The sequence below is a fragment of the Flavobacterium sp. genome, from assembly GCF_041392085.1.
Taxonomy (GTDB): domain Bacteria; phylum Bacteroidota; class Bacteroidia; order Flavobacteriales; family Flavobacteriaceae; genus Flavobacterium.
This window is the reverse complement of the sequence record NZ_JAWKMW010000008.1, coordinates 1-57,671: the sequence shown is the minus strand read 5'-3', so window position 1 is coordinate 57,671 and position 57,671 is coordinate 1. Positions and strand designations below refer to the sequence as shown.

Sequence of the window (57,671 nt, the reverse complement as noted above, 5' to 3'; positions counted from 1 at the left end):
ATAATGGTTGTACAACGGTAGTAACTTATGATGTAGATGTAAACGAGCCGGTTGTAATTAGCTCATTTACGCCAAGTCAAACTGTTGTAACAGGAAATGACGCTACCTTTACAGTGGCTGCAACAGGTACTGGCTTAACTTACCAATGGTATGCTTTTGATGGAATTGACACTTATACATTAGATGATTTATCTAGTATTTTTGGTGAAACTTACAGTGGTTCAACTTCATCTACTTTAGTAGTAGGAGCTGTTCCGAGTGATTTGAATGGTTTTGAATTCTATTGTGAAGTAACAGGAGTGTCTCCATGTTCCCCAGAAACGACAACGCCTAATTCTATTATGAACGTTGGAGATACTGGTATTGCTTCTGATCCGGTAAGCGTTACCTTGTGTGATGGTGGATCGACTTCCTTTACTGTTGTAAGATCGGGAGATGATTTGGAGGAAGATATCACTTATTCATGGGAATACGATGCGGATGGATTAGATTTATGGGCACCTGTTTTTGACGGCAATTTAGATGGAATGACTATTTCTGGTTCAGATACTAATGTTTTATCTGTTTCTTCAATTACATTAATTCATAGTGGATATAGATTTAGAGCTACAGTTTCAGGACCAGCTAATTTTGCAATCTCTAACCCGGCCACCTTGACAGTAAATGAGGGAGTTTCAATTGCTACACAACCGTCAAGTGCATTGGTTTGTAGAATTGATACTTCGGCTAACTTTAGTATTACAGCTGCCGGTGATGTTACCGGTATTCAGTGGCAGTCTTCACCAAATGGTGTTGATTCTTGGACAAATGTGGGTACAGGTGCTTCTTTAACTGTTGCTGTTTCAGCATCTTCACCTGTTGGAGTAACTTATTATAGAGCTGTTGTTAGTGGAAACACACCATGTTTACCTTTAAATTCTGATGTGGTAACTTTAACAGTTCAACAACCAACCATTGAGGTTACACCAAGTTCAGCAACCTATTGTTTGCCAGGTGATGCCGTTTCTTTAACTGCTTCTGGAGCTGTTTCTTATACTTGGGCACCTGCTACAGGTTTAAGTGCTACTACCGGAGCTACAGTTTCTGCCTCTCCAACTGTTACAACTACATATACTGTAACTGGTACCGATGCAAACGGATGTGTTAATACAACAAATGTAACAGTTAGTGTAAGTTCTCAAATTTCAGGAGATGCAACAACAGACCTAACTGAAGTTTGTGCCAATGATCCTGTTCAATTAGGTATTACGCCTGTTCAAGTAAGTCCATCTTACCCAATAAACAGTGCTTCATATAGATTTGAAGCTACAAGTGGTACATTTACACCATTAGTTGGAGGAACTGCAACGAGTTTACCTGTCGGAGCAGATGATACCTTGTCTACATCAACACCAATTGGATTTACATTCAATTACGGAGGGACTAATTACTCAAACTTTAGAGTGAACTCAAATGGTTTGTTTACTTTCAATACTACCGGAAATTCAACAGCAGGCAACAATTTAGCTTCTACAACAACAACAGTTAGACCTGGTTTAGCTCCATTGTGGGATGACTTACAGTGTACTGCCGGTGTAACTTACCAAGTTAGTGGTTCAGCACCGAACCGTGTATTGACCGTAGAATGGTTAAACATGGAGTGGCACTGGAATTCAACGGTTGGAATTTCTTTCCAAGTAAAATTATACGAAGGAACAAATATTATAGAGTATGTGTACAGACCGGAAGCTGGAGGTAATCCAACCGGTTCAAGTGGAGCTTCAATTGGTTTAATGGGAACAGCAGCAGCAAACTATATATCTTTGTCTGATTCTTCTGCAGCTCCTTCAATCAGTACAACTACTTCTACAAATAGTATTGGAGTGAAACCGGCAGCTGGTCAAATCTATCGATTTATTCCTTCTGCTCCGGTAACATATACTTATGCTTGGTCTTCTACTCCATCTGGATTTGCTTCAACAGACCAAAACCCTGTTGCTAATCCTTCAGAAACAACTACTTATTCTGTTGTTGTAACTTCTTCTGCAGGATGTACACACACTTCAGAAGTAACTGTAAATGTTGTAAGCGGTGCTGTAATTGAAACACAACCTGTTGCCTTGTCTCAATGTGAAGGTACGGATGCTTCTTTCAGCGTTGTTGCAACAGGACCAAGTTTAACATACCAATGGAGAAAAGATGGTATCGATATCGTTGGTGCTACAAGTGCTACCTTAGATTTAACTGCTATTTCAGCCACAGATGATGCATCTTATGATGTAGTAGTTACACCATTATGTGGAGCTGCTGTTACTTCTGATGCTGTTACGTTAACAGTTAATCTACTTCCAACTGTCGATGCTTCAAACAGTGGTATAGTTTGTGAGGGAGAAAACATAACTTTAACAGCAACCTCTGATATACCTGGTTCTACTTTCGCGTGGACTGGACCAAATGGATTTAGCTCAACCGAACAAAACCCGGTTTTATCTAATGTCACTATGGCAAATGTGGGTGAATATACGGTTACTGTAACTTCGCCTCAAACTTGTGAAAGTACTGCCTCAACTTCAGTGAGTGTTAATCCTAATGCTCCACTTGAAATTACTGTTTCAGGTAGTGCAACTACAGCTTGTGTAGGTGAGTTAAAAGCATTAACTGCTTCTGCTAACTCTGTAGGATCTGTTGAGGTTTCTTTTGGTACTAATTTGGAATCAACCGGAGTTACAGGTGGAGTTACTTTCCCTGCAACTATATCAGGTATTCCTGCAGGTGCAGTTGTGACTTCAGCTGAATTGCAATTTACGAATGTGAACTCTATCAATGGTTCATGGAGAAGTGAAATTCGTGTGGCTCTTACCGGTGCTCATGTATTGGGGGCTACTCAAATATCAACATTAGGTTCTGGAGGTTTAATTTCTCCTGATCCAACAGTAAATGTACCTGGATTTACAGCTACTAGTGGAGCCATTAATTTAGTACTTACTGAGTCATTTAATGACGGAGGGGCTACTGTTGATGCTACTTTTGGTACAGCAGTCTTAGTTATCAACTATGCTTTACCAGCTCCTGATGTAACTTGGAGTCCATCAACAGATTTATACACTGATGAAGGCGGAACAGTTCCTTATACAGGAGGATTTGCTACCACGGTTTATGCTAAGGTGTCAGCCACTAGTCCAACTAGTTATACTGCTTCAAGCGTGAATGTATTAGGTTGTGAAAGTGCTGCTTCTTACAGCTACACGCTAACAACTACCGGTTGTCCTTCTACTACAGTTGTTCAACCATCTCAATGTGGACAAACATTGGCAACAATAGACAGCTATGTTTATGCTAATTTGGTTGCAGGAGCACAAGGATACCGATTCCGAGTAACAGACATGACTACTAATGAAGTGCAAACCATTGACAGAGCTTTACGTGTTTTCCGTTTAACGCAATTAACTAACTATGCGTTTGATAGAACGTATATGGTTGAAGTAGCTGTTAGAAGAAACAACGTTTGGGAATCGTTCTATGGAACTGGTTGTACAGTATCTACACCAGATACTACCACACAAATCCAAGCTTCTCAGTGTAACACGGTTATCAGCAACGTGAACAACGCTATCTTTGCTGATATTGTACCGTTTGCAACGGGTTACCGCTTTAGAGTAACCAATACGTTGAATCCAATCGATGTACAAACTATTGATCGTCCGATTAGAGATTTTAGAATGAATTTGTTGTCAAACATTCAATACAATACAACGTACAACGTAGAGGTAGCGGTTAGAAATACAGATGGAACGTATTTATCGTATGGACCTGTTTGTAACATCACTACACCATTGTTCCCAACAGTAGGATTAGAAGATGCACAATGTGATGAGTATATGGTTAGTTCCAATACAGAAGTATTGTATGCAGAATCATATCCTGGAGTTGAACAATACCGCTTCTTATTAGAGAATATTAGTCAGCCTTACAGCCAAACGGTTGATAGAGCCACAAGAACTGTTTCATTGAGTAATTTCACAGGTTTATTACCGGGTGAAATGTATACAGTACGCGTAGCTATCCGCTTAAACGGCGTATGGGGACCTTACGGAAAATCTTGTAGTATTATTACTCCTGGTGCCGGAAGACCTGACGAAGTTACAAGAGTAGATCAAACTGCAGTGAATGAGTTTAAAGCAATTGCTTATCCAAATCCATTTGCGACAAGTTTTACTATTGATGTAAAAACTTCAAACACTGAAGCAGTAAGCTTGACTGTGTACGACATGGCAGGAAGATTATTGGAAGTAAAAGAAGTGAAAGCTCAAGATGTAACTAACTACCAATTCGGAGATCGTTATCCATCAGGTGTTTACAATGTTATTGTAACACAAGGTAATGAAACGAGAACTGTACGTGTAGTAAAACAATAAAGCAAAGTCACTGACGAACTAATGTTCAAAAGTAATGAGCTTATTAAATTAAACCTCCGAGCAATCGGAGGTTTTTTTATTTTCGGATTCTCGTTCAAAACCCCCAATTACTCATTTACTATCTAACTTCTAAAAGGATAACTTATATTTGTTTAACAAATGATGTTTATGAAGAAGTTATACCTTATATTCTTTTTGTGCAGTTGTGGTTTTACATTTGTTTTTTCGCAAAACAAAACAGCAGATAGTTTAAAGAATGTCCTATATCAAACAAAAAATGACATTGAAAAAGTGCAATTGCTCAATGAAATAGCCGATTATTACAAAAGTAGTAATCCCGTTTTGATGGAGGATTATGCTACAAAAGCACTAACATTAGCAAAAAAAATAGACTTCAAAGCAGAAGAAGCAACTGCATTACTCAATTTAGGTATCGTATCTATAATTTCTGGGGATTATCCAAAAGCGTTAGATTTTTTTTCACAAGCCAAAGTGGTGTTTGAAAATGAATTGGCAATAAATGTAAAAGACAATCACAAACTTAAAAACGGTTTAGCCAAAGTTTATGGAAGTATGGGTGTTGTTTTTTCAGAACAAAGTAATTACGCCAACGCTCTTCAATATAATTTAAAAGCAGTTTCTATTTATGAAGAAACAAAAGAAGTAGAAAAATTAGCCAGAGTATATAATAATATTGGTGTGGTATTTAGAGCTCAATCAGAAGATTTTAAAGCACTGGATTATTTTACTAAAGCTCAAAAGATTCAGGAAAAAAATGGCGACAGAACGGTTGGCATTACCACAACAAATATTGGGAATCTGCATGTAAAGCAAAAAAATTACAATCAAGCTCTACACTATTATACCAAAGCTTTACGATTGTTTGAAAAATATCCGGATGCAAGAGGTTTGGGCGAATTGCATAATAATTTAGGATTGTATTACAAAGCAATTAATGAACCAAATAAAGCAATGGAATCTTGGAACTTGGCCATCGCTTCCTTTGATTCAATTGGAGATAAGTTTGGAAAATCAGATACCTATTTGCATATCGGAGAATTTTTATTTGAACAAAATAGATTTCAAGAAGCCTTGCCAAATGCTCAAAAAGCAGTAGAACTTTCCAGAGATTTGAATGTTTTAGAAGGAATTGCTTTAGCAGAAAAATTGTTGAGCTCGATTTATGAAAAAAGCAATCAACCGCTAGAGTCTTTACAACATTTTAAATTATATAAAGCAGCACAAGACAGCTTGATAAATCACGAAAACATCAGAAAAAGTGTCCAAGCCGAAATGAATTTTGCTTTCGAAAAGAAAGAAGCACTACATAAAAAAGAATTAGAGAAAAAAGAAGTTTTAATTGCCGAAAAAGCCAAACGACAAACGCTACAACTCTTTTTTGTTGGCTTATTCGTTTTATTACTATCCGGAATAGCGTTTTTAATTTACAATCGAATTCAATTAAAAAAGACGTTAACTTTACAAAAAGAGTTAGCAGAATATGAACAAAAAGCATTGCATTTGCAAATGAATCCGCATTTTGTATTTAATTGCTTGGGTTCTATTTCCAGTTTTATTGTGCAAAACGGAACAGATTCAGCCATAAAATATCTTTCCAAATTTTCCAAACTAATGCGTTTAACATTAGAATATTCGAAAGAATCACTCATTCCAATTGACAAGGAAATAGAAAGTCTGCAAAATTATTTGGAACTAGAACAATTGCGGTTCAACAATGTATTTTCGTTTGACATTTCTAAAAGTAAAGATATTGAAGATGATATGGCTATTCCACCGTTGCTTTTGCAACCTTTTGTAGAAAACGCTATCATTCACGGGTTGATTCCCAAAAAAGAAAACGGTCAAATACACATTTCATTTTCGATTCAAAATGAAAATTTAATTTGTACCATTCAAGATAACGGAATTGGTATTGAAAAATCAAAAGAGTTAAAAGAACATTTAGTCTCCATTCATAAATCAATGGCGTTAGACATTACAAAAAAACGATTAGAAATGATGGAAGCTGCTACTGCCCAAAAAGCGAATGTGGAAATCAAAGAAATAAAAAATGAGTTAGGCGAAATTCAAGGCACAAAAGTCGTACTGAAATTACCTATTCAATATATAAAATAAATAACCGGTTTTTGATTCAACCTAAAACTTGAAACCTGAAACTTGAAACCTGAAACAAAAAAATGACAACAGCCATACTAATCGACGACGATGCCAACCTAAGAGCCGGAATGCGACAAATGCTTTCACGGTATGCTCCTGATATTACTATTATAGGTGAAGCCGATAGTGTGCAATCCGGAGTGGAAACCATTAACCGATTGAAGCCACACGTTTTGTTTTTAGACATTCAATTAACCGATGGAACCGGTTTTGACGTATTGGAACAATTGGCCGAAATCAATGGAAAAATCACTTCGCAAGTGGTTTTTATCACTGCTCACGAACAATATGCCATTAAAGCCTTTCGCTTTAGTGCCTTAGATTTTTTATTGAAACCGGTTGATCCGGATGAATTGCAAAAAGTGATTCAAAAGATAAAAGATGTGTTGTCTAAAAGTGATAATTATGCTCACATTGATTTGTTGTTGGAAAACATTCGCAGAAAAGTAGATCACTTCAAACGCATTGCTCTTTCCACGTCGGACGGCATTCATTTGTTTGAAATCAGTGATATTATTCGTTGCGAAAGCGAAGACAATTATACCAAGTTTTACATCAAGAACAACAAACCGATTTTGATTTCCAAAACCTTGAAAGAATATGAAGATTTGTTGACCGAACACGGTTTTGAACGCATTCACCAATCGCATTTAATCAACTTGGCTTATTTAAAATCATATATAAAAAAAGATGGTGGATATGTAGTGATGGCGGATAATAGCAATCTACCCATTTCGCAACGAAAAAAGGAAAGATTACAGGAGTTGTTGAAGACAATGTAGCGAATTCTAAGTGAAAGCGATTGAATACTCATTACCACATTATCGAACTAAAAAATGATATTATTTTTAAAAAAAATAAATTACTATGAAAAAGATTTTACTATTATTTATTTTATTTTCAGGCACATTATATGCTCAACCACCAATTGCTCAACCGGATGATTTGGTTGTTTGTGATCAGAATGGAGATGGTGTAGAGATATTTGATCTGACATTTACTTTATTTCAGTTGTATAATGGTTTAGACCCAGCTTTATATACAGAAGGTTTTTACACTTCTTTAGAAGATGCTCAAAATGAAGTCAATCAAATAACACAACCAACTGCTTATATTAACATTTCAAACCCTCAAACCATTTATGTGCGAGTTTTTGAAAATGCCAATCCGTCAAACTTTGAGATTACTGAGTTTGATTTGATTGTGAATCCACTATTGAATATAATACAACCTGATGATTTGATTGTATATGAATCTCCATTTGATGAAACGGCTGTTTTTGATTTATCAACACAAACAGCCATTTTAATTAATGGACTTTCTTCAGCAGTTGTGACTTATTTTACTACAGCAGTTGATGCCTATTCAGGAACAAATATGATTTTTAATAGTAGTACATTTTCTAATACAAGTAATCCTCAAACGATTTATTGTAGAGTAGAAGATGCTTTAACAGGTTGTTATTCAGTCACTAATTTTGATTTAATCGTAATGGATGCCGATATAGTATATATTCCGGATGTTAATTTTAAAGCAAAACTTTTACAAGCAAACACCTCAAATGGCATTGCAAAAGACATGAATGGTGCAAATATTATAATTGACATCAATGCTGATAACGAAATTCAAGTAACGGAAGCATTGGGTGTTTTCCAGTTGAATGTTTTTAATTCCGCCATAGTTTCGATGGAGGGGATTGCTAGTTTTTCTAATTTACAACAATTAGGATGCTCCAATAATTCAATCACAGAAATTGATATCTCTACATTGCAAAATTTAACCGTTATTTCAGCACACAACAATCCTTTGGTGACATTAGATTGCAACAATAATAGTAACATAGAATATATAGGAATTCAATCTTCAACTTTACAATATTTATTAATTAAAAATGGAGTAGATGAAAATTTAACAATGGATAGTGGCAGTTGGTGGGAGCTTTTTTGTTGTAATCCAAGTTTACAATATGTTTGTTGTGATGAAAGTCAGTTAAGCAGTGTTATAGGAATGATTCAACAATTTAATTTGGTAAATTGTGAGGTAAATACCTATTGCAATTTTACACCCGGTGGAAATTATAACACCATAACGGGCAACGTTCATTATGATACCAACAATAATGGCTGTGATGAATCTGATATTTCAGTACCCTTTTTCAGGTTAATGATTGATTTGAATGCTGTGTCTACCAATTCATCTGTTTTTACTAATTCATCAGGAACCTATACTTTTTACACCACCAATGAAGGCACTTATTCTTTCAATCCAAGTATTGAAAATCCTTCTTACTTCACCGTTTCACCCGAACCGGGGTTGGGTATTATTGAAGAAATTGATAACACCACAACCACTCTCGATTTTTGTATTGCTGCTAACGGCGTTCATCCCGACTTAGAAATTGTTGTCGCACCGGTAGTTCCGGCAAGACCCGGTTTTGAAGCTAAGTACCTAATTGTTTACAAAAACAAAGGCAATCAAGTACTTTCCCAGCAATATGGAGTAAACTTTGTTTATAATCAGAATCTAATGCAATTTCTTTCCGCCTCTACTCCTCCGTCTGCTCAGGGAGCCGGCGGTTTGCAATGGGATTATGAAGATTTGATGCCTTTTGAATCAAGAAGTATTGTGGTTATCATGCTGATTAATCCACCAACTGATCCTGAAAATCCTGTAAATATTGGTGATGAATTAGTTTTTACGTCAGTTATTCTCCCACAAGACGGTGATGAAATGGTGCAAGACAATACTTTCGTATTCAACCAAACCGTAGTTGGCTCATACGACCCAAACGATATAACCTGTTTGCAAGGCGATGTGGTTCCACCCTCACAAATTGGTAATTATTTGCATTATCTAATTCGTTTTGAAAATACCGGTAACGCTCCGGCTGAAAATGTAGTGGTGAAAGTAGATATTGACCCCAATCAATTTGATACTAATTCCTTGCAAATGTTAGCTACATCGAATGATGCAAACATTCGAATGACCGGAAATAGAATTGAATTTATCTTTGAAAATATTCAATTGGATTCCGGTGGACATGGTAATATCTTATTGAAAATGAAAACCAATGAAGCATTGCAGACTGGCGATTATGTTGAAAAAAGAGCCAATATCTATTTTGATTATAATTTCCCCATCGAAACCAATGAAGCAGAAACATTATTTGAAGCATTGCGTGTTGCGAATCCGGTTTTAGATAATTTGATATCCATCTATCCAAATCCGACTAATGACATTGTCAACATTACAATCAAAGATAATTCAATCCTCAAAACTATTGAATTATATGATGTTCAAGGGAGATTATTGCAAACGCAATTGGTGAATAACGTAAATTCAGAATTAAATCTATCTGAAAGAGCCAACGGCATGTATTTTATCAAAATAAATACCGATAAAGGAAGTAAAGTAGAGAAATTAATTAAAGAATAAGTGGTTTAAATTAATTTTAGTTAGAAAACTCACCTCTTTTCGGGTGAGTTTTTTATTTTAATCGATATATAGAAACTTAGCAATATTTATACTAATTTTAACGAAAACGTTTCGAATAAAATTTTAACAATCCTACTTTATTTTGTAATTTCGCAACAAATAAAATTTTTACCTATTAATTTTTTATAAAATCATGTCAAAAACAGCTATATTAAAATTCGAAGGCAAAGAATATGAGTTTCCTGTGATTGTAGGAAGTGAGAATGAAGCCGCCATCGATATCGATCAATTACGTGCCTTAACCGGAGCAATAACCATAGATCCGGGTTACAAAAATTCAGGTTCTTGCAAAAGTGAAATTACTTTTTTAGATGGCGAGGAAGGTATTCTTCGTTACCGAGGCTATTCTATTGAAGATTTAGCTGAAAAAGCCGATTTTTTAGAAGTATCTTATTTATTGATTTTTGGCGATTTACCAACACGAGCTCAATTAGACAAGTTTGAAAACGACATTCGCAAATATACTTTGGTGCACGAAGAGATGAAAAACATCATCGATGGGTTTCCAAAAACAGCTCATCCAATGGGTGTGTTGGCTTCGTTAACCAGTGCGTTGACTGCATTTAACCCAAAATCGGTTAATCCACACAACGAAAAAGAAATGTATGAAGCCGTTTGCAAAACCATGGCAAAGTTCTTGGTGATTGCCACTTGGACGTACAGAAAATCTATGGGCTATCCATTAAACTATTATGATAATACAAAAGGCTATGTGCAAAACTTTATGCATTTAATGTATGAATTGCCAACCGGACCTTATAAAATTGACCCAATAGTTGTGAATGCGTTGGATAAATTATTTATCCTTCATGCCGACCATGAACAAAATTGTTCTACTTCAACTGTAAGAATCGTTGGTTCTTCTCATGCCGGTTTGTTTGCATCTATTTCTGCCGGAGTTTCTGCTCTTTGGGGACCATTACATGGTGGTGCTAATCAAGCCGTATTGGAAATGTTAGAAGAAATTCATAAAAACGGCGGCGATGTAGATAAATATGTATTAAAAGCAAAAGACAAAGACGATGCATTCCGGTTGATGGGCTTTGGTCACAGAGTTTATAAAAACTTTGACCCAAGAGCAAAAATCATTAAAAAAGCAGCAGATGATGTGTTATCAGCTTTAGGGATTGATGACCCATTGTTAGATATTGCTAAAAAATTAGAAAAAGTGGCGTTGGAAGATGAATACTTCAAATCAAGAAACTTATATCCAAACGTCGATTTCTATTCCGGAATCATCTACCGTGCTTTAGGTATTCCAACCGAAATGTTTACAGTAATGTTTGCCATCGGTCGTTTACCCGGCTGGATTGCTCAATGGAAAGAAATGCGTGTAAACAAAGAACCAATCGGAAGACCAAGACAAGTGTATGTAGGTTCTCCGTTGCGGGATTTTGTACCGGTTGAGAAGAGATAATTTTAAAAATAAATACATTTAAAGCCTTCCTATGTGGAAGGCTTTCTTATTTATCAAATCTTTGATTTGACGCTGTTAAAATTATTAATCCCACAATATATATTGCTTTTGAAACCCTTTTTTTATCTTTGTCGAAAGACTAAAGCAAGTATATGCTACCATTAAACATTCAAAACGAAACTTCCCGATTGAGGGCTGTAGTGTTAGGAACAGCCGTAAATAACGGTCCAACACCCACCGCAGAAGAAGCCTATGACCCAAAATCACTCGAACATATTTTAGCCGGGACTTATCCCGTTGAAGCCGACATGGTCAACGAAATGGAAGCGTTCAATCAAGTGTTTAAAAAGTATGATGTGGAAGTGTTTCGGCCGGATATTATTCCTAATTATAACCAAATTTTTAGTCGCGATATTGGTTTTGTAATTGAGGATATTTTTATTAAAGCCAACATTTTACCGGACAGAGAAAAAGAATTAGATGCCATTCAATACGTCATTGACCACATCGACCCAAAAAAAGTCGTTCGCCCACCGGAGGAAGTACACATTGAAGGCGGCGATGTCATGTTGTGGAACGATTATATTTTCATCGGCACTTACAAAGGTTCCGATTACAAAGATTACATTACGGCCCGTACCAATATGCAAGGGGTCGAATACATCAAACAACTATTTCCACACAAAAAAGTAAAAGAATTTGATTTGGTAAAATCCAAATTAGAAGCGAGAGACAATGCCTTGCATTTGGATTGTTGCTTTCAACCCGTTGGTACCAATAAAGGAATAATCTATAAAAGCGGTTTCCGAGAAGAAGCGGATTATGTGTTTTTAGTGAATCTTTTCGGAAAAGAAAATTTGTTTCACATCACCCGAGACGAAATGTATCACATGAATTCTAATGTGTTTTCCATCGCACCCGATGTAGTAGTTTCTGAAAAGAATTTTACCCGCTTAAACCATTGGCTTCGTGAAAACGGCTTCACCGTAGAAGAAATTCCATACGCAGAAATTGCTAAGCAAGAAGGACTTTTAAGATGTTCGACTTTGCCTTTGGTAAGGGATAAATAGTTCAACGTTCTTCATTCGTTAATCTAAATTCAAAATTCAAACGTACATATTTGATAACAACCAACCGATGAATGTAGAAAAACGAATAATGAAGTATTAATCTATTACAAAATGAATTTAACTTTAGTGACAGCTATACAATTCAACATTCAATATTCGTTGGTCGAAATTCAAAATTCAAACGTACATATTTGATAACAACGAACCGATGAATGTAGAAAAACGAATAATGAAGTATTAACCTATTACAAAATGAATTTAACTTTAGTGACAGCTATACAATTCAACATTCAATATTCGTTGGTCGAAATTCAAAATTCAAACGTACATATTTGATAACAACCAACCGATGAATATAGAATGTCGAATGATGAACGATTTATCCATCATCCATTAAAAAAAAAAAACGATGAACCAAACCACCAATTCCATCCTCATGATTCGTCCTGTTGCGTTCCGTATGAACGAGCAAACGGCCGTGAATAATTATTACCAAAAAGTATTAGAAAATACGACTCCTTCAACTGTAAATGCCAAAGCTCAAAATGAGTTTGATGCATTTGTTGAGAAGCTTCGCAAAGTAGGCGTAAACGTGATTGTGGTAGAAGATACGCTTGATCCTGACACGCCCGACAGTATTTTTCCCAACAATTGGATTTCCTTTCATGAGAATGGCGATGTGACCTTGTATCCAATGTTTGCTGAAAACAGAAGAGCAGAACGTAGGGAAGATATTTTGGATATTTTGGAAGACAAAGGATTTGTTATCAATGAAATCATGGATTATACTTCTGCCGAAGAAGACGGTTTCTTTTTAGAAGGCACAGGCAGTATTGTCTTAGACCGTGATAACGGAAAAGCCTATTGTGCTCTTTCACCTCGTGCGGATGAAGAATTGTTTATCGAGTTTTGTGAAGATTTTGATTTGGCTCCGGTGATATTTGAAGCCTATCAAACCGTGAACGGGGAACGCAAACACATGTACCATACCAATGTGATGATGTGTATTGCCGAAACGTTTGCCGTAGTTTGTGCAGATTGCATTGACGATAAACAAGAACGCAAAATGGTGTTAGATAATCTAAAAGCAGATGGAAAAGACATCATTTTAGTAACCGAAGACCAAGTAAATAACTTTGCCGGAAACATGCTGCAGGTCAAAGGAAAAGAGGATAAACGTTATTTGGTGATGAGCAATTCGGCTCACCAAAGTTTAACAAAAGCCCAGATTCATAAAATAGAACAACATTGCGAAATCTTACACGCCAATTTGGATACCATTGAAGCCTGCGGGGGCGGAAGTGCCCGATGTATGATGGCTGAAGTGTTTTTGCCTCAGGACTAATATTTTTTAAACGATATCTTAAATCCAAATCAATACCGATTTGGATTTTTTATTTTTTTAATAATCTTATATTCAGTTAATTATAAATTTTAACATTTTTATTCTTTCTTTTATTTAGAATAAATAAAAATAAGACAATATATTTGCTTATGTTTATTTAGAAAGATTCTTAATAATGAGCCGATATATTTTTCTCTTATTTCTTTTTTATTCAGTAAGTAACATAAATGCCCAAACAATCGATTCGACTCAAACAATTGATTTAAAAGATGTGGTGGTTACAGGTCAAGTTGAACCGCAATCGCTAAAAAAATCAGTACATAATGTTCGGGTTATCACCAATCAAGATATAAAAAACTTGGCGGCTAATAATTTAGGCGATGTACTCAATCAATATTTAAACATTACGGTTAGACCAAGCAGCAACTCAGGAAGATCAACAGTATCAATGTTTGGATTAGATGCACAATATTTTAAAATTTTAGTAGATAATATTCCGCTAGTCAACGAAGCCGGTTTCGGTAACAATGTCGATTTATCACAAATTAACTTAAATGATATTGAACGGATTGAAATTATCGAGGGTTCAATCGGCGTAACGCATGGAGCCAACGCTGTTTCCGGAATTTTAAATATAATCACCAAAAAAAGCAATACAAATAAATGGGCAATCAGCACAACCTTGCAAGAAGAAACAATTGGCGACGAATACGAATGGTTTGACAAGGGAAGACACATTCAAAACCTAAAAGTTTCACACAATATTTCAGATAAATGGTTTGCTTCATTGGGTGCGAACAGAAATGACTTTCAGGGATTTTTGGGTGATTTAAAAGGAAAAAACCATGCCGTAAATAACGGATTAAGAGGTTATAGATGGCTTCCTAAAGAGCAATGGAACGCTTCGGCTTTACTCCATTACAAGAAAAATTTTTTTCAGGCTTTCTACAAATTTGAATATTTAAACGAACAGATTGACTATTATAATAATGTAGTGCAATCGGGTTTCAGCAACCAATTGGGAGCCTACAAATACGGTGATGACATTCGTTATTTTACGAATCGGTTTTACCATCATTTGAATGCGGTAGGGAAATTATTATCCAAAATAAATTATAATATTTCACTATCGCATCAATTACAAGAAAGATTATTTGAAGAATTCAGGTATACTATTTCTAACCAAACTGAATCGAATAACAATAAGTTTAAAGACCAATCTACAAAAGTGATCTATTCAACCGGAAACTTCAGTAATTTTTTTAAACATAAAAAAGTAGATTTTCAGTTAGGATATGAAATGGCATTGAATAATGGGTTTTCATTATTGGTAGGAGAAAATAACAGTACAAAGACAATTCGTGAGCGAATTGATAATTACGATGTTTTTGCAGTTGCGGAAATCAAACTTACCGAAAATTTTTCTTTTCGACCGGGAGCTCGTTATTCGTTTCAATCCAAATTCGACAATCAGTATGCACTTTCTTTGGGAGCCAGACAATTGTTTAAGAATGATTTTGAAATAAGGGCTTCTGTGGGGAAATCATTTCGGACACCCTCTTTTGAAGAGTTGTTTACCGAATTGATTTTCTCAGGACATTATTTTGTGGGAAATGAAAATTTAATTCCGGAAAGGAGTACTTCTTATGAAGCAAGTATAAAAAAGCGATTTTACATTGGTTCGGATGCAGCAGTTGCCACTAACCTTATCGCCAGCTTTATGGATATTAAAGACAGAATTGATATGGCTTTAATTGGTTTTGATGAAACGAACAATAATCCAATGTATCAATATATCAACATCAACAAATACAATATGTGGAATGTTTCCACGAATAATCAATTGGAATACAACCAATGGCGATTCAATTTAGGAGCTTCTTTCGTGGGTATTTCAAGATTTATTGACAATGGAGAATTTCAATCTGACGACAAATACCTTTACTCATTCAACCTGAATAGCAGTGTTTCGTACAACATTGAAAAATGGAATACCATCGCTTCTATCTATTACAAATTTACCGGGAAAACTCAACAATTTGTTGAGGATCAGCAAGGATATGCTTTGTCTGATATTGAATCGTATAATTGGTTGGATGCATCCATTCAAAAGAATTTTTTCAAGGACAAATTAGAACTAACCATGGGAGCACGGAATTTATTCAACATCACTGATATCAATCAAACGAATTTAAATCAAGGGGGCGGACATTCGGTTTCCTCTCAAATTTTACTGGCTTACGGAACCAGTTATTTTACTAAACTAACATATAACCTCAATTTTTAATATAAATCAATTACCATGAAAAAAGGATTTTTTATTTTATCACTCAGTATTTTAGCACTTGCATCTTGTTCAAGCGATGACGATGGAGCACCTTATGTTCCCCCGGTTTCAGAGGCCGTAGTGGAAGCTTCCACAGGAGGGCCAAACCAACAAAACCAATTGTATGTCGATTTAAGTACATCTACCAAAACACCTATTGCAAGAGAATCATGGGATTTGGGTTTTTCTTCCGGGGCAGCTTTTAGAGTAGCTATAAACGGTTCGTTGAAAATGGCTGTAAAACAGTTGAATACAACCAATATCGATGAGGTACAAACGGAAGATGCTTCTGTTTCTGTTGGTTTTTCAACCTTGGCTTCATTAGGATATGTAGACAATCCGACCGGAATTTTAGAAGGCTCGGGAGCCGGAATAGGAACAGCCATTGCCGAAATTGCTGCGAATGATGCAGACAATAAGGTGTATTTAGTGAACTTAGGTTTTAAAGCCGGAACAACTACACCAAACCTAGGTGCAGTAGCTACTGATGGCGACCCTAGAGGTTGGAAAAAAATCAGAATTACAAGAAGTGGTAATAATTATGTGTTGCAATATGCCGATCTAGATGCAATAACTCATACTACCGTAACCATTTCTAAAAATGCAGCCTATCATTTTACTTTTTTCAGTTTAGTTAGTGGTCAAGAAGTTACTGCTCAACCTGAAAAAAACAAGTGGGATTTAAATTTTACCACTTTTACAAACTATTTTCCGTATTCGGGTGCAGATGTAACCTATGGATACGCGGATTTTATTACAACCAATGTAAATGGAGGAACAACTGCCTATGAGGTTTTAATAGCTGACATTACTTTTGAGGCATTTACTTTAACAAGTGTGGAAGAATCTTTATTCATTACTTCTGCTTCAGATCAGCGAGTAATTGGTTCCAATTGGCGTTCAGGTGGCGGACCATCTTCATTGCCTAGTATTAGAGACGACCGCTTTTATGTGTTAAAAGATGTGGATGGAAACATTTATAAGCTACGCTTTTTAGCATTAACCAATGATTCCGGAGAAAGAGGTTTCCCTATTTTTGAATATGAAATATTGAACTAATTCTTGACTGAGTTTTTGTTTGTATGGATAATCGGGCTGGTCAAAAGGCTCGGTTTTCTTAACAAAAATTGAAAGTAGCATACTTTCTATACACTTACCTGACGGTCTTCAAAAATAATTTTACCTCTTTAACGCAATGAAAAATACAATTTTATTTCTTTTTACCTTGATTGGAATAGTCGCTTTTTCACATGAAAAGAAAACTAATCAATTGCGAATTATTTCCCTTAACGGAGCTATTACAGAAATAGTTTGTGCTCTCGGACACCTAGACAAAATTGTGGCTACCGATGTAACCAGCACCTTTCCAACTACGTTAAAAGTGAAAGAGTTAGGTCATGTACGAACACTTTCGATGGAGTCAATTATGGTTTTAAAACCCAACTTGATTTTGGCGACAGAAAAAGATATGAACCCCGATTTAGCTGCCAAATTAAAAGCTTCCGGTGTAAAAACGCATATTTTTAAACAGGAATTTTCGATTCAAGGAACTAAAAGCTTAATTCACGAAGTGGCGACTGTTTTAGGAGAAAAAAACTTTACTGCTTTGCAATCGACTATCGATAAAAAAGTAAAAACGGCAAAAGCAATTCCGACCAAACCAAAAGTACTATTTGTTTATGCTCGTGGTACCGGAACATTGATGGTGTCTGGAAAAAACACTCCGGTAGATAAAATGATTGCCTTAGCCGGAGGACAAAATGCGGTGACCGGATTTGATGATTTTAAACCCTTAACACCCGAAGCTTTATTGACCAATAATCCCGATTATATTCTCTTTTTTGAATCTGGTTTACAGAGTTTAGGAGGAGTAGAAGGAGCATTAAAAATTGAAGGTTTAGCCAAAACAAAAGCCGGAAAAAATAAAAATATCATTGCCATGGACGGAGCTTTACTTTCCGGTTTCGGACCAAGAGTGGGCGAAGGCGTAATAGAACTTAATCAATTAATTTCAGGAAATGCCAAATAAACTTCCCGCATACCTTCTTTTAAGTATATTGTTGCTGTGTGTAATCGCAACAATATCCTTATTTGTAGGTGTGTATGAATTTGAAACGGATGTTTTTTCCATCCTGAAAAGTTTTATCATTTCTTCTACAGAAGTTTCAGAAGCCGATCAGTATATTTTATTTGATTTACGCTTACCGCGAATTGTCATGGGTATTCTTATCGGTAGTATGTTATCCGTGTCAGGAACCTGCATGCAAGGAATGTTTAAAAACCCACTGGCAACTCCCGATTTAATGGGAATTACTTCCGGAGCTACTTTATTCGCTGCAACTTCCATTGTTTTGGGTGGCGTGTTAAAAACCTTTATTCCGGAAAGTTTACATTTTTATTTATTGAGTTTGATGGCCTTTTTAGGTTCTTTACTTACCATGTTGATTGTGTACAAAATTGCCACCGTCAACGGAAAAACAAACGTCGTTATGATGTTGCTTACGGGAGTAGCCATCACAGCCATCGGATTTGCTTGTACCGGATTCTTAATTTACATTTCTAAAGAAGAAGAATTACGTGATCTTACTTTTTGGAATCTTGGAAGTTTAGCTAATGCAAGTTGGTTAAAAAATGTGATATTATTTGGAGTCTTATTAATATCCTATTTCTTTATACTTGGAAAAGGTAAATCGCTAAATGCATTATTGTTGGGCGAAAATGATGCCAAGCACTTAGGCGTTCCTGTAGAAAAAATCAAAAAACAAATCGTTGTTTTTACTGCTTTAATGGTGGGAACAACGGTAGCTTTTTCAGGGACAATTGGTTTTGTGGGACTAGTCATTCCTTATATCTTGCGGTTAGTTTTCAAGTCCAATTATCAGTTGATTTTACCATTATCAGCCGTTTTTGGAAGTATTTTATTAGTCGTTGCAGACACCATTAGTAGAACCATTGTGGCTCCATCAGAAATTCCAATCGGTATTTTAACAGCAATGCTGGGAGCTCCGGTTTTCATTCTTATTTTAATCAAAAATAAAAGATCGATTTCATGATAGTAGCTCATAAAATATCGTATGCTCACAAAAAGGTGGCTATTCTTCAAAATATTGATGTAGCTATCAATTACGGTGAATTGGTTGTGATTGTAGGGCCAAACGGGGCGGGGAAATCAACTTTATTGTCAATGTTGTCCAACGAGATGAGCGACAATGAAGAACCAATTTTTTTTAAAAAGAAAACATTTGAAGAATGGGATATCCAACAATTACCTTTGCATAAAGCTAAGTTTTCCCAACAATATAGTAATGACATTCCTCTAACAGTAGAAGAAGTTGTTTTGATGGGAAGGTATCCTTACTTTGATTCCGTTCCAACCAAAGCAGATAACACTGCAGTTGAAAAAGCGATGAAGGAAACCGATGTGATTCCTTTCGCTAAAAGAAATTATAACACCCTTTCGGGTGGAGAAAAACAACGCGTACATTTAGCACGTGTACTCACGCAATTAGATAACGATATTGCTCATAAATTGCTGTTTTTAGATGAGCCACTCAACAATTTAGATGTATTACACCAACACATTGTACTGAAATCTATTCGCAAATTCACGCAAAAAGGGAACACAGCCATAGTGGTACTCCATGATTTGAATTTAGCAGCACAATTTGCCACTCACATCATTATGATGAAAAAAGGAAAAGTTTTTTGTCAAGGAAAGCCGGCCGACGTTTTTACAGGAGAAAATATTAGTCAGGTGTATAATTTTCCATGTACAATTTGCACCAATCCTATCAATCAAAATCCGTTAATTTTATTTGGAACTTAATACAATCATACAAACATGAATACAACAGAAACAACATTAAAAGACCAATGGGAAGCGTTGAAAAATACAACCCCACACCTTAGAATCAGAAATGCAGCCGAGCAATTAGGCGTGAGCGAAGCCGAATTGTTGGCTACACAAATTGGTGAAACCGTAACTCGTTTGAAACCTGAATTTGCCCCAATTTTATCAGCAATTGAAACATTGGGCAAGGTAATGGCTTTAACCCGCAACGATGAATGTGTTCACGAACGCAAAGGAGTTTACTTAAATCCGGATTTCAGTAGTCCGTTTGCCGGACTTTTTGTAGGCGAAGATATCGACTTGCGAATTTTTCTTTCCGCTTGGGATAAAGCCTATGCGGTAAGTGAAACTTCGGAACATGGAACACGCAAAAGTTTACAGTTTTTTGGAAAAGACGGTTTGGCCATTCACAAAATCTATTTAACGCCCGATAGTAATGAAGTTGCTTTTGATGCTTTAGTTGAAAAATACAAATCAGAAAATCAAGAAGTAACAGAAACTACAGCCGAGTTGGCTGCTTTACCATCCGAAAAACCGGATGCAGAAATTGATGTAGAAGGCTTTCAAAAAGCGTGGGTTGATTTGAAAGACACACATGAATTTTTTGGAATGTTAAAAAGATTCGGTGTAACCCGTACTCAAGCATTACGTTTGGCTCCTAACGATTATTTTGCCAAAAAAGAAGAAAAAGAAGTCATTGTTACTTTATTGGAAGAAGCAGCGAAACAAAAATTACCTATCATGGTGTTTGTCGGTAATCGTGGAAATATTCAAATTCACACCGGAACCGTTCGCAAAACGATGTGGCACGGCAACTGGTATAATGTGATGGATCCGGATTTTAATTTGCATTTGGATATGTCGAAAGTAGCTCAAACATGGGTGGTAAGAAAGCCAACGGAAGATGGAGTGGTAACGGCTGTTGAGGTTTTCAATGACAAAGGCGAAATAATCGTTCAATTCTTTGGTAAACGTAAACCTGGTATTCCGGAGTTGGAAGAGTGGAGAGGAATTGTGGATAGGTTGTAAATACTTAAATTCAGGGTGATTTTTAGTTTAGATTTCTAAATGAATGTTGAACGTATCTTTAGTTATTTTTGTTTAGCTTTTGAAACTACGAGACTGATAATGGTTCTAAAATTCAGAGGAAATTCCAAGATAACATGTAACATGCTCATAAAAAATAACAAGTGAATACCGGTTTTAAAATCAAGAGCATAAATAATTATACTGATTAACCAAAGCAAAATAATCACAATCCATTTTTTTGTGTTTATTATTCTGGACCAACCAATTACGGCTGTTTTAGCAAACCAATTTAGGTAATGGTAAGTATAGGCAAAAGCAACAAAAATTTGAATCTTGATTGCTAAAGGTGCTAAAGGCGTAAATGCTGTACTGTCCATTTTTAATAAATCAAAAAGTTTGGCATTCAGATGAAGCATTTTTGATGCTTGCATAGACTGTTGGGTGTACAGAGAGGGGATATATTCTTGTGAAATAACACTTGAAAACAAAATAAGCAACGGTACTGTACTTATCAAGATCAAGTTGATTAATCCAAGTTTAGATTTGTTTTTAAAGTATCCGGCCAGCATAAACAGAGCAGTGAACACATACACATGAATTAACGTAGGTAAAAAGTAAATAACTGCGGTGGAGATAAAATCAAATTCAGGGAGCAACCCAACCAAAGGAAGAACGAGTACCAAATTGAATACAATTATTTTCTTAACGGAACGAAATAGGGTAAGCGAAAAGGCAAAAAGAAGAATAAAAAGTAAACCGTACAAGCCACTGTTTTTACCGAATTGATGCATCCAATTTTGCTGAGCATCTGTTAATTCAAAATAGGGTTGAATGACATAAAAAAAAGCCGGAACGGATAACAAAAAGGCAAGGGCATAAAAGCCATAGATTGTTTTTTTATACGGGATAAAGTAATCATTTTTTTCCAACCAATTAATCTCCGTTAAATAATGTAGCGGACCCAAAAAGGCATACGAAAAAAGAAACAGTTCAAACGGAATTGAAAACGCTAAAGTTAACGAAATAACAATTGCGAGTGTATTATATAAATCCGATTGAACTGTTTTCATCACCTAATTTTTAACCCATTTTATTGTTTTTTGACTCGTTTCAGTGGTTACTTTTATCAAGTAAGTACCCAATTGAAGGGTTGCGGTATTTATATTGATATTCAATTCATTTACATTTTTATATTCTTTGACTCGTTGACCCAAAAGATTAAAGAATTCAACCGTTTGGATTACGTCATTAGATTCAATAGATACTGTAGATTCGCCCGGATTGGGATAAATAATAGTTTCTAAGGGAACGGAATTTTCCGGTAAACTTAAGAACAAGTCGTCATCACATTTTACCGTTTTTGTTCGATTAAAATTATTGGCATTACTACAAGCACTGTTAGTGTGATTATAAAAGCGAATGGTTTCTACCACGTTAGAAGAATTCCAATGCAAAGGGGTAAGACCCGATTTGTAGATGATAGTGCCATTCTCGTTAGTAATCGTAATAAAATCTGAATTGACTGTACTTCTGAATGTATAATGTTTGTTTGGTATTACTCTTACTTTTCCGTAACTGGCTGAATTAGCCGTGGTTGTCATTACATATTCATTACCGTCACAATTGGTTGGAAAGTAAAGGTTTTGCGGGGTAATGTTTAGGTGAGTGGTACAGCCAAATGGTGAAGAATTGGTTACGAAAGGAAATGCCATCCAACTGCTTTTACCGGTAGAACTACAAGCAGAACGTATCCAAACATAATAGTTAGTACTTGGTGTTAGGTTATTTAAATATAACACGGCTTCATTTAAAGAACCGGTTGGCGGAGTAGAACCACTGGGTGCATTGTTTGTCATACTGAAATAGTATTCAAATCCTTGATGAGGTTGAATTCCATTCGTATTCCAGCTGAGTTTGGCATGATAACTACTGATGATATCGGCTTGAATAGCAGTTGGAGAAGGACAACTGTAATTGGAGAGTGTTGTAAAAGTCTGACCTTGCGTCCACGCACCTTTGTTACCATTATCACATACCGCTCTAACCCAAGTGTAATAAGTAGCATTTGGATTTAAACCTGTCAATGTAATTATCGATTCTTCTGTGGTAAAAATAGGCTGAGAAAACAAACTGGGTGGTGTACTGTTTGTACTTCTATAAATTTCATACCCATTTCCCGGAATAGGAATCGGAATATTCCAAAACAAAGTGGCTTGTTGATTGGTAATGTCTGTGACTGAAATTGAATTCGGACTTACACAATCTTGACTGGTTGCAGAACATTTGATGAATCGTGTTCGATTAACGGCTTCTGAATCACAATTGTTATTTTTATGCAGGTAATATCGAATCGTTCCCGAATTGGAACCGGATAACCAGTTAAGGGGCGTTTGACCGGTTTTATAAATCAATGTCCCGCTACTGTTGGTTATAGTTATTTGGTCGTTGGTGTTTGAACTTCGGAAGGTGTAAAGTCTGTTCGATGAGATACTCACATTACTGTATTGCCCCGCTCGGGCGGAATTGGTAATTACTTGATCATTTCCACTGCAAGTTGGCGTAAAAGTCGCCGTTGGGAATAAAGTATTTCCGGATGGATTACACCCTGCTGAGGTGGTAAAATTAATTCCCACCCAATCGGTTTGTAAATCATAAAAGCAACTCGAACGTACCCAACAATAATAGGTGGTGTTTGGATTTAAATCCTCAAACAAAACAGAAGTTCCGGCTATTACTCCGGTTGGAATGGTCGTGGCAACAGGTGGAGTATCCTCTTCCGAAAAATAATAATGGTAACCTTGACCCGGAAGCGGGTTTACATCATTCCAATAAAATAAAGCACTATTAGTATCAATATTGCCAACTTGTAGGTTTTGAGGTTCATAACATAAAATTTCAGGAAATGAATTACAATTAATGTATTTTGTTCGAGCAGTAGCATCTATTTGGCAAGCGGAATTGTTATGTAAATAATAACGAATTATCCCGGAAAAATTATTGGTATTCCATGAAATAGGGGTAGTGCCATGAGCTAAGACCGTAGTTCCATTTTCTGATGTAATGGTGATGTAGTCAAAAACTCTTGAACTAGAAAAGGTATATTCAATGTCCGGAAAAACAACAACATTACTGTATTCTCCCGCTTTGGCTTGGGTTGTGATGGTTTGTAAAGAGCCTGAACAATTAGGCGTTACATTCAGTGAGGGTGCCATTCCATAAGGAGCATTCGTGCATTGTGCAGATGTAAAATGCGGTTGTAGCACAAAAAATATCAAAATCCCTTTTCCAAGGAAAAGAGATTTTGAAGAAAATTGAAAAAAATTACGATTAAATAGTTTCATATTTATTGTTTAATTATTTTCCGAACAGTTTGATAACCATCCGATTCAAAATGAATAAAATACAATCCGGAAGGAAGCGTTGAAACATCAATAGAACTCCTAGTCGCATCAATAGTTCCTTGTTTCACAACTTTTCCATCAGCGGTGTACATTTTATAATCAAAATCATTCAAGGTGGATTGAATAGCTAATGCAGTGGTCACCGGATTTGGATAGATTACAAAATCGTTCTTTTCAAAAGACGCTGTGTTTAATGAAGTTTCGGTTAATGATAATAAAAATACATCAAAATCCCCTTGGGAAGTAACGGTTTGTGCCGAGATATTATTCGGGTCAAAACTACCCGTGCCACCAAATCGACCGGATAAAAGTAACTTGTTTTCAAAAATATGTAAATCATTAACATAACAGGCGTCATCCGTTGAGGTGATTCTTCTTCCCCAAACATAGGCGTTGTTTGAACTATTATTTTTGAAAATAAACGAATCATAGTCAACATTATTAGTAACAGAATTATTTCCGCTACCTGTATTTAAATCTATTATGCCTTTGAAAAAACCTGTTACATAAAAATCATTTAATTCGTCTACCGCAACGGAAAGTGGTGATACGTCTACAAAGGGTAAAAATGTATTGGTGCCACCATTTTTGATCAACCCTGCCCATTCATAATCTCCGGTTGAATTGAGTTTCCATATATACCCTGTATTTTTATAAGTAGAAATATCCGGGTTTGTTTGTACATAAATATCACTGTTAAAGGTGACAGTGCCTGAGGTAGGGTTAAAATCAACATTTCTTCCTCTGAATGTACCCACTGCAATAATGTTGTCGTTAGTGTCTATAGTAAGGTCTCTTAACCATGTTTCAGGTGATCCGTTGTATATAACACCAGCTGCATTATTATTCGTTGTATTTAAAGTAGCTTTCCAAGAATAATCTCCAGATGAGTTTAGTTTTACAATAAAACCGGCCGAAAAGTTGGTTTGGGCAGTTTCATTTTGTACCCCTGCATTAGGGTCAAAATCAGTTGTTCCTCTAAATGTTCCACCCACCAGAATATTATCAGTACTGTCGCATCGAATGGTTGTTCCAACACCCCCATTACTGTTTGTTGTTGCAAAAGATTTTACCCAAACATAATCTAAATGCTCATCTAATTTAAGAACATAAGCTTCACCACCGGATGTAGTCGTTAAAGAGTTTGTAATATTAATATTTGGATTAAAATCAACCGTTTGTCTGTAAATACCTGTCAGCACCAAATTATTATTACTATCCACATCCATCGCGTTCACCACATCATCTCCTGCACCTCCAATTGATCTTGAAAAGGCATAGGCTAAATCGTCATACTTGGCTATAAAAAAATCTTTGCTCGTTCCAAAGTTATAAACAGCATGACCATTTTGTGCCGGACTGGGGTCTAAGTCAATTACTTGTTCAAAAGTTCCGGCCACAGTAACGTAACCATTGTTGTCAATCAAGATATCACCCGGAGTATCATTTCCCGGGCCTCCAATAGAAATTCCATTGATGAAAGTACCGGAAGCATCAAACTTTTGAATATAGATATCCGTTCCGCCAACAGCGGTTACATTTAACGTTCCGCTCGATGGATTGATATCCAATGTACCGGTATAACTGCCCATCGCATAAACATTTCCTAAGGCATCGGTTGCAATTTTTGATGCACTTTCACCGGCTGGTCCACCGGTAGTTCTCACCCAATCAAATACTTGAGCAGAAGAGTTATAGTTAAAGGCTAACCATAACGCAAGAAGTAAAATTTTTTTCATAAGTAGATTTGTTTAACGTTGAAACGAATGTACTGCCCATTAACCAAACAATTCTATTAAGATTAGGCGTTGTGAATATTCTTTTAATAAATGCAACCTTTTGTTTAATAGTTGAATAAATCATTAAAATTCACTCGAGTAATCCAAAAAAGAGGGTCTAACAAAAAACGGTTGTAGTGGAATATACAGCGTTGGTTAAATGATTGGCTTAGGCTATTAAATCGGATAGAAGGATAACTTTTTTCTCAGTTACCTTTCAAGTTCATTTTTAATAACCCAAATTCAATAAATAATGAAAAATAGTGTACTGTGTATTTTATTGATGTTAACTTTTTCTCAATTGTATTCGCAATCAACGGAAGATAAAAGAAAAACTATATTGAGTAAAAGTGATGCAAAGGCATTAAAGAATGTAGTGACTCAATTTTCAAATGCATTTGAACAAGAGCAACAAAAGATAAGAGCAAGTCGATTTCCTAAGCTAAAATCGAATGATTCTGTACAGATTGAGTTAGAAAAAATTAATGAACAGGGAGTTCCTATTTATCTTCAATCGCATAATACGTTGGCTGCCCAGGCAACCCGTACCAATTATTTACAAGACTTTGGCGGATTGGATTTGAATTTACAAGGACAAGATATGGTTTTTTATGTTTGGGATTCCGGTCATCCGAGGGTTACACATGAAGAATTTAAAGGAAACGGAAATACCGTTAGGGTAACGTTAGAAGATGTAATGGCTGAAGGCGGTGGCGATTATACCCATTATCATGCCACGCATGTAACGGGGACATTATTGGGCAATGGAAGAGCTTTGCGAGAGGCAAAAGGAATGGCACCACGAGCCACAGCCAAAAATTATCGTTGGACCAATCATTTTACTGAAGTTACTCAAGCCGCCTTGGAAGGAGCTCTGTTAACCAATCATTCGTATGGTTGGTATAATAACGGTTTGCCTACCTATGAGTTTGGAAATTATAGTTCCACAGCGGCAGATTGGGATTTGATTATGCACAATGCTCCTCATTTGTTATTGGTGTTTTCGGCCGGAAATGATGGACAAGCCAATTATAATTCGCAACCTATTTATACGGGCTTTGATAAAATTTCAGGACATCAATGTGCTAAAAACAATTTAGTTGTTGCCAACGCTACCTCAATCGTATTGAATGAATTAGGGGAATTAGTGTCCGCCTCAATCAACGCTAGTAGTAGTCAAGGACCAATGGATGAATTACGTATCAAACCTGATGTAGCAGGTAAAGGAACACAGGTGACCTCGGCATACAGTACTTCTAACTTCAGTTGCTCCTCTTTAACAGGAACGTCAATGGCTACACCTAATGTGACCGGCTCTTTGATGCTTTGGCAGGAATTTTATCATCAACAGGAAAATGGTTTTATGAAAGCGGCAACCCTCAAAGCATTAGCTCTTCATACTGCAGATGACATTCTACCGCAAGGGCCGGATGCTTATTCGGGGTGGGGACTGTTAAACAGTAAAAAAGCAATACAAACCATTCAGCGGAAAGGGAAAACGACAGAAATCATAGAGTCAACTTTAGTCAACGGACAGACCTATACTCTTCCCATCGTATCAGACGGGATTCATCCTTTGCAACTCTCCTTGTGTTGGACTGACTTACCCGGAGTTCCTTCCACAGCACTAAATTCTTCTCATTCCCGATTGATAAACGATTTAGATGTTCGCATCACCCAAAACGGCACAACCTATTATCCGATTAGGTTATTATCACCAACCACTTCCGGTACAGGCGACAATGCCGTTGACCCCTATGAGCGAATTACAATTGCTGTTGCCTCCGGAAATTATACAGTAGAAGTAACCCACAAAGGAACTTTAACCGGTGGTGTTCAACCTTTTAGTTTGGTTATTACCGGAGTTAACCACAATTGTACCACCGCTGTACCTACTGATTTGAAGTATTCTTCTATCACTTCTTCTTCGGTAGTTATTAAATGGCGTGATACGGATGCTCGACCTTATTGGGTGAGGTATAAAAAAACTACTGATTCCCTTTGGCAATCCATTGAAACAACGCAACAGGAAATCCTAATAACCGGTCTACAAGCTTTAACCGATTATGAAGTGCAAATTCAATCGTTTTGTGGTGCTCAAAGTTCAGATTTTAGTACGTTATTGACTTTTACTACTTTAGGTAATTATTGCACTTCTTCCGGAAGTTTGTATCGAAATATACGCATGGTTCAACTGAACGACTATACCAACAATACATTGATTTATAACCAAGGTTACCATAGTTTTCATGAACAACCTATTCGATTGGTCAAAGGAGAAAACAATACGCTTCAACTCACCACCACGCCGTATAGTTTCGGTGCTGCTGTTTGGATAGATTATAATCGGAACGGATTGTTTAACGACCCCGGTGAACTGGTTTATAGCAGAGCCAGTTCCACCGTAAATCCGATTACAGGTTCTTTTACTATTCCACTCACAGTAAATGAGGGTACCACGGCAATGCGGATTGCTATAAAACAAAATGCTCTACCAACATTATGTGAAACTGCTTTTAGCGGTCAGGTACAAGATTACACCGTTCAAATTGTAACCACTTTGTGTAACGGTCAAACAATATGGAATGGAACCTCTTGGAGTAATGGAACACCAACCCTTGAAAAAGAGGTCATAGTAACCGGAAATTACCAGGGACCCGGATTCAGTTGTTGTAGTATTACAGTACAAGGAAATGCTTTATTTAGCTTGAATGAAGGGCAAAATTTGATTGTGGTTGATTCCGTTACAGTGGCTCCCTTGGCTACGTTACACATTCCATCCTCGTCTAATTTGCTCCAACAAAAAAGTACTGCCAATTCAACCCCTATCCACATTCAAACGGAAACCACTCCTTTAAAACGATTGGATTATGTGTTGTGGTCTTCTCCCGTTGTGGGACAAAATCTGTTAGACTTTTCACCGCAAACAGTCACCAACCGATTCTATCGCTACCAATCGGCTACCAATAACTATCAATCCGTTGACCCATCGGTGACCGATTTTAATGTCGGGGAAAGTTACTTAATTAGAATGCCAAATAATCATCCTACTTTTCCAACACCTTGGGTAGGAACATTTGACGGAATTCCACACAATGGTGACTATACCTTGACGGTTCCTGTTTTTCAGTATGTGGCAACCGGAAATCCTTATCCGTCGGCTTTCGATTTATTTCAATTTGCTGCCGAAAATGGCATTCAAGACCCAATCTATTTTTGGAGAAAAGAAAACAATACGGCTACAAGCTCCTATGCTACCTATACCTTGTTTTTAGGTGGACTATCGAACAGTGGTGATCCTTTTGATTGGAGTCCGAGACGTGAGGTACGCCCCGGTCAAGGTTTTATAGTATTTACCCGCAATAATCAATTAAAATTCAAAAATTATATGCGAACGGGAAATACTGCTTCACCAATGTTACGCATGAATACCCCCAAAAATCAATCCCATTTTGACGATGAGGTAACAGACTTGCATCGCATCATTCTTCAATTGAGCGGACCTGGAACCCTTTCTTCGAATATGATGGTTGCCTATTTGCCCGAAGCTACTTCCGGAGAAGATGCTTTTATTGATGGACGCTATATCAATGATAACCCGAATGCCTTAACTTCTTTGATTAATGGAGAAGAATTTACTATTCAAGGTCGCGGTTTACCATTGGATATAAACGATATTGTTCCCTTGTCTTTTAAAACGGATCAATCGGGTACCTTTCAAATTGATATGCTTCACGGAAGTGGACTATTCAATGCGGAACAAGCTGTCTATTTAGTTGACCATGTGTTGGGTATTATTCATCCTATATCCACAATGCCGTATGTTTTTGATTCAACTTCCGGGGTGTATTCCTCACGGTTTACCCTGCAGTTTACAGATGAATCACTTTCATTACCGGAGAATAACATTCAGCTAATTCAAGTTTCAACCCGTGAAAATAGCGTTTTTATTAGCAGTTTCACGCAACTAATTTCTCAAGCACGGATGTATGATATAACAGGTAAAGTGGTGATAAATAAACAGACGGTAAACAATAAAAGCCTTGTTATTCCGACTGAAACAGTGACGAAAGGGGTTTATATGTTATCGCTTACAATGGAAAGTGGTGAAGTAGTTGTCAAAAAACTTATCCTATAAAAAGTTTGTACATCTTTTATTGCATATGGTTTATTTCTTTTACTTTTAATCTTCTAAATATTTCGTCATGAAAAATTCATTTTTTTTCATTTTTTTTCTCACTCAACTCCTTGCTGCTCAAACGGAGGAAGAATGGATTCAACAAAACAATACGGTATTAAAAAAGGCGGAGGCTCTCTTGCTTCAGGATAATATTACGGTTGAAAAAAGTATAGTGGAAATTAACCAACTTATTCAAAATCAATCCTCGGTTTATGTGCAACACGCCTTAATGATTTACAGGGCGAATCAGGAAAAACGGCTCAATGTAAAAACGGCTACGGCTACAATGCAAAAAGTAGTGGCTTACTTAAACAAACATACCAATTATGTGCAATTACGCACTTTTTATAATAGAACTTACGGAAGAATCCTTTTTGAAATGCAAAAAGATTGTAAAGGAGCTTTAACGTTGTATGAAGAAAATTTAGCTTTATTCAAAACCATCAAGCAACCTTATGCCGGTTGGAATGTTGTAATGGAAACCCAAACCGGTGTCATCAATTCCCTCTTGTGTTTAGAACGCGACCAAGAGGCGTTGGAATACCTCAAACAATTTGAATCTGAGATTAATCCGGAAACCCAATTAAAAGAGTACGTTTATGTTTTAGGCGTTTCCGGTTACATTCACACCAAATTTGCAAATTATAATGAAGGTGAAAAGTATTTTTTAAAAGTGATTGCTCTCTTGGAAAACAGAACGGAACATCAGGACAATTATTTAGCTTCATGCAACAATTTGGCACATATTTACAAAGTAACTGAACAAACAGACAAAGGCATTGCCCTATTGGAAAAAGCGTTGAAAAGAGCCAAGAAAATCAAGGAGTTGAATAACGAAATGCTCATTGCCAATAATTTAGGTTTTTTGTATGTGAAAAAAGAAATGTATCAAAAAGCCCAACAATTGGGGTTAGCGGTACTTCAAACCGCCGATGAAAAGCAATTTGGGTTTCATACCGCCAATGCGAACCGTTTGTTGGCAACGGTACATTATCATTTGGGAAATTACCAAACTGCAGAACAATACATTGAGAAAGCCATTGCCTATTATCGCAATTTTCAAAATCAAGATTTATTGCGACAAGCGTTGGATGTAAAAAACAAAGTATTAATTCAAACCCAACATTTTGAGGAAGCTGCTAAAGTTAATGCAGAAATCATCAGTATGTTAGACAGCATTAGCTTGCGTTCGAATGTTCAAAATTTACAACGCAGTTTGGTTGCCTATGAAACAGAAAAAAAAGACCAGGAGATTACCATTTTAAAGCAAAAAGACAAAATCCAAGCGTTTGAAATTGAAAAACAAAAGCAGTTTTTACGCTATAGTTTAATTGGATTAGCGGTGTTGTTTACGGTGGCTTTTTTAATCGTATATTATCAACGCAAAATCAATGCCATACAAAGTTTGGCTTTGCGTTCTAAACTGACGCGTTCGCAGTTTAATCCGCATTACATTAACAATGCCTTTACGGCTTTACAAGCTACTTTGATAGAGCAGGGAATGGATGAAAATTTAATCAATTATACTGCCGATATTTCAAGGTTTTCCCGTTTGTTGTTAGAAAGTACTTTTAAAGATGAATGGACACTTTTTGAAGAAAAACAAATGATTATCAATTATTTAAAAACACAGGCACATCGGTTCAATGATGCTTTTGCATTTCATCTGGAAGACCAATTTACCGAGCATGAACTAAACCGATACCAACTTCCGAGTGCTTTGACACAAACCGTGTTGGAAAATGCGATTGAACACAGTGGTTTTCAGCAGGATAAACCCGGAACAATTGAGGTGTTTTTTGAAAAGAATCAACAGAAAGAATTGGTTATTAAAGTAATCAATACGATAGTAGGGGAAGACCATAATGGTTTTAAAAAGCACGATAATGCCCCTTCCAGAGGATTAGAAATCACCAAACAACGCTTAGAACTGCATCGGAAGATTCATCGGCAACCGACTTCTTTTTCGTTTGATAAAAAGGATGCAAAAGTTTGTGTTACCTTTACCTTACCTCTTTTAGCTGCCTAATTATGAAAGCATTAATTTTAGATGATAACCCCAAAATCAGCTCCATGATACAATCGCTTTTGGAAAAATATTTTTCTAAAAGCATTCCTCAAATTGATACGGTGGCCACAGTAAAGCAAGCAGTAGAGGCAATTCAACACAATGTATATCAGTTGTTTTTATTTGATATTCATTTAGGGAAAGAGACCAGTTTTGAAATCTTTTCGCAGATTGAAAAAACCAATGCCAAAGTAATTTTTATTACGGGTCATGAAAAATATGCTATCGAAGCCATTAAACACAAAGCCTTTGATTATATTTTAAAACCCATTAACATCACCGAATTTAAAACCGCTATTGAAAAGGCGTTGGAAGTCATTCAAAAAGAACAAAAAGCAGGAAGTGCCAATGACTTTCGGATTAAGCAAGAAAACTCGTTGATGCTGAGGGCTTTGGATAGCATCAAATTGGTTCGATTGAACGAAGTGGTTTATTTGGAAGCCAGTGGTCCGTATACCGATGTGTATTTGGATAATGGGGAAAAAATTACTGTGACCAAGCATTTGAAAGATTTTGAAAACAAACTGGAAGAAACCGGTTTTTTTAGGGTGCATAATTCTTTTATCATCAATACCTTAAAGATTAATAAAATTGTGAAGAAAGACGGTTTAACGGTAGAGATGAATTCCAAAAAGTCCATCGTATTGTCCACCCGCAGAAAAGAGGAGTTTTTGCGTTTCATTGAGAATTTTTTAGAGATTTAAGGCAATTTTTTAGGCAAAATGGTGTTCTTTTTTATTCGATGGGAATGAATACTCGGGTGAATAAAATAAATAGACTGAACTATTAAACCTTTTCATCGTAAACACGTCTAACCCAAGAACCTAAAAAATAAGATTATGAAAAAATTATCGATGTTCGCTTTTGGCGTATTGTTTTTAGCCGGTGTTTCCTGCTCTCGTGAAGAACGTACCGGTGTTGATCAACAGCTGCTCAGTGCCAGTTCAGAAATTGACCAAACCAATGAAATTGATTTTAAAGAAGGAATTGATTTAACGACCAGTCAGTCCACCTATGAAAGCCGTCCGGCTGAACCCACGCTTACGAATGACTGTTTGACCATTACCGTGGATAATCCCGGGATAGGGGTTTTTCCGAAAACGTATACGTTAAATTATGGTGACGGATGTACCTTTAACGGTATTACCCGTGCGGGAACGTTGACGATTACGTTAACCGATTATTTGATGAACAGCGGTTCGGTGATGACAATTGTTCGCGGCGATGATTATTATATCAACGGACGAAAATTGGAAGGAACGATAACGTATGTGAATACGACGACTAACTCCGAAATCCCTCAATGGAATAGAACGATTGTCGATGGCGGAATAGTGACGCTAAACGGTAATTATTTCACTTTTTCCGGTCAGCGAACGGTTCGGATGACTGCCGGAGTGAATACACTCATCTTAGCTGACAATGTATATGAAATCTCTTCAGGAACGCATAATGTGGTGAATCCGAACAATGGCAACACCTTGAATATGACAGTAGTAGAGCCATTGATTAAAAAATATGCTTGTCCAAACATTTCCCAAGGTAAATTGTCGTTGCAAGGCGTGGTGTTAGATGGGGTACTAGATTACGGTGATAACACGTGTGATAACCAGGCGGTGTATACGCATTCGAATGGAAATACGTATGCGGTTACGTTGTTTTAGGGTTGTCTGTTGTCTGTTGTCGGGTGAAGTGGAGGAGGGAAGATATGGTTTTCAATGGATAACGGGACTTAGATCAGTAGTTACTCTTTTCAGAAGTATAAAAAATGGTCAACAATTGAATATAATTTAGGAGAGTTTACAGCTTTACCTTATATAGCAAAACCAATTTACGATTTTATGGATAAAAATATGGCTTGGTATACTGTTGTAGAATGTATAAGAATTATGATAGAAACAGATGAACAGCCAAAGGGTGACGATTGGTATGACAATAAACCTCTTCCAAAGGATTTAAGAAATATTTATGAGAGGATAGTAAACAAGAGTATTGATAACAATAATAAGAACTGATTTTATTTATTAAATAGTTATTCAACCTCAATCCGGGTTTGGTGGAGAAAATACCGTGGTATTTTACGATGGTGCATTATCTTACTCGTTTGATGGCGGTGATGTGTTTGGTTTATATTTTATTGGTGTGGTTGTCGGTGGTGAAAATGACTTAACCTAACTTTTTTTTCATCAAAAAAGCATTTATACTCCTAAGAAAATCCTATTTTTGGCCTTCAAAATAAAAACAGCAATTATGCAAAGTAAAGCGTTGTGGTTAGGAATCGTTTTCAGTTTTTGTGGTTTACAAGCTCAGGTGTTGGATACCACTTTTGGCACGAATGGGTTAGTTACTACCAATGTGCATCCGACGTTGAACATTGAAACGCTCCAAACGCTGTTGGTGTTGGAAAATGGGCAACTATTGGTAGGCGGAACAGATAACACGAACGGTTATTTACTTCGCTACAACACGGATGGTTCATTGGATACAACTTTTCATAACAATGGGGTTTTGCTTTTACCAGTACGTGCAGTAGTTGATTTAGTAGCTGATTCTAATAATACAATTTATTTATTAGCTCAGAAAAACGATATAAACAGTTACTATGATTTTGTAATCGGGAAAATGGATGGAGAAGGGAACTTCGATAATTCATTTGGCACGAATGGATTACGGGTTTATAATTTAGGTTCGTTAACCGATGATATCGGTTATGGTTTTACGTTACAATCGGATGGCAAGATCGTAGTGGTAGGCAATACCTCCTTAGGGAGTGGTTCCTTGTCACAAATTTTTGTTGCTCGTATTTTACCGAATGGTGATTTTGATACTACGTTCAGTTCAGATGGGAGAGCTTTTGTAGAAATGATTAACCATCGGCAACTATTGAATCATGTGTCGATATTACCGGACGGACGTATTTTAGGTTCGGGTGAAGTAACGCTAACAACAGGTTCCAATCAAACCCGTATATGTGTTGTTCGGTTTCTGCCTAATGGTGATTTAGATACCAGTTTTTCTGACGATGGTTTTACTTACTTTAACATTGGCACCCAAGGTGCTTCCGGTAGTGATTCACATGTGTTGCTGCCGGATAATAGTGTGATTTTGGGAGGTTCAACCTATTCGCCTGATAATCCCGGTGTTATTCGCAATTTTGCCCTGGTTAAGCTGACCGAAAGTGGCGAATTAGATACGAGTTTTGGCACCGATGGAAAAGTTGTGAGTTTGATTCCTTCTTTTTATGCCGAAATACAAAAGTTGGTTCAGTATGGTGAACATTTATTTGGGTTTGGATATTCTTATCAAACCGGTGTTGGGAATGAAAATTTTACATTAGCTAAGTACGATTTGGACGGAACGTTGGTGACTGATTTTGGTGAAAATGGTTTTTTATTTACTGATTTTTTTGGTAGGGCGGATATAGGATATACCATAGCAATTGATGAAACAACTATTCTTTTAGGCGGTTTTGCCACAGTATCAAGTTCACCTACCAACCGACATTTTGCAATGGCTCGCTATGTAGACGATAACGGTTTATCTGTTGCCAACAACACTTTGGTTACTAAAATTCATGTATCGCCTACGCATTTTTCTGAATCTATTCAATTGTATACCAATGAACCACAGCAGGTGGAAGTTTATTTATTTGATTTAAGCGGAAAGCTGTTGCATCAAAAAGCACTTCCATTGACGAATGAGCCCAATACTTTATCTTTAAGTGGTTTAACCAGTGGCATGTATTTGTTGCAGATTAGTTCTCAAAATGGGGAGCGAGTACAAACTGTGAAGGTGGTGAAGTCGTAATCCATTTGATTTCATAACTTTACTCAAAAAAGTGATGAAAAAATGCATGACCCTCTTCTTTGTGTACTGTTTAGGAAGCCTTTACCTTTCCTTTACAGTTCCCGCTGAAGAAGCCATGGTTGCCAAAGGAATTGATTTTTTTAAAGGCACGTTCCAAGAAGCGTTGGATTTGGCTGAGAAAGAGTAAAAGTATGTGTTTGTTGATGTGTATGCCACGTGGTGTGGACCTTGTAAACAGTTAAACGAACTACGTTCAAAGATAAAGAAGTGGGGGCGTATTTCAATAAAAACTTCATTAATATTGCCATTGACGGTGAAACTGAAGAAGGTGATAAAATCCTCAATCGCTATGATATTCGTTCGTATCCAACTCTATTAATTTTAGATACTAAAGGACATGTACTTGCCCGACAAACAGGATTTATGAAACCCTATATTTTAATCAATTTTGGGAGACGGGTTGTTCCATAAACAAGTGATTTTTATTTATTACATTTTCATCCCTATATTTTTACTTTTCATTTTTCATTAACTTTTCAACAATCGTTACTATTCTTTTATATATATAGAAATTATTTTCATTAAAAAACTTGTTTCTTTTATTGTTATATCGTAATATTGCAATATAATAATGAAAATAACATGGGAGCATCAAAATCAGATTCTTTTTCGGTAGAGCAAAATGAAATGGCCAATTTGTTCAAAGCCTTGGCTCATCCTGCACGGATTGCGATTGTAGATTATTTATTAGCGGTAGATACGTGTATTTGTGGCGATATTGTTGAGGTTTTACCTTTAGCACAGCCAACGGTTTCACAACATTTAAAGGAGCTTAAAAACGCCAATATTATTCAAGGAGCGATTGAAGGAACAGCTATTTGTTATTGTCTTAATCCGGATACGATTAAAAAAATAGAAGTTCATTTTGGCATGATTGGTCATAAGTTGAAGAACAAATGTTGTTGATTATTGACTAATTACTATTTACTATTCACTAATTACGTTAAAAGATGAAACTATCAGAAATAAAAAATCAGTTAAAAAATCTTTCACAAATTGCTTTTCAATTGCCAAACGGCGATTTAGTACCCAGTCATTTTCATGTGACGGAAGTGGGAAAAGTGAGCAAACATTTTATTGATTGTGGCGGAACGGTTCGCACAGAGGAAGTTGTTAATTTTCAACTTTGGGAAGCCAATGATTATGACCATCGATTGCATCCCGAGAAACTGTTACATATTATTGAGTTATCTGAAAAAACATTGGGATTGCCAGATGCAGCCATTGAGGTGGAATACCAAATGGTAGCTACCATTGGTAAATTTGATCTGGAATTTGATGGAACCAATTTCTTATTGACTTCTAAGCTTACCGATTGTTTGGCCAAAGATAAATGCGGTATTCCACCCGAAAAATTAAAAGTGAAAATAGGCGAGTGGAAACCGAAGGCAACTTCGTGTTGTACGCCTGATTCAGTGTGTTGTTAGGAAAAATCTAAAGAACAGTGTGCTTAGTGCCTTCCTTGTGCACTTCGAGGGAAAAAAATAAAAAATATGTTTGAAAATTTATCAAAAACAATCGAATCTATTGCTAAAATGGCTGTTCCAAACGAACGAAAAGCAGTTTTGCAACCCTTAGTGGAATATATTCAAAACAAAGTGAATCATAACGAAGAAATCCGATTGAATTTTATTTGTACCCACAATTCCAGAAGAAGTCATTTGTCGCAAATTTGGGCACAAACGATGGCGTTTCATTTTGGGATAAACAATGTTTTTTGCTATTCCGGCGGAACGGAAGCTACGGCTATGTTTCCCAAAGTAGGTGAAACATTGGTGCATCAAGGATTTGAGATTCAAAAATTGTGTGAAACTGAAAATCCGGTTTATGCGGTGAAATTCGATGACAATCAGCATCCGATTATTTGTTTTTCCAAAGCCTATTTTGATGATTTCAATCCGAAAAGTCAGTTTGGAGCCATCATGACTTGCAACAATGCCGATGAAGGTTGCCCGTTGGTTTTGGGAGCAGAAGCTCGATTCCCCATCAAATATGATGACCCAAAAGCTTTCGACGGAACGGATATAATGAATGAAAAATATGCTGAGCGTAGTTTACAAATAGCCAGTGAAATGTATTTTGTTTTTTCTCAAATCAAAAAATAATATGTCAGCTACCGATTGTTTTCCTGTTGCAAACCGAAAAAAGTTAGGTTTTTTAGACCGTTATTTAACGCTTTGGATATTTTTGGCGATGTTAATTGGTGTTGGAATGGGGTATTTTATTCCAAGCTCCTCCGGATTTATCCATTCGTTTTCTTCCGGAACGACTAATATTCCATTGGCAATCGGATTAATTTTGATGATGTATCCGCCATTGGCCAAAGTCAATTACAGTAAAATGGGCGAAGTGTTTCAGAATACAAAAGTTTTGGGAGCTTCTTTACTGTTGAATTGGGTGATTGGTCCTATTTTGATGTTTTTCCTGGCGTTACTTTTTTTGAATGGTTATCCCGAATACATGATAGGTGTTATTTTGATTGGTTTAGCTCGATGCATTGCCATGGTTGTCGTTTGGAATGATTTAGCGGATGGAAACCGAGAATACGCCGCTGGTTTGATTGCCTTGAACAGTATTTTTCAAGTGTTGTTGTACAGCGTTTATGCGTATATTTTTATTACGGTTTTGCCTCCTTATTTTGGGTTTGAAGGATCAATAGTCGACATCAGTATAGGGCAAATTGCAGAAAGTGTTGGAGTTTATTTAGGCATTCCGTTTGCCTTAGGATTTTTAAGTCGTTATTTTTTGATTCAAATGAAAGGTGAAGAATGGTTTCAAACGAAATACGTTCCCTTTATTTCCCCAATTACTCTGATAGCTCTTCTGTTTACCATCGTATTGATGTTTAGTTTGAAAGGTGAATTAATAGTCGAAATACCGCTAGATGTGTTTCGAATTGCTCTTCCGTTAGTGATCTATTTTATCATCATGTTTGTGGTTAGTTTTTTTATCGGCAAGTATTTTGGAGCCGATTATTCCAAAGCTACCTCCATTGCTTTTACCGCCACAGGAAACAATTTTGAATTAGCCATTGCGGTAGCGATTGGTGTTTTTGGTATCAACAGCGGACAAGCTTTTGCGGGAGTAATTGGTCCGTTGGTAGAAGTTCCGGCTTTAATTGCATTGGTGAATTTGGCGTTTTGGTTTAGGAAAAAATATTATTTAAAAAAATAAAATAGTTTGTTACCATTATAATTTGTCCATTGGTAATTTGTAGGTTGGATCTTCTAAAATATTCACATCAATAATAGCTTCTGCATTATTGAGCAATTGAATACAATCTGGACTTAAATGACGTAGATGTACTTTTTTTCCTTGTTTAAAATAACGGTGTGTAATCGAGTTCAAGGCTTCAATAGCCGACATATCCGCAACTCGACTTTCTTTAAAATCGATAATTATTTCTTCCGGGTCGTTTGTTATATCAAATTTTTCTGAAAATCCTTTTACAGAGCCAAAAAATAAGGGCCCAAAAATCTCGTAATGCTTGATTCCTTGTTCATCCATATATTTTCTGGCACGAATACGTTTGGCATTTTCCCAAGAATAAGCCAATGCGGCAAGCACCACTCCAATCAAAACCGCTATGGCCAAATTGTGTGTGATTGCGGTAATCAATGTAACCAACACCATCACTATTACATCTGACCAAGGCATTTTTCGGAACGTTTTAAAACTGGCCCATTCAAATGTACCGATAGCCACCATAAACATTAAACCAACCAAAGCCGCCATGGGTAATTTTTCAATCAAACTCGATCCAAACATTATGAATGTCAGTAACATCACGGCTGCTACAATTCCGGATAAACGGGCTCTTGCTCCGGCTGAGGTATTGATTAAACTTTGTCCAATCATAGCACAACCACCCATTCCTGAAAATAATCCGGATAGGATATTTGCCGAACCTTGTGCGATACATTCCCTATTTCCGTTACCGCGAGTTTCGGTAATTTCATCAATTAAATTCAACGTTAATAAACTTTCTATTAATCCAACACCTGCAACAATAGCTGCATAAGGGAATACGATTTTCAAGGTTTCCCACGTAAACGGAATACTAAATCGCGATAACGGTGGAAATCCACCTTTGATGGTTTCACCTTCGTTTAAGGTATCCGAAACTGTCATGGTGTCTATGTTGAAACCAATAACAATGGCAGAAACAACCAAAATGGCTACTAATGATGAAGGAACCACTTTAGTTAATTTTGGTAATCCCCAAATGATGAACATGGTTAAAAGGGTCAATCCCAACATCAACCACAACTGCGAACCTTCTAACAAGTTTGTAGTACCCTTTTGGTAAAAATTAGGAAATTGGGCCATAAAAATAATTATGGCTAATCCATTAACAAATCCAAACATCACGGGATGAGGAACCAGTCGGATGAATTTTCCCAAACGAAAAATACCGGCTAAAATTTGAATAGAACCGCCTAAGATAACGGTTAAAAAAACATATTGTAAAATGGTTTCCGGGGCAATACCCGGAAAAGTATTTTTTAATTCTAAAATTAGCCCCACAAAAATAACAGCAATCGCACCTGTAGCCCCCGAGATCATTCCGGGTCTGCCACCTAAGATAGCCGTTACCAACCCCATTACAAAAGCGGCATATAAACCTGTTAATGGAGAGAATCCTGCAATCATGGCAAAGGCAATGGCTTCCGGCACTAAAGCAAGGGCAACTGTTAACCCTGATAAAATTTCGGTTTTGTAATCTACTTTTTGTTTTAAATTAAATAAATTAAATACTTTCTGCATGATAAATAATATAAAGTTTAGTGTATATTACTACAATACACAACGTATAAGTTTCAATCATAAATAAAAATGAAAATCCTTGATTAAAGGTTAAAAAATCAAGGAGGAGTAACTTTAATTAATGAGGCTGGTTTTTTCATATAGGTAGCAAAAATAGTTTTTTTACATCATGTGACCAAAAGTTGTAGGGATTAAGGATTGTTTTCAACTTTTGTAGTATTGTTGAAATTATTTTTACATTTGAATGTTCTATCCTTAATACAAACTTAGAATGGCAAAAAATAAAACGGTAGAAACAGCAGTCAATGTGGAGGAATTTATCCATTCGTTTGTTGATAACGACCAAAAGAAAGCGGATAGTTTTCTGCTTGTTGAATTGATGCAGAAATGGTCCGGTTTTGAACCAAAAATGTGGGGTCCAACGATTATTGGTTTTGGCAGTTATCATTATAAATACGCCAGCGGTCACGAAGGCGATGCTCCTATGCTTGGTTTTTCTCCCCGTAAGGCGGAATTTTCGTTGTATGTTTACTCTCCCAGAGAAGACAATACCCATTTGTTGGATAATTTTGGGAAATATAAAATGGGAAAAGCGTGTATTTATATTAAAAAATTAGCTGATATTGATATTTCCGTTTTAGAAGCAATGTGTCGCAATACGATTGCGTATTTGGAAGAGCATCATACGTGTGCTTGTAGGAATTAATTAATGTGACAATTTGAAAATGTGTCAATGAGAAAATTTGTAAAGTGAGGGTTTATTAAATGAAATAATAATGTTCCGAAAGCAAAGATTGAATAAACCCAAAAGTTTACTACCTCTAATCATTATGGTAATTGGTTTAATTATCATTTCGATTGTCGCTGTTACGAATAACTATTGGTCAGAATCAGATGAATATTTATTTAGCAACAAAGAGTGTAAACCTTATTTTGATTTTGATGAGGTAATTCATTATCAATCAAATATTAATGATTATGAAGTTATAGGCAGAAAAAATAACGATTTAATCTATCTTTTGTTTGGAAGTGGATTCGAAAGTTTACAGGATAGTATTTACCTTGAAAAAGGGGATTCATTGTTTCAAAAAAAGGTTGTTTCTAAAGAGGATCATTCAATTATTGATAAAATATTTTGTAAACAAGTTATCAATGAAGATGAATTATATTTTTCAGAATGTATAGCTATTTATCGAGATATATTTGTTTTTAGAAAAAAGAATAAGATAACCGGCATAGCAAAAATATGTTTTGATTGCAATCAATTTACTAGCATTGGAGCTAAGCAAGGAACTAAAAATTTTGGAGTAAATTATGAGTTTTCTAATTTGGCTAAATTGATAAAGAAAAAGGAATATTAAACCTAAGAATCTTGAAACAATATTAACATTAAACTAACAATATGTCTAAAATAGTATTTCTATTTTTTCTTCTTTTTTACTCCTTTCTCTCTGCCCAAGTGGCAAAAGATTCCGAATTATTTTTAGCTTTAAAAAAACACGACAGTCTTTTTTTTGAAAAAAGCTTTAACGAATGTGATTTAGCGTTTTTGGAAAAAGCCATTCATCTTGATTTAGCTTTTTATCATGATCAAGGAGGTGTTCAAAACAAAACAACTTTTTTAGAAAGTGTAAAAAATAATATTTGTTCTAATCCTAATCAAAAACCCATACGAAAAGTAAAAGACGATAGTTTAGAAGTTTTTCCATTATATGAAAATGGTGTTTTGTATGGCGTGGTTCAAAATGGGGTGCATGAATTTTATATACGGGAACAAGGAAAAAAAGATGTGTTAACCAGTACCGCTCGATTCACTCATGTTTATCTTTGGACAAATAGTCAATGGATTTTAAAGGAAGTGTTGAGTTATGACCATCAATAAAAAACATATATGGTAGTTGCAAAAGGTATTGTCATTTTATTTGCTATTGTATTCCTTTTGGCCGGAGGGATCATGTTCATTCGACCTTTGCTTTTTCGCAGTTGGATTGCCAAAGCCGGTAGTACGCCATTGATTAATTATGGTGAAATTACCATTCGGTTGATACCCGCTTTTGCGATGGTATATGTGGCACCCGAAACTAAATTGCCCTTATTTTTCCAACTTTTTGGATGGATTATGATTGTAACATCGATGATTTTATATGTCACTCCCCGAAAAGCACACCATCAACTTTCGTTGGGTTTTGCGGAAAAATTAAAACCGGTTTATCTACAATGTATCGCTCCTTTGGCTTTTGTGATTGGGATGGGATTGATTTATCTTTTATTTTAATTTCCCGCCCAAGGAGTACCCAAAATACCTACGGCTAATTCTGCCCAAATTAAAAATAATACGAACAAAATAATACCGCAAAATAGTATACGGTTTTTGGTTGATTGGATAGTTCTCAGGACTAATTCAATAGCTAAACCTGTTCCTAATAAAAGTATTCCGGCTAGTATAAAATCGAATGTTGTCCATTTTACTTCATCCGTAAATTGCATAGCTATTAGCGGAATACTTAAAATCAGGAGTATAATGCCGATTATTATTAGTATCCTTTTAGACGTATTGCTTTTTATTTTTTCTGTGTTCATCATTTAATTTTATCAAAAATATAACCACCTTTCACTGCTCCCCAAACTTGTTTGCCGTCTTTGTCAAATCCTTGGTCCCAAGAAAGAATTTGGGTAGGAGTTACCGTTACTTTTGAGGTAGCATACGAAGCACCTCTCAATTCACTCGGACAGGTTTTTTTACCGGTTTGGCCTATGAACGTGCCGTCAGATTGTTTTGTTAAGATTACTTCGCATCCCGGTTTTAGCTCAATATCTGTTTCAGCTAAGTTATCAAATGCTTCGGGTGTTTTCCACTTACCAATCCACTCTTTTTCGTTTTTGAGGGTGTAAATTTCGCTGATGAATTCCTCGTTGCGTTGCGATACTTTGTAAATACGCACCCGATACGGACTGTCTTGTTTTTCAAACATGGCTTGTTCCACATACAAGTAATGTCCTTTACTTTTCCATATTGGAGTCATATGAAGCGAAATATTGAAATATTCTTTATCTTCTATTGATTGTTTTTCGGAGGAGTACGTTCCTTGCATAAAGTTCATCAACTGTTGGAGTTCATTTTGTTTCGCAACTTTTGCAGACTGGCATCCGGATATTATAACAAGTAATAGAATGTAAATATAATTTTTCATGGGTAAAAGGATTGTAGTTCAAAGATACAAATTATCCTTTGGCAATATTTCGAATCATTCCACCAAAAATAAAAAAATGGAAGGGTACTAAGCAATACCAATACAATCTTCCGAAAAGTCCTCTGGGACGAAAGGTAGCAATTTGGTGTAGAACATTTTTTTCATCAATTCTAAATTCCAACCATGCTTCGCCGGGTAGTCGCATTTCGGCAAACAGAAGTAATCTTTTTTCTTCTTTGTTGGCTAAGAGTACCCGCCAAAAGTCGAGTGAATCGCCACTGTCTAAATGAGTAGGGTGGGTTCTTCCCCGTCTTAAACCAACACCACCTACCAGTTTATCAATAAAACCGCGTAATTGCCACATCCAGTTGCCATAATACCAACCTTTGGTACCACCAATGGTCCAAATATTTTCTAAGACTTTTTCAGGATTTTCTATTTTTAATTTTTTGCTATCTTTTAAACAACCGTAGGTAGGAACTTGAATGAATTCTGATAAGTTATGTTGAAATTCACTACTCACTAAGCTATCTTTCCAGCTTGAAATGACTAAATTTTGTTCGATTTTGATGAAGGCTAATTTGATGGCATCAGTATAGGAAATGGGTTTGATACCTAACATTTTTCGTAACCGATTGTCTTTACAAATGACTTCCATTTTCATACTATCCACTAAATTCATCGCTAACTTGTGGGAAGTAGAGGTAACAAAATACAGCCAATAGGAAGATAATTTGGGTGTCATTACAGGAACGGTAAAAATCCAATTTTTGAATCCTCGGGTTTTGGCATACAATTGCATCATTTGCTTGTAGGTGAGTACATTTGGTCCGCCAATATCAAACGATTCATTGTAACATTCTTCTTTCATTAACACACCCATCAGGTACTTAATGACATCGCGAATAGCTATGGGTTGCGTTTTGGTTAACACCCATTTTGGTGTAATCATTACGGGCAATTTTTCGCATAAGTCTCGAATGATTTCAAAAGAAGAACTACCGGAGCCTACTATGATTCCGGCACGAAGTACAGTGACATTATAGTTCCCTTGGTATAAAATATCTTCAACATTTTTACGGGATTGTAAATGCTTAGAAAGCGAATTGTTATTTACAATTCCGCTCAAATAGACCACTTGTTTTACGCTAATATGGTTCATGTAGTGATTAAAATTTTCGGCTGCTTTTGCTTCCATCGCATCAAAAACTTGTGTAGAAGACGACATGGAATGAATTAAGTAATAAGCCACATCGATGTCTTTTGGCGTATTTTCGAATGATACATCTTCTAAAAAATCAACTTCCCAAATGGTAATGGAGTTTAGCGTTGTAATGTCTAATCCAAAGCGATTCCTATCGCGAACACAACAAATGATTTCGTGATTTTTGGACAAAAGTTCGGGGAGCAATCGTCTACCTACATAACCGTTGGCACCTGTTAGAAGGATTTTCATATCCGCTATTTTTCAGAAAGATACTAAGAAAAACGCTTGAACAATCGTTAAATTGTTTTAAAGATGTTGACGATAGAACTACTGATGTATTGCACACCAATGGCAATCACAATGAAACCGATGATTCTCGAAATCGCTACGATTCCCGACGCACCTAATATTCTGGAGAGGTAATGAGCACTTTTTAAGACCAAGAAAATAACAACAGCTACGCCAAAAATAGCTAAACACGCAATGACTTTTTCACTTATTTTGGTGTAATCTTGGTAAAATGCAATTAATAACGAGATGGAACCGGGTCCGGCTAACATTGGAATAGCTAGGGGGGTCAAGGCAATTTGATTGCGTGTTTGAGCATCGCTTTCAACCTTTTTGTTTACGCCGCGTGTTTTGTTAAAATTTCCGGTGAGTAATGAAAAGCCGGAACTCACAATGATTAAACCACCGGCTATACGAAGAGCATCGATACTGATACCGAAAAACTTTAAGACATATTCCCCAATAAAAAAGGAAATCACTAAAATAATGAAAACATTTAGAGCAGTCAACAGTGAGACTCTGGAACGTTCTGCTTTGGTGTAATCTTGTGTTAAACCCACAAAAATGGGAACTGCACCCAAAGGGTTGAGCACAGAGAATAAGGCGGCAAAAATATAAATGAATAACTCCATCTTTTTTTTACAAAGGTATTTAAAAAGTTTTGAATCAAAAGAGATGCTGAGAACAATCCGGTTTTATAAAATTTGAATGAAGTGGTTCGGTAGTAGCTTTTGTTGTTCAGTTTTCATTTTTTGGATGAAACGATAAATGGCTTTATTGGTTGGTATTGCTGAAAAATTGACAAAATGATTGTCGATATATATTGTAAAGCTGTTACCGGGTTTGTATAGTACTAATTTATAGTAGGGAATAACCAAAGCATACGTTTCAAGTCGAGTATGGAATCGAAAAAGAATCCCTTTGGGACGGAGTTCAATATTTCCGTATTGGCGATGGTTGTCTCGATTTAAAAGCTGTTCAATTGCCTTGCTTGTTTTTTGGATATCTAATCGGGGTGAACCAATTCCTCTTAATTTAAAATTGTCTATTAACCCAAAAGGTTTTCCAACTTTTTCATTGATTAAAGCCTCTGTTTTTTTGTTGTGATGCGTTGTATTGAGTAGCATATGGATCAGACAATTTGTTTCGATTTATACAAAAGTACGGATTTGTCATTTTAGGAAAAGTTATTTCACTATTTGTTAGGTTTTGTTTAATTAACCATTCGGTATAGGTGAAAAACTATACCTTTACGCAAATTTTAAGTGATGAAAAAAACACTGGTTATAGGAGCTTCAGAGAATCCTTCTCGTTATTCATATCGGGCAATACAGAACTTACTGGATAAACAACACGCGGTGGTGGCTATTGGTCAAAAAGGGGGCAAAGTGAATGATATAACGATACAAACAAAACAAATTCCGTTTAAAAACATTGATACGGTTACACTGTATTTGAATCCAATTGCTCAGCGAGGTTATTACAATTACATCATTGGTTTGCAGCCAAAACGAGTAATTTTTAATCCGGGAACCGAAAACCCTGCGTTTTATCCTTTGTTGCAATCTAATGGCATTGAGGTTGAGGTAGCTTGTACGTTAGTCTTACTTGCAACCAATCAGTATTAACGGTTATCTGTTATCGGTTGTTTGTTATCGATTGACTGTTATCGGTTGTCGGTTGTCTGTAAACTGTGAATTACTTTCTACGAATGAGCATTAATCCGATAAAAGTTAGTAATCCATTAACAATTAAGATTTCAAATCCGAACTCAAATCCGAACCATGCTTTACTTTTAAGATTCAGTAAAATGGAAGATATAACTGCAAAAATGGCCACAAGTGGGACCCATTTGTCTTTCACTTTCCATTTGGTAAATAGTCCAAAACTATAAAGTCCGAGTAGCGGACCATAGGTGAATCCGGCAAATTTTAATACTTTATCAATAATGCTGACATCTTCCACAAAATATTTGAATCCTAAAATAACTAATACCGAAATCAACACAAACATCTTGTGAATTTGTTTTCGGATAACAACTTGTTTTAAGGAATCGTATTTCTTTTCTATTTCTAAAATATCAATGCTAAAAGAAGTTGTTAGTGAAGTCAAAGCACTGTCAGCACTAGAATAAGCTGCGGCAATTAATCCTAGAATAAAGAAAAATGCCACACCAATTCCTAAGTATTCATTGGCCAAAATAGGGAAGAGCTGATCTTTGTGGGCATCTATATTGTATTTGAGTGCATATTCTGTGAACAATAATCCCATGACTAAGAATAAAAAATTCACAAACGTGAGCACGATGGTGAACCAAAACATATTTTTTTGGGCGTCTTTTAAACTGCGGCAAGTGAGGTTTTTTTGCATCATGTCTTGGTCGAGACCCGTCATCACAATAGCAATAAAAGCACCGGATAAAAACTGTTTCCAAAAATAATTGGGTGAACTCACCGCTTCAAAAAAGAAGGTTTTAGAAAAATCACTTTCTGCCACAAATCCGGCTAGGTTGGTGATATTTAGTCCTAGGTCTTGAGAAACAGTAACTATGCAAAACACAACTGCAATTAGCATAAACAGTGTTTGTAAAGTGTCTGTCCAAATAATGGTTTTGATTCCGGACTTTTTAGTGTAAATCCAAATCAATAAGATAGTGACTGAAACGGTTATCCAGTAAGGAACATTAAGTTTGTCAAAAACAAGTGTTTGTAAAACATCGGCTACCAACATCAACCGTAAATTAGACCCTACTGTGCGAGAAATAATAAAAAACCAGGCTCCTGTTTTGTAAGCGTTATTTCCAAAACGGTCACCTAAATAGGTATAAATGGAGGTAAGATTTAGTCGATAATAGAGTGGCAGTAAGACTGTACCTATCACAAAATAGCCCACAATGTAACCAAGAACCAATTGAAAATAAACAAACTGCGAAGCCTCTACTTTACCTGGAACTGAAATAAACGTAACTCCGGAAAGCGAAGCACCAATCATTCCGAACGCCACTAAATACCAAGGAGAATTTTTATTAGCTTTAAAAAAGGCGTCGTTTCCTTCGTCTTTTTTACTGATTAAAGTGGAAATAAGTATCAGTAATCCAAAATAACCAAGAATAAGTAGTAAAATAGCAATCGGTTCCATCCATAATTTGTATTGGTTTGCAAATTACAAAAAGGAACCGATTTTCTTATTTTGAATGTATTTTTATTTAAAAATTTCTTCCAGCGGTTTCAATTGCTCCATATCGATATCCGATTTTTGAAGAGCATTGAGTAATGTCATGAAGTTTTCCGGATTCATGTTGTCTCCTAAAATACGCACCACCGCAAAACCGTTTTCATTTTGACTTCCGTAAAGCACAAATTCTTCAATGGCGTCATCTTTCCCAACAAAATAAACGGCCGCTCCTTCTTTACCGGAACCAAATTTCATTAGTTGCTGGTATTTTTCATCTTTTAAAATTTCTTTTACTTTGGTTCGTTCGCCATCAAACTTCGTTTTATTTTCGTCATTGATTTTGAAGGCCAAAACATTCATTTTTTTGAATGTTTTCAAAGCTTCTTGTTGTTCTGTAGTTAATGCATCCGGTTTGATATTCAGGATGCTTGGCGACATGTCTACTGAAATAAAATCCGTTGATTCTGTTTTTTCTACAAAATATTTTTGCAAGCTGGGTTCTTTTTCACAAGCGATGAAACTCATCAGCAAAAGTGATAACACTATTTTTTTCATAATTATTTACTTTTTAAAGTTTGTAAAATTCGTTCCTCATTTTCCGAAAGTGGTAAGGCATTATTTGTTTCCCAGAAATTTTCTGTAAAGTTCATTCCGTTCGTGTATAGGCTTCTTTCTTTGAAATAACGATCTTTTTTAGGGACAGAGGTTACATTGTCGTTAAAGTTTGTAACTACTAAATCACTGATGCACATGATTCTATCATCCATTTGTTTGCCAAATTTTACGTGTAAGTCGGCAATCGATTTTCGATAACTCGGAATATATTTCCCATTCACATATTTATAAGTTTGTTTGATTTGAATATCGTGTACAGCAAATTTGAATAGTAACACATTTCTCATTTTTACGTGTTGTTTGTGCTTGTCAGACATTTTTAAGTCAATATCCAATACTATTTTATTAACCGGATCATAAGTGATTTTTCCTTCTAAGAGTGCGTCTTCAACTTTTGGTTTAGGAATTACATAAATAATTTCGACAGTATTTCCGTCATGATCTTTTTTGGAACGAAGTTCAAAATCATACCGTTCAGATGATTTATTAGAAGCGATTCCTTCTACATATTGATAATTAAAAAAACCGTCGGCTGCTTTTTGGATATCAAAAAATGAATCCAATTCCGATAAATCCAATTTTCCTTTTTGTTCAATTTCACCTTTTTCTACTAATTGAAAAGCTCTGCTTTGGTCTACAATGAGATTTGCTTCAATTTTTGTTTTTCGCTTGGGTTGGAGGTAAAAATCAATCAAGCCGTCTGCAAATTTGGAATACTTGTTGTTGATTTTTACAAATTCTCGGTAATAGGTTTCCAATTTGATGCTTTTGTCTAGCTGGTTTTTAGAATTATCAAGAATTCCAGCCAGAATCTGATTGATGGGTTTATTGGTCACAATTACTTCCTCCAAGGCCATTTCATCTGTTTCAAGTTGAATGGTGATGGGTTCAGCTTTTATTCCTGAAACCAAAAACAGTTGTGATTTATAACCAAGATGACCCACTTCAATGTTTTCAGCATCTTTTGGAATATAAAATTTGAAAACACCATCTTCATTTGAAATGACACCTTGCGTAGAATTTAGATCAAATATATTGGCGAAAGGAATACTTTCTTGTGTGGTTTTATCTACAATTTTACCTTCAAAAATACGTGTTTGAGCATTTAATGATAGTGTAATTAATCCGAAAAGAAATAAATAAAATTTTTTCATGTAGTAAATAGGTGTTGATTTTATAGAATGCTAAGGTAAGCGTTCAAAACAAAAAACTTTGCCAAAATTGGCTTTTGACAAAGTTTTCATCATTTTTATTTTAAAAGTTTACTTATTTCCTTTGGAAGCTTTTTTCAAATTATCACCACCGGGAAGGTTCATTTGTTCTGTTAAGGCTGAAATTTCATCTAAATTAAAATTTCCGGTTAGCGAAAATAAAACGGTTTCGTTGTCTTTTGCATTTCCTTCGATAAACATGAATAATTCTTTTACGATGGAATCATTTGCTCCGGAACGCATATAGATTTTTACATTTTTTCCGCCATCCGAAATTCGCATTAACTCATCCATTCCTGCTGTTTTTAAATATTTATCAGCAGTAGAACGCATTTCTGCAGTTTGTTTTTGACTGGAGGTAATGAATACTTTTAGGTTGTCAAGCTTTTTTAACAAATTCACATATTGCTGTGTTTCTTTATCGTTGGCTTTCACTTTACTCATCATTTCAAACATTTTTTTGTTGACGATGATGGTTTTTACGTCTTCGGGTCCGTCAAACTTGTCAAAAACGGATTGGCCGAACATTACTTGCGAAATCAATAAGGTTGCAAATAGTACTACTGAGGTTATGATTCTAGACATTTTTTTTATTTTTTAAAGATTAATTTTTTTGAATTTTCATATTCGTTAATATAACTAACACTTTCCATGCCAATATTTACTTTTTCGGATAAAAGAGCTAGTGCTTTTTGTGTTTCTTTAAAGGCTTCTTCCGGAGATTCAAAAGAACCCAATTTAGCATTGGCAACCGGGGTTGGGTTATATGGCTTATAATTAAAGTAGGTAACGGTTCCGATTAAGAAGAGTAAACTTGCGGCAATACCTATCCGAGCAACAGTAAATCGTTTTTTAGTTTTTAAGGATAAGGATGGCGTAAATTGTTTTTCTTTTTCGGTAATTAAGAAACCAAAAAGCGGTTTGTAGTGCTCTAAATGAGCGGCTACCTTATCAGATGAAAAGTACTGTTTCAACTGAATTTCTTCTGCAATGGTGGTTTCTCCTTCGAAGTATTTTTCTAATAATTGTTCTATTTTAGCTAATTCCATATTGATGGGTTTTAGTCATTTTTTCTCTGATAATTTTCCGTGCTCGGGATAAATTTACTCTTACCGCTGTTTCATTCATATCGAGTATTTTAGCAATTTCATCAAATTCGTATTGTTCAATATCCCGCATTTGAATGATTAGTTTTTGTTGTTCCGGTAATTCATTAATCATTTTTTCTACCCAATGCCAACTATCTTGATCTTCCACTTTTTTATCTAAAGAAGCTTCCTTGGCTGTAAAATTGTTGTGCACAATTTTCATATTCGATGCTCTTTTTGATTTTAATTGGTCTAAACAATAATTTTTGGTCATTGTCATAGCAAAAGCTTCCACGTTGGTGTATTTTTCTAATCCGTTTTTTTTATCCCACAATTTCACCAAAATATCCTGCGTAGCATCCTGAGCTTCTTCGTTACTCACCAACAACCGTTTAGCAAGACGAAAGACCTTATCTTTGAAAGGCGTTATCAGTGTGATAAACTCATTTTGATTCATTGGTTGGGTTTAAAAACTGGATTATATAGTCAAGACGAATAACCATCTTTTTTGTTACAAAGAAATTGAAATTAAAACGAAAGTTATTAAATTTACGTTCTTAAAAAGAAAAAGCTATGAGATTATTTTCAAAAACGGTTGCCATTGCAATGCTTTCACTATTGATTTTTCAATCGTGTGAAGATATTGACGATAAGCCTGTTCCTTCTGAATTGGAAGTAAAAGATTTTATTTGGAAAGGGTTAAATCTGTATTATTTGTGGCAAGCTGATCAACCTAAACTAGCCGATGATTTGTTTGCTACACAACGAGACCTTAATGTTTTTTTAGAAGGTTATGCTACTCCTGAAGCATTATTTAGCGATTTAAAAGTGGCACCAACCATCGATCGCTTTAGCGTAATGTTTAGTGATTACCGCGTGTTGGAAGATGCTTTGCAGGGAGGTTTTAAGACAAACGGAATTGAATTTAGTTTGCGGTATAAAGACGCTACGCAAACAGATATTTTTGGCTATGTTCGGTATGTGTTGCCCAATACGAGTGCTGCATCGCAAGCCATAGCAAGAGGGATGATTTTTTATGCCATAAATAATATTCCTTTAACAGCTTCAAACGAGTCATTGTGGCGTGCTGCATTAAATGAAGACACTTATTCGCTACAATTTGCGGATTATGATGGTGGAAATATTACACCGAATGGAATTTCATTAAATTTTACCAAAGCTCAGTATACCGAAAATCCAATTTATCTAACCGATGTGATTGAGATAGAAGACAAACGAATTGGTTATTTGATGTATAACGGATTTTTCTCCAATTTTGAAACACAGCTCAACCAGGCATTCGGACTACTTAAATCGGCAGATGTCACTCATTTGGTACTTGATTTGAGATATAATTCCGGTGGTTCTGTGGATACAGCTACCCGTTTAGCCAGCATGATTACAGGACAATATAACGGACAAGTTTTTGCCCGTCAGGTTTGGAATCAGAAAGTAATGACTTATTTTAATCAACAAAATCCGGAATTGTTAATTAATCGGTTTACCGACGAAACTGGGAACGGAACAGCCATTAACAGTTTGAATTTAACAAAAGTGTATGTACTGACAACCGGTATGACTGCCTCAGCCAGCGAATTGATTATTAACAGTTTGAAACCGTACATTGATGTAATTCAAATTGGCACCAAAACAGTTGGAAAAAATGATGGTTCAATAACCCTTTATGATTCACCAACGTTTGGCAGAAACAACAGAAATCCAAATCATCGTTACGCCATGCAACCGATTGTATTAAAAATAGCGGATAAAAATGGTAATGGAGAGTATCAAGAAGGGATTGACCCTACGATATTGCAATCTGAAAATGTTGAAAATTTAGGAATACTCGGCGATCAAAATGAACCTTATTTAAACACTGCTATCAATGACATTTTAGCCAACGGAAGAATTGGCAATCGATACACTGAATCAATTGATTTACAAGTTGAAAACAGTAAGGCGATGCGAAAACTGAGCGATGAAATGTACATTGAAAAAGTACCGGATGGATTGTTTCAAATTTTACGATAAAAAAAGGCTCCTCAAGGAGCCTTTTCTTTTTAAAACAAAAAGTTGAATCCGACTTGTACATTTCTACCACGCGTATTATAACCCACGGTTTCCAAGAATTCTTCATTCAAAATATTGTTTACTGAACCAAAAACGGTCATTCTATTTTTCAATACATCATATTTTACTAATCCATTCAATAGTTGATAAGAACCTAAAAATACATCTGTTGTTGTAAATGTCCCTCCATCAAAAAATGCATCTCTTCTACCATCAACATATTGATAATTTAAACTTGCCAACGTTCTTGTATTCATAGTGTAGTCTATGGCTACATTTCCTTTGTGTTTTGGTATCAAACGATTCAATTCTTCCGGAATATCCGTAAACGAATAATTTCCGGTAAAACGCAATTTAGAGGTCATGTTGTAAGTCAAGGTAGTTTCAATACCCCGCACTCGATTTTCTCCTTCCACATTCACATAATACGATGCAAATGTTTCCGGGTCAAAGAAAAAACCAATCGAGTTCGACTCTTCTCTATAAAAACCAACCGCATTAAAGGTCATTTTCTTATTCAAAAAAGTAGTTTCAAAGCCTACTTCGGCTGTTGTGTTTTCTTCCGGAGTTAATGCTAAATTTCCGTAAGGCGAATACAATTGATATAAACTTGGGGTGATGAAAGCCGTGCTGTAAGAAGTAATTATTTTCAATGGCAATTCTTTAAAATGATAGGACGGATTGACATTGTAAACCCATTGGTTATCATATACCGAATGTAAATTCAGTCGTGCTCCGGCATTAAGATGTAAACCAAAATCAGAATTAAAAACTGCCGTTACATAAGGGTCAACTAAATTGAACTTAGCACGTTCTCTTTCAATTACATCAAAAGGAGTTTGGGTGCTCATGTCATGAAATTGAAATTGTGTTCCTACAATCAAAAAGAAATTCTTATGAAAATTATACTTGTTCATCGCATCTATACTCATACTTCTCGAAGTGTAGACATACTGGTCTATTGTTCCCGAATACGAACTGAACTCATCATAACTTCTTTCTAACAAAGTAAATCCGGAATTTAGAATAAACTCTCCTTTTTTGTACTTATAGTTCGGATTAAATCCAAACCGAAATTGCTCCGAAAGGGAAACATTTTCCTGTACATCCGGATTATTCAAATTGTCAAACGGACCATCATAATCCGTTTTCATTCGGTCGTAATTTCCAAAAAAATTCAGCTTTAATTTTGAGGAAGCCTGAATCCCAAATTTGGCCAACGCATTCACTCGTGAAAAACGGTCTTCTTCAAAGTTTTCGCCTGACGCCTGTGAAATACCTTTGGTTTCCGTACTGTTCAACGAAGCATAATAATCTACTTTGTCCAAAGTGCCATTCAATCCAAAACCTTGATTAAAATCTTGCGGATTACCTCTAAAGTTTTCGCTTGTGTTTTGTGTACCCAAATGCATATAGGCATTTCCAGCAATTTCTTTTTTTGCTGCTTTTTTCAACGTGATGTTAATCACACCCGAAGCCGCTCCGGTTCCATACAACGTGCTCGCAGCACCTTTCATAATTTCAATGCTTTCCACTTGTTCCGTAGGCAGCAATCGCAAGTCGTATTCCAAATTGATCCCCGACGCATCGGTCATCGGAATGCCGTCAATTACAATTAACACCTGACGATTTCTACCACCTCGAATAAAGTAACTGAGGTTTTTACCGTTGGCACTTTGGTTGCCATTGACTTCCAAACCTACCGCTTGACTTAAAACCGTAGCTACCGATTGTCCGGTGTTTCGAGCCAAATCTTCTGCCGTAATTTTTTCAATAATTTTACCTGATTTTTCTTTGGACTGCTCAAACTTGGTGTCCGAAATCACGACTTCTTTCAACGAAATCGTGTCTTGTTGTGCCATCGCACACGTTCCCCATAACGCTACAATAGCGGTACAGTACCTGAATTTTTGATTCATTTTAAGTTAAAAATAAATTGACTAAAATGGGAGAAAAGCATAGAATTTACCCATACCCAAACCTTTTTTCCCGAAAGTTTGTTACTCAATGTATGTGGCAGGTCTCCTGGCTTGCGTCTTGTTGTTGGCCTTCTCATCTCGTTTTGCAACGAGACAATGGCATGAAAGTGAACAACAAGCTGATTAGCTCACAGTTGCGGGTACAGCTCAGGATTTTGATTAATGATTTTTGATTTTTGAATTTCGATTTCAGAACAGTTCTAAAATCAACAATTTTCTATCAAAATTTCCAATCTTCACCTGATTCCCTTTTAATGCTCGGCCCAAAAAAGGCGTTGCAACCAAAATACGGTGCAAAAGTAAACATTTTACGTAAACATTTTTTAATTTTTTTCAGAAGCTATTCCGGCTTTTCATTCCAAGCTTTTTTGTCTTGTTGCTTTTTTCTAAGGTACAAAAAGAGCTCCCTTTGGTCGCTTTTTTGATCCAAGAAAAAAGGCAACAATCCTGCAAAAGGCTTTCCACTGCAATCCGGGCTTGGGGAGCCTACTTCAAATAGAAACGGAATCAAGATTTGTCATTTTTCTTATTCATCTTCATCCACAACCAAATAAATCCCACTACAAAATGAAGCAAAACAATTCCTCCTACGATATACAAAAAGGTATTGGAATCTCGCATGTTTTATTTTTCTGTAAAGGTAAATAGTGAATTAATTTCCCAAGATAACATTTGTTACAAACCGTTACCTTTGTAAAAAATAGTTCCATGAAAAAATACTTTTTACTTTTCATACTTTCTTTTCTCTTCATTTCCTGTCAACAAAAAGAGAAAAGTAAAGAAATCCAATTTCAGGAAAATTACATTCGCTACGCTAGCGGACTTTCCATTCAAAAATATGCTGATTTTTCTATTGTAACGGTTTCCAATCCTTGGCCAACTTCCGATAAAAAGTACACGTATATTTTACACAAACAATCAGTTACAATTCCTGATAGTTTACAAAAATACACTGCGATTCAAGTTCCCATAAAATCAATCGTCGTGACATCAACCACACATATTCCGGCTTTAGAATTATTAGGAGTAGAAGATAAATTGATTGCTTTTCCCAACACCGATTATATTTCTTCCGAAAAAACCAGAACCTTAATCGAAAACGGAAAAATCCGCGAAATTGGCAGCAATCAAAGCTTAAATACTGAAGTTTTACTTGATTTGCAACCCGATGTTATCATCGGTTTTGGCGTAGATGGTGAAAAGAAAACCTATGATAATTTACTACAAAACGGACTCAAAATCCTTTATAATGGCGATTGGACGGAGCAACATCCTCTGGGTCGTGCCGAATGGATTCAGCTTTTTGGAGTTTTATTCGGACTGGAAGAAAAAGCTAATCAAGTTTTCAAAACTATAGAAAACGATTATTTGAAAGCCATTACATTAGCCAAAAAAGCCACTTCAAAACCAACCATTTTAAGCGGAGCCATTTACCAAGACCAATGGTATTTGCCACAAGGAAAAAGTTGGGCAGCCCAATTTCTAGACAAAGCTGGTGGGAATTATCTTTGGTCAGCTACCGAAGGAACCGGAAGTTTATCCCTTTCCTTTGAAACCGTTTTAGAAAAAGCACAAGATGCCGATTTTTGGATTGGTCCCGGACAATTTACTTCCTTCGAGCAACTTGAAAAGGCGAATCCAAACTACAAACATTTCAAAGCTGTTCAAAATAAAAATGTCTAT

At 36.0% G+C, this 57,671-nt stretch carries 46 protein-coding genes, 2 pseudogenes and 1 riboswitch (1 of these 49 running past the window's edge); of the genes and pseudogenes, 32 read left to right on the top strand and 16 right to left on the bottom strand.

The annotated features are described in order from the left end of the window. The 13 genes from R2782_RS07965 to R2782_RS07905 form a co-directional block, all read left to right on the top strand. Nucleotides 1-4,394 carry the 3' portion of a GEVED domain-containing protein gene (locus tag R2782_RS07965; RefSeq protein ID WP_371267714.1) on the top strand. The gene continues 2,827 nt to the left of window position 1, outside the view, so the window shows 4,394 of its 7,221 coding nt (coding positions 2,828-7,221); its start codon lies off the left edge, out of view; its stop codon occupies nucleotides 4,392-4,394. A gap of 168 nt (nucleotides 4,395-4,562) precedes the next feature. Next, nucleotides 4,563-6,530, top strand: coding sequence for a tetratricopeptide repeat protein (locus tag R2782_RS07960; RefSeq protein WP_371267713.1), 1,968 nt, complete (start codon nucleotides 4,563-4,565; stop codon nucleotides 6,528-6,530). A gap of 62 nt (nucleotides 6,531-6,592) precedes the next feature. After that, entirely contained in the window at nucleotides 6,593-7,354 is a 762-nt protein-coding gene (locus tag R2782_RS07955; RefSeq protein WP_371267712.1) for a LytR/AlgR family response regulator transcription factor, read from the top strand. 85 nt (nucleotides 7,355-7,439) lie between these two features. Next, a complete protein-coding gene (locus tag R2782_RS07950; protein ID WP_371267711.1) occupies nucleotides 7,440-10,007 on the top strand; it encodes a T9SS type A sorting domain-containing protein in 2,568 nt (855 codons plus the stop codon). Nucleotides 10,008-10,200: 193 nt separating this feature from the next. Then, nucleotides 10,201-11,484, top strand: coding sequence for a citrate synthase (locus R2782_RS07945; protein WP_371267710.1), 1,284 nt, complete (start codon nucleotides 10,201-10,203; stop codon nucleotides 11,482-11,484). A gap of 152 nt (nucleotides 11,485-11,636) precedes the next feature. Then, complete coding sequence (locus R2782_RS07940) at nucleotides 11,637-12,554, top strand: dimethylarginine dimethylaminohydrolase family protein (protein ID WP_371267709.1); 918 nt, start codon at nucleotides 11,637-11,639, stop codon at nucleotides 12,552-12,554. Between the two features lie 409 nt (nucleotides 12,555-12,963). Then, the gene (gene ctlX, locus R2782_RS07935; RefSeq protein ID WP_371267708.1) at nucleotides 12,964-13,899 is read left to right on the top strand and encodes a citrulline utilization hydrolase CtlX; all 936 of its coding nucleotides are present in this window, start codon (nucleotides 12,964-12,966) and stop codon (nucleotides 13,897-13,899) included. 175 nt (nucleotides 13,900-14,074) lie between these two features. After that, complete coding sequence (locus R2782_RS07930; RefSeq protein WP_371267707.1) at nucleotides 14,075-16,186, top strand: TonB-dependent receptor plug domain-containing protein; 2,112 nt, start codon at nucleotides 14,075-14,077, stop codon at nucleotides 16,184-16,186. Between the two features lie 15 nt (nucleotides 16,187-16,201). Then, on the top strand, nucleotides 16,202-17,284 hold the full coding sequence (locus tag R2782_RS07925) for an HmuY family protein (protein ID WP_371267706.1): 1,083 nt from the start codon (nucleotides 16,202-16,204) through the stop codon (nucleotides 17,282-17,284). Between the two features lie 136 nt (nucleotides 17,285-17,420). Next, the gene (locus tag R2782_RS07920; protein WP_371267705.1) at nucleotides 17,421-18,254 is read left to right on the top strand and encodes a hemin ABC transporter substrate-binding protein; all 834 of its coding nucleotides are present in this window, start codon (nucleotides 17,421-17,423) and stop codon (nucleotides 18,252-18,254) included. Continuing rightward, entirely contained in the window at nucleotides 18,244-19,278 is a 1,035-nt protein-coding gene (locus R2782_RS07915) for a FecCD family ABC transporter permease (RefSeq protein ID WP_371267704.1), read from the top strand. Before R2782_RS07920 ends, R2782_RS07915 begins: the two co-directional genes overlap by 11 nt. After that, nucleotides 19,275-20,051 carry a heme ABC transporter ATP-binding protein gene (locus R2782_RS07910; protein ID WP_371267703.1) on the top strand — a complete coding sequence of 259 codons (777 nt, stop codon included), beginning with the start codon at nucleotides 19,275-19,277 and terminating at the stop codon, nucleotides 20,049-20,051. The genes R2782_RS07915 and R2782_RS07910 overlap by 4 nt, the downstream gene beginning before the upstream one ends. Nucleotides 20,052-20,066: 15 nt before the next feature. Next, nucleotides 20,067-21,104: a hemin-degrading factor gene (locus tag R2782_RS07905; protein WP_371267702.1), complete on the top strand. Its 1,038-nt coding sequence runs from the start codon at nucleotides 20,067-20,069 to the stop codon at nucleotides 21,102-21,104. Between the two features lie 62 nt (nucleotides 21,105-21,166). On the opposite strand, the gene R2782_RS07900 is transcribed toward R2782_RS07905, so the two are convergent. Genes R2782_RS07900 through R2782_RS07890 form a run of 3 tightly spaced genes read right to left on the bottom strand, consistent with a single transcriptional unit; the run spans nucleotide 21,167 to nucleotide 26,244 of the window. Continuing rightward, nucleotides 21,167-22,174 (bottom strand): hypothetical protein, encoded by a 1,008-nt coding sequence (locus R2782_RS07900; RefSeq protein ID WP_371267701.1) that lies wholly within the window; start codon nucleotides 22,172-22,174, stop codon nucleotides 21,167-21,169. A gap of 3 nt (nucleotides 22,175-22,177) precedes the next feature. Continuing rightward, nucleotides 22,178-24,445 (bottom strand): fibronectin type III domain-containing protein, encoded by a 2,268-nt coding sequence (locus R2782_RS07895; protein WP_371267700.1) that lies wholly within the window; start codon nucleotides 24,443-24,445, stop codon nucleotides 22,178-22,180. Nucleotides 24,446-24,447: 2 nt separating this feature from the next. After that, nucleotides 24,448-26,244 carry a T9SS type A sorting domain-containing protein gene (locus R2782_RS07890; RefSeq protein ID WP_371267699.1) on the bottom strand — a complete coding sequence of 599 codons (1,797 nt, stop codon included), beginning with the start codon at nucleotides 26,242-26,244 and terminating at the stop codon, nucleotides 24,448-24,450. Nucleotides 26,245-26,536: 292 nt separating this feature from the next. Here R2782_RS07890 and R2782_RS07885 point away from each other — a divergent pair, with 292 nt between their 5' ends. From R2782_RS07885 to arsB, 12 genes and pseudogenes are all read left to right on the top strand, one after another. Continuing rightward, the gene (locus tag R2782_RS07885; protein ID WP_371267698.1) at nucleotides 26,537-30,421 is read left to right on the top strand and encodes a S8 family serine peptidase; all 3,885 of its coding nucleotides are present in this window, start codon (nucleotides 26,537-26,539) and stop codon (nucleotides 30,419-30,421) included. 67 nt (nucleotides 30,422-30,488) lie between these two features. Next, nucleotides 30,489-32,492, top strand: coding sequence for a tetratricopeptide repeat protein (locus R2782_RS07880; protein WP_371267697.1), 2,004 nt, complete (start codon nucleotides 30,489-30,491; stop codon nucleotides 32,490-32,492). 2 nt (nucleotides 32,493-32,494) lie between these two features. After that, on the top strand, nucleotides 32,495-33,235 hold the full coding sequence (locus tag R2782_RS07875) for a LytR/AlgR family response regulator transcription factor (RefSeq protein WP_371267696.1): 741 nt from the start codon (nucleotides 32,495-32,497) through the stop codon (nucleotides 33,233-33,235). 135 nt (nucleotides 33,236-33,370) lie between these two features. Continuing rightward, the gene (locus tag R2782_RS07870) at nucleotides 33,371-34,195 is read left to right on the top strand and encodes a hypothetical protein (protein WP_371267695.1); all 825 of its coding nucleotides are present in this window, start codon (nucleotides 33,371-33,373) and stop codon (nucleotides 34,193-34,195) included. Nucleotides 34,196-34,781: 586 nt separating this feature from the next. After that, nucleotides 34,782-36,338, top strand: a complete 1,557-nt coding sequence (locus R2782_RS07865) for a T9SS type A sorting domain-containing protein (RefSeq protein WP_371267694.1) — start codon at nucleotides 34,782-34,784, stop codon at nucleotides 36,336-36,338. 34 nt (nucleotides 36,339-36,372) lie between these two features. After that, nucleotides 36,373-36,525, top strand: coding sequence for a hypothetical protein (locus R2782_RS07860; protein ID WP_371267693.1), 153 nt, complete (start codon nucleotides 36,373-36,375; stop codon nucleotides 36,523-36,525). Between the two features lie 6 nt (nucleotides 36,526-36,531). Further along, nucleotides 36,532-36,594, top strand: a pseudogene (locus tag R2782_RS07855) (thioredoxin domain-containing protein); the annotation flags it as partial. Continuing rightward, nucleotides 36,591-36,809 (top strand): annotated as a pseudogene (locus tag R2782_RS07850) (thioredoxin); the annotation flags it as partial. The pseudogenes R2782_RS07855 and R2782_RS07850, both read left to right, overlap by 4 nt. 171 nt (nucleotides 36,810-36,980) lie before the next feature. Then, nucleotides 36,981-37,304, top strand: a complete 324-nt coding sequence (locus R2782_RS07845; RefSeq protein ID WP_371267692.1) for an ArsR/SmtB family transcription factor — start codon at nucleotides 36,981-36,983, stop codon at nucleotides 37,302-37,304. 44 nt (nucleotides 37,305-37,348) lie between these two features. Continuing rightward, nucleotides 37,349-37,825, top strand: a complete 477-nt coding sequence (locus R2782_RS07840; protein ID WP_371267691.1) for a DUF6428 family protein — start codon at nucleotides 37,349-37,351, stop codon at nucleotides 37,823-37,825. 66 nt (nucleotides 37,826-37,891) lie between these two features. Further along, on the top strand, nucleotides 37,892-38,503 hold the full coding sequence (locus tag R2782_RS07835) for a low molecular weight phosphatase family protein (RefSeq protein ID WP_371267690.1): 612 nt from the start codon (nucleotides 37,892-37,894) through the stop codon (nucleotides 38,501-38,503). Nucleotide 38,504: 1 nt separating this feature from the next. Next, a complete protein-coding gene (gene arsB / locus R2782_RS07830) occupies nucleotides 38,505-39,572 on the top strand; it encodes an ACR3 family arsenite efflux transporter (protein WP_371267689.1) in 1,068 nt (355 codons plus the stop codon). 15 nt (nucleotides 39,573-39,587) lie between these two features. Here the strand turns inward: arsB and R2782_RS07825 are convergent, their stop codons facing one another. After that, a complete protein-coding gene (locus tag R2782_RS07825; RefSeq protein WP_371267688.1) occupies nucleotides 39,588-41,165 on the bottom strand; it encodes a SulP family inorganic anion transporter in 1,578 nt (525 codons plus the stop codon). 271 nt (nucleotides 41,166-41,436) lie between these two features. Here R2782_RS07825 and R2782_RS07820 point away from each other — a divergent pair, with 271 nt between their 5' ends. The 4 genes from R2782_RS07820 (at nucleotide 41,437) to R2782_RS07805 (ending at nucleotide 43,440) form a co-directional block, all read left to right on the top strand. Next, on the top strand, nucleotides 41,437-41,871 hold the full coding sequence (locus R2782_RS07820) for a DUF1801 domain-containing protein (RefSeq protein ID WP_371267687.1): 435 nt from the start codon (nucleotides 41,437-41,439) through the stop codon (nucleotides 41,869-41,871). Nucleotides 41,872-41,959: 88 nt separating this feature from the next. Next, entirely contained in the window at nucleotides 41,960-42,526 is a 567-nt protein-coding gene (locus R2782_RS07815; RefSeq protein ID WP_371267686.1) for a hypothetical protein, read from the top strand. A gap of 41 nt (nucleotides 42,527-42,567) precedes the next feature. Then, nucleotides 42,568-43,047, top strand: a complete 480-nt coding sequence (locus R2782_RS07810; RefSeq protein WP_371267685.1) for a nuclear transport factor 2 family protein — start codon at nucleotides 42,568-42,570, stop codon at nucleotides 43,045-43,047. Nucleotides 43,048-43,056: 9 nt separating this feature from the next. After that, the gene (locus tag R2782_RS07805) at nucleotides 43,057-43,440 is read left to right on the top strand and encodes a hypothetical protein (RefSeq protein ID WP_371267684.1); all 384 of its coding nucleotides are present in this window, start codon (nucleotides 43,057-43,059) and stop codon (nucleotides 43,438-43,440) included. On the opposite strand, the gene R2782_RS07800 is transcribed toward R2782_RS07805, so the two are convergent. From R2782_RS07800 to R2782_RS07780, 5 genes are all read right to left on the bottom strand, one after another. Then, on the bottom strand, nucleotides 43,437-43,748 hold the full coding sequence (locus R2782_RS07800) for a hypothetical protein (protein ID WP_371267683.1): 312 nt from the start codon (nucleotides 43,746-43,748) through the stop codon (nucleotides 43,437-43,439). The genes R2782_RS07805 and R2782_RS07800 overlap by 4 nt on opposite strands. Then, entirely contained in the window at nucleotides 43,745-44,356 is a 612-nt protein-coding gene (locus R2782_RS07795) for a chromophore lyase CpcT/CpeT (protein ID WP_371267682.1), read from the bottom strand. The genes R2782_RS07800 and R2782_RS07795 overlap by 4 nt, the downstream gene beginning before the upstream one ends. 31 nt (nucleotides 44,357-44,387) lie before the next feature. After that, nucleotides 44,388-45,812 (bottom strand): SDR family oxidoreductase, encoded by a 1,425-nt coding sequence (locus tag R2782_RS07790; RefSeq protein WP_371267681.1) that lies wholly within the window; start codon nucleotides 45,810-45,812, stop codon nucleotides 44,388-44,390. 47 nt (nucleotides 45,813-45,859) lie between these two features. Beyond that, nucleotides 45,860-46,483, bottom strand: coding sequence for a MarC family NAAT transporter (locus R2782_RS07785; protein WP_371267680.1), 624 nt, complete (start codon nucleotides 46,481-46,483; stop codon nucleotides 45,860-45,862). A 63-nt stretch (nucleotides 46,484-46,546) separates the two neighbouring features. After that, nucleotides 46,547-46,978 carry a hypothetical protein gene (locus R2782_RS07780; protein ID WP_371267678.1) on the bottom strand — a complete coding sequence of 144 codons (432 nt, stop codon included), beginning with the start codon at nucleotides 46,976-46,978 and terminating at the stop codon, nucleotides 46,547-46,549. Between the two features lie 141 nt (nucleotides 46,979-47,119). Between R2782_RS07780 and R2782_RS07775 the strand changes: the two genes are divergently transcribed. After that, nucleotides 47,120-47,479 (top strand): CoA-binding protein, encoded by a 360-nt coding sequence (locus tag R2782_RS07775; protein WP_371267676.1) that lies wholly within the window; start codon nucleotides 47,120-47,122, stop codon nucleotides 47,477-47,479. Between the two features lie 70 nt (nucleotides 47,480-47,549). Here R2782_RS07775 and R2782_RS07770 read toward each other — a convergent pair whose 3' ends face one another. From R2782_RS07770 to R2782_RS07745, 6 genes are all read right to left on the bottom strand, one after another. Continuing rightward, entirely contained in the window at nucleotides 47,550-48,989 is a 1,440-nt protein-coding gene (locus R2782_RS07770; protein WP_371267674.1) for a sodium:solute symporter, read from the bottom strand. Nucleotides 48,990-49,052: 63 nt separating this feature from the next. Continuing rightward, nucleotides 49,053-49,580: a DUF4252 domain-containing protein gene (locus tag R2782_RS07765; RefSeq protein ID WP_371267672.1), complete on the bottom strand. Its 528-nt coding sequence runs from the start codon at nucleotides 49,578-49,580 to the stop codon at nucleotides 49,053-49,055. A 2-nt stretch (nucleotides 49,581-49,582) separates the two neighbouring features. After that, nucleotides 49,583-50,794, bottom strand: coding sequence for a carboxypeptidase-like regulatory domain-containing protein (locus R2782_RS07760; protein ID WP_371267670.1), 1,212 nt, complete (start codon nucleotides 50,792-50,794; stop codon nucleotides 49,583-49,585). Nucleotides 50,795-50,902: 108 nt separating this feature from the next. Continuing rightward, a complete protein-coding gene (locus R2782_RS07755) occupies nucleotides 50,903-51,436 on the bottom strand; it encodes a DUF4252 domain-containing protein (RefSeq protein ID WP_371267668.1) in 534 nt (177 codons plus the stop codon). Nucleotides 51,437-51,441: 5 nt separating this feature from the next. Beyond that, on the bottom strand, nucleotides 51,442-51,900 hold the full coding sequence (locus R2782_RS07750) for a hypothetical protein (protein ID WP_371267666.1): 459 nt from the start codon (nucleotides 51,898-51,900) through the stop codon (nucleotides 51,442-51,444). Beyond that, the gene (locus tag R2782_RS07745; protein WP_371267664.1) at nucleotides 51,887-52,396 is read right to left on the bottom strand and encodes an RNA polymerase sigma factor; all 510 of its coding nucleotides are present in this window, start codon (nucleotides 52,394-52,396) and stop codon (nucleotides 51,887-51,889) included. The genes R2782_RS07750 and R2782_RS07745 overlap by 14 nt, the downstream gene beginning before the upstream one ends. A 116-nt stretch (nucleotides 52,397-52,512) precedes the next feature. Between R2782_RS07745 and R2782_RS07740 the strand changes: the two genes are divergently transcribed. Further along, nucleotides 52,513-53,970, top strand: coding sequence for a S41 family peptidase (locus R2782_RS07740; RefSeq protein WP_371267662.1), 1,458 nt, complete (start codon nucleotides 52,513-52,515; stop codon nucleotides 53,968-53,970). A gap of 29 nt (nucleotides 53,971-53,999) precedes the next feature. On the opposite strand, the gene R2782_RS07735 is transcribed toward R2782_RS07740, so the two are convergent. Further along, on the bottom strand, nucleotides 54,000-55,928 hold the full coding sequence (locus R2782_RS07735; RefSeq protein WP_371267660.1) for a TonB-dependent receptor plug domain-containing protein: 1,929 nt from the start codon (nucleotides 55,926-55,928) through the stop codon (nucleotides 54,000-54,002). 78 nt (nucleotides 55,929-56,006) lie between these two features. Then, nucleotides 56,007-56,289: riboswitch (cobalamin riboswitch) on the bottom strand. Between the two features lie 407 nt (nucleotides 56,290-56,696). Here R2782_RS07735 and R2782_RS07730 point away from each other — a divergent pair. Then, a partial coding sequence (locus R2782_RS07730) for an ABC transporter substrate-binding protein (RefSeq protein WP_371267658.1) occupies nucleotides 56,697-57,671 on the top strand: 975 nt, incomplete at its 3' end.

What these genes read in the sequence shown, in the direction of transcription:
- R2782_RS07945 (WP_371267710.1), top strand. Translation starts at nt 10,201, where the DNA reads ATGTCAAAAACAGCTATATTAAAATTCGAAGGCAAAGAATATGAGTTT.
- R2782_RS07865 (WP_371267694.1), top strand. Translation starts at nt 34,782, where the DNA reads ATGCAAAGTAAAGCGTTGTGGTTAGGAATCGTTTTCAGTTTTTGTGGT.
- R2782_RS07880 (WP_371267697.1), top strand. Translation starts at nt 30,489, where the DNA reads ATGAAAAATTCATTTTTTTTCATTTTTTTTCTCACTCAACTCCTTGCT.
- R2782_RS07905 (WP_371267702.1), top strand. Translation starts at nt 20,067, where the DNA reads ATGAATACAACAGAAACAACATTAAAAGACCAATGGGAAGCGTTGAAA.
- R2782_RS07755 (WP_371267668.1), bottom strand. Translation starts at nt 51,436, where the DNA reads ATGTCTAGAATCATAACCTCAGTAGTACTATTTGCAACCTTATTGATT.
- R2782_RS07840 (WP_371267691.1), top strand. Translation starts at nt 37,349, where the DNA reads ATGAAACTATCAGAAATAAAAAATCAGTTAAAAAATCTTTCACAAATT.
- R2782_RS07750 (WP_371267666.1), bottom strand. Translation starts at nt 51,900, where the DNA reads ATGGAATTAGCTAAAATAGAACAATTATTAGAAAAATACTTCGAAGGA.
- R2782_RS07860 (WP_371267693.1), top strand. Translation starts at nt 36,373, where the DNA reads ATGAAAAAATGCATGACCCTCTTCTTTGTGTACTGTTTAGGAAGCCTT.
- R2782_RS07740 (WP_371267662.1), top strand. Translation starts at nt 52,513, where the DNA reads ATGAGATTATTTTCAAAAACGGTTGCCATTGCAATGCTTTCACTATTG.
- R2782_RS07820 (WP_371267687.1), top strand. Translation starts at nt 41,437, where the DNA reads ATGGCAAAAAATAAAACGGTAGAAACAGCAGTCAATGTGGAGGAATTT.
- R2782_RS07825 (WP_371267688.1), bottom strand. Translation starts at nt 41,165, where the DNA reads ATGCAGAAAGTATTTAATTTATTTAATTTAAAACAAAAAGTAGATTAC.
- R2782_RS07900 (WP_371267701.1), bottom strand. Translation starts at nt 22,174, where the DNA reads ATGAAAACAGTTCAATCGGATTTATATAATACACTCGCAATTGTTATT.
- R2782_RS07775 (WP_371267676.1), top strand. Translation starts at nt 47,120, where the DNA reads ATGAAAAAAACACTGGTTATAGGAGCTTCAGAGAATCCTTCTCGTTAT.
- R2782_RS07795 (WP_371267682.1), bottom strand. Translation starts at nt 44,356, where the DNA reads ATGAAAAATTATATTTACATTCTATTACTTGTTATAATATCCGGATGC.
- R2782_RS07890 (WP_371267699.1), bottom strand. Translation starts at nt 26,244, where the DNA reads ATGAAAAAAATTTTACTTCTTGCGTTATGGTTAGCCTTTAACTATAAC.
- R2782_RS07960 (WP_371267713.1), top strand. Translation starts at nt 4,563, where the DNA reads ATGAAGAAGTTATACCTTATATTCTTTTTGTGCAGTTGTGGTTTTACA.
- R2782_RS07785 (WP_371267680.1), bottom strand. Translation starts at nt 46,483, where the DNA reads ATGGAGTTATTCATTTATATTTTTGCCGCCTTATTCTCTGTGCTCAAC.
- R2782_RS07870 (WP_371267695.1), top strand. Translation starts at nt 33,371, where the DNA reads ATGAAAAAATTATCGATGTTCGCTTTTGGCGTATTGTTTTTAGCCGGT.
- R2782_RS07790 (WP_371267681.1), bottom strand. Translation starts at nt 45,812, where the DNA reads ATGAAAATCCTTCTAACAGGTGCCAACGGTTATGTAGGTAGACGATTG.
- R2782_RS07770 (WP_371267674.1), bottom strand. Translation starts at nt 48,989, where the DNA reads ATGGAACCGATTGCTATTTTACTACTTATTCTTGGTTATTTTGGATTA.
- R2782_RS07875 (WP_371267696.1), top strand. Translation starts at nt 32,495, where the DNA reads ATGAAAGCATTAATTTTAGATGATAACCCCAAAATCAGCTCCATGATA.
- R2782_RS07910 (WP_371267703.1), top strand. Translation starts at nt 19,275, where the DNA reads ATGATAGTAGCTCATAAAATATCGTATGCTCACAAAAAGGTGGCTATT.
- R2782_RS07780 (WP_371267678.1), bottom strand. Translation starts at nt 46,978, where the DNA reads ATGCTACTCAATACAACGCATCACAACAAAAAAACAGAGGCTTTAATC.
- R2782_RS07805 (WP_371267684.1), top strand. Translation starts at nt 43,057, where the DNA reads ATGGTAGTTGCAAAAGGTATTGTCATTTTATTTGCTATTGTATTCCTT.
- R2782_RS07950 (WP_371267711.1), top strand. Translation starts at nt 7,440, where the DNA reads ATGAAAAAGATTTTACTATTATTTATTTTATTTTCAGGCACATTATAT.
- R2782_RS07940 (WP_371267709.1), top strand. Translation starts at nt 11,637, where the DNA reads ATGCTACCATTAAACATTCAAAACGAAACTTCCCGATTGAGGGCTGTA.
- R2782_RS07835 (WP_371267690.1), top strand. Translation starts at nt 37,892, where the DNA reads ATGTTTGAAAATTTATCAAAAACAATCGAATCTATTGCTAAAATGGCT.
- R2782_RS07930 (WP_371267707.1), top strand. Translation starts at nt 14,075, where the DNA reads ATGAGCCGATATATTTTTCTCTTATTTCTTTTTTATTCAGTAAGTAAC.
- R2782_RS07765 (WP_371267672.1), bottom strand. Translation starts at nt 49,580, where the DNA reads ATGAAAAAAATAGTGTTATCACTTTTGCTGATGAGTTTCATCGCTTGT.
- arsB (WP_371267689.1), top strand. Translation starts at nt 38,505, where the DNA reads ATGTCAGCTACCGATTGTTTTCCTGTTGCAAACCGAAAAAAGTTAGGT.
- R2782_RS07915 (WP_371267704.1), top strand. Translation starts at nt 18,244, where the DNA reads ATGCCAAATAAACTTCCCGCATACCTTCTTTTAAGTATATTGTTGCTG.
- R2782_RS07760 (WP_371267670.1), bottom strand. Translation starts at nt 50,794, where the DNA reads ATGAAAAAATTTTATTTATTTCTTTTCGGATTAATTACACTATCATTA.
- R2782_RS07735 (WP_371267660.1), bottom strand. Translation starts at nt 55,928, where the DNA reads ATGAATCAAAAATTCAGGTACTGTACCGCTATTGTAGCGTTATGGGGA.
- R2782_RS07745 (WP_371267664.1), bottom strand. Translation starts at nt 52,396, where the DNA reads ATGAATCAAAATGAGTTTATCACACTGATAACGCCTTTCAAAGATAAG.
- R2782_RS07885 (WP_371267698.1), top strand. Translation starts at nt 26,537, where the DNA reads ATGAAAAATAGTGTACTGTGTATTTTATTGATGTTAACTTTTTCTCAA.
- R2782_RS07925 (WP_371267706.1), top strand. Translation starts at nt 16,202, where the DNA reads ATGAAAAAAGGATTTTTTATTTTATCACTCAGTATTTTAGCACTTGCA.
- R2782_RS07920 (WP_371267705.1), top strand. Translation starts at nt 17,421, where the DNA reads ATGAAAAATACAATTTTATTTCTTTTTACCTTGATTGGAATAGTCGCT.
- R2782_RS07955 (WP_371267712.1), top strand. Translation starts at nt 6,593, where the DNA reads ATGACAACAGCCATACTAATCGACGACGATGCCAACCTAAGAGCCGGA.
- R2782_RS07810 (WP_371267685.1), top strand. Translation starts at nt 42,568, where the DNA reads ATGTCTAAAATAGTATTTCTATTTTTTCTTCTTTTTTACTCCTTTCTC.
- R2782_RS07845 (WP_371267692.1), top strand. Translation starts at nt 36,981, where the DNA reads ATGGGAGCATCAAAATCAGATTCTTTTTCGGTAGAGCAAAATGAAATG.
- ctlX (WP_371267708.1), top strand. Translation starts at nt 12,964, where the DNA reads ATGAACCAAACCACCAATTCCATCCTCATGATTCGTCCTGTTGCGTTC.
- R2782_RS07800 (WP_371267683.1), bottom strand. Translation starts at nt 43,748, where the DNA reads ATGATGAACACAGAAAAAATAAAAAGCAATACGTCTAAAAGGATACTA.
- R2782_RS07895 (WP_371267700.1), bottom strand. Translation starts at nt 24,445, where the DNA reads ATGAAACTATTTAATCGTAATTTTTTTCAATTTTCTTCAAAATCTCTT.